Origin of the sequence: Dyella humi (genome assembly GCF_044904605.1) — a bacterium.
Classification (GTDB): Bacteria; Pseudomonadota; Gammaproteobacteria; order Xanthomonadales; family Rhodanobacteraceae; genus Dyella_B; species Dyella_B humi.
On record NZ_JADIKI010000021.1, the window covers coordinates 919,380 to 968,676 of the forward strand.

Consider the following 49,297-nt stretch of genomic DNA (forward strand, 5'->3'; position numbering starts at 1 on the left):
TGTATCTGGCGGAGAAGCTGGCACCACCCGTGGACTACGTTGTCGAAACCATGGGTAAGCCGGCCGCGCTGGCAGGACTTGCCATGGCCGTACTGGTGGCTACGCCGGAAATCGTCGGCGCCGTGCGCGCTGCGGGCCGGAACAATCTGCAGCGGTCGATGAACATCTTTCTGGGTTCCGTGCTGTCGACCATCGGCCTGACCATTCCCGCCATCATCGTGATCAGCGAATTGACACAACATCCGGTGCGGCTGGGATTGGAGCACACTGACTTGCTGCTGTTTGTGCTCACCCTGGCGCTGTGTATGGTGACCTTTTCCAGTGGGCGCACCAATATTCTTCAGGGCGGCGTACACCTGATCCTGTTTCTGGCTTATCTGTTTTTGATTTTTGCGGGGTAGCACCCCGTTGCGGCCGCGGGCAGCGATTGAGCTAGCCCCATTATTTCTTCACCTTTTTTTGAACGGATGTCGATTTTTCGACCTCCCGTTCGTCGTTCAGATGTAAGCAACTGGTCGGGCCGGACGCACAGTCAGGCCCGGTAGCCGTTGCGCGCCTCGAATGCCATTTATGACACGAGACAAGGGAGCCAAAGATGAAGAAAAAAACTATTTCTTAAGATACTTAGACACGCCATATCGGCTTGTTGCGTCGGCTTCCGGCGCAACCGCCTTGGCGCGGCAATTGGCGTGTGGTTACCCACGCATGACGCCGTTTTCTCGATATCTGCCGCCGGCAAATGGTCCGACGGCAGCGCCGCACCGGGCATGTAAGTACCACCAACAACAACCAGCAAAGGAGTTAGCAAACGTGTAGTCACACTCAAAAGTAAAAAGGGAGGATCTACCATGAACGCGCGAGATCACAAGATGGCCAATGCGATACGCATGGCCTTAGCCCTAGGTAGCTGTGTGTTGACGACGGTCGCGGTGGCACAAGCCGTAACTCTCGGACAACAATCCCCCACAGCGAACACCCAGACGACTCCCCCAACCACTTCGCCTTCAGGTACACCGCCGCAGTCGACGCAAGCGCAAACCACGGCCAATCCACCATCGACGCAGCAAACCACAACGCTGCAGGCAATCACTGTCACGGGCTCCATGATTCGCAGCGTCGATGTGGAAACGGCGCAACCGGTGACCGAACTCTCGCATGAAGCACTTCAGCAACAGGGCTTTGTAAGTGTCGGGCAGATTCTGCAGAACGTTTCGTCGGTAGGCTCTTCGGGCACGAGCACCCAAAGTGCTTTGGGCAATATCGTGGGCCAGTACGTGAGCTTGCGCGGCCTGGGTGCACCACGCACGTTGGTGCTGGTTGATGGCCAGCGATGGACCACGGATATCTTTGGCGAAACGGATCTCAGCACGATCCCAAGCTCCATCATCGACCACGTTGAAATCCTGCAGGACGGTGCTTCGGCGATTTATGGTTCCGATGCCATCGCCGGCGTGGTCAACATCATCACCAAAAAGGATTTCGATGGTGTGCAGCTCGATACGTACAACAGCATGTATTCACCGGAGAACGACGGTAAAAACAGCCAGTTCAGCCTCACTGGCGGCAAGAAGTTTTCTCGGGGATCGTTCCTGGTCAACATGACCATACAAAACACCAACGGGCTGAATGCGGACGATCGCGATTTCAGCAAGTATGGCTTCTTCAGTTTTGGACCGAATTATCCCCAAAGCCAGACGGTCCCCTCGCCTTTCGGCACCATCACCGGCGCGCTCAATCCGGCGACCGGCCTGCCGATTAGCCTGCCGCAATTGGCCAATGGCCCGATTACCGTGAACATGGGCGAGAACGGACTGGATATCGCCAATTACCACGTCAACACGTTCGGCTCGCAGTATCCGTCGCCTTATTTCAACAATGACTACCAGAACTCGGCCTTCCTCGAGACGCTGATGCCAGACAATCGTCTGCGGTCGTATATGGCGAAAGGCGATTACAAAGTTACCGATCACATCACGGCAACCTTCATCGGCACGTACAACACCAACGACTCCAGCACCAGCATCAGCGGTTATCCGCTCAGCTCGCTGACACCGGCCAATGGCGCACATTTGGCGGAAGCGCTCGGTCTACCCGTGGGAACGTTCCCGGCGGTTTACTTTCCGACGCTCTCCTCACAGAGCTATTACAACCCGTTGCCGGGCAATAACCTCGAGTTCCAGTTGCCGCTGCAATATCCCAATCGCATTGCGTACAACACGGTCAAGCAATACGGCTGGCGCTTCGGCCTGGAAGGCGATTTCGGCCTCGGCGAAAGAGAGTTCAATTGGGACGCAAGCTACAGCGACTTTCGATACGGACAATCGAGCTTTGGCCCGGGCAATCTCAATATGGTTCACCTGGAGCAGGCCCTTGGGCCATCCTTTATGGGCCCCAATGGCGTCGTGGAATGCGGCACTCCGGGCAACGTGATCGCCGGTTGCGTGCCGCTCAATCCGTTTTCCGGTGCGGGCGGCGCCACGCCAGCGGAGATCAACTATCTGAACATCATTGCCGGTACGCGGTCCTACAGCAAAATGAAGACCTTCGCCGTCAATTTGACGGGTGACGTGTTCACGCTTCCGAAGTCCATGGGGAGCGGTGACGTGACGTTCGCCATCGGCGCCGATCACCGCGACATCTCCGGTGGCGCCACGCCGGACCTGTATACGCAGCTTGGCCTCAACACCAATTTGCAGCAGAACATAGGGCGCGGCTCCTATGGCCTCAACGAGGCGTACGCCGAGGTGAACATTCCTGTTCTGAAGGATATGCCGGGCGCGCAACTGCTGGACGTTGACCTCGCCCATCGGTTCTCGCGTTACACCAACTTCGGCAATACCAATAACAACCAGTTCAAGTTGTCGTGGCAGCCGATCAACGACCTGCTGATTCGTGCCAGCTATGGCACGGGTTTCCGTGCGCCGGCCATCGCCAATCTGTATGGCGGCACGTTGCAGAGCTTCACGAACTACACGGATCCTTGCGACGTCAACTTCGGCTTGACGGGCAATTCCGTCGTGAAGCAGCGCTGCTTGAGTGGATTTGCAGGATTGCCGGCGGTCGGCCCCGGGTTTACTCAGCTCAATCCCAATGGCCAGCCGGTTCCTGCGCCCAATACGACCAGTACGACGCCGTTTTTCACCGGCGCCAATGCCAACCTGAAACCGGAAACCTCCAAGAGCTATACGGCAGGCTTCGTATACAGTCCGCATTATCTCACCGGCTTCAATGCCACTCTGGACTGGTACCGCATCAGCATCCACAACGTGATCACGTTGCCGACGGCCACCAGCATTCTCGACAACTGCTATCTGTTGGGTGATGCGCAACAGTGCGCACAATTCCAGCGCTCAACCGCAGGGGGGCCGTTCCAGGGACAGGTTATCAATCTGTTGCAGGCATTGGTGAACCAGGGTTTTGTGGAAGAGCGCGGCGAAGACCTGAGCCTGACCTACCTGTTCCCCGATACGCCCATCGGCAAGTTCAAGTTCGACTCGACCAGCACCTATATCAATTCGGTGAGGGAGCAGGTCACGCCCGGTGGCCCCATCATTTCCAACACGCTGGGTGCTTACGATACGGTGCTCGGCCCGCTGTGGCGCTTTCGCTCCACGGTCAATCTGAATTGGAGTTACAAACAGTTCGGTGCGACCTGGACGATCCGCTACTACTCGTCGCTGTCGGAGCCATGCATCCCGCCCAACCCGGGGTTGAACGAAGTCTTCCCCTGCAACAATCCCAACAAGGACCTGGCCAACTCGCCGAATGGACTGAACCGACAGGGCGGCCTCGCTTTCAACGATGTGCAGGTGAATTGGGACACGCCCTGGAAAGGACGCATCGCGCTTGGAGCCACCAACATCCTCAATCGTAAAGCGCCGCTCTCATACACCGGTGTATATAGCGTGGCCGGCCCTCTTGGCCCAACCGGAACGGACGGCTACGGCGATTTTCCTATCAACCCGCAATACGATATTGGCCGTGTCATTTACCTCAAATACGAGCAGAAGTTCTTCTGATCGCACTTGTCATTCTGCGCCGGCATGATGTTGCCAGGGCGATGCATAGAACAAAGGGCGCGGATGATCCGCGCCCTTTACCCTTTTGTGCGAAAACGTGGCCAGGACATAGCACGCGTGAACGTCCGCCCCAAAGCGGACACATTTTGCGCGGCAGGGAATTGCCGGAGTAATATATTGGGCGTTCTTCACGGGGGCGGTCATGAGTATTTCAAGCATCAGCAGTACTCAGTCGCAGTCCGTTAGTGGTCTCATTGCACCCCAGTACCCTCATCACAAAAGGGAGTTCAATGAGTCGACCGCACGAGCTTTAGTAGCCTCGCCGGACTCCTCGACCCAAAACGCGAGCTTGCTGGCCTCGGCTGTTGCAGCAGCATTGACGCAGCTCGGACTAAGCTCCTCACCCAATACGGTATCTACCGCTGTTACGGCCGCAAGCAGCACCACGCCGCTCGCCCTCCTGCCACAGCAGCCAAAAGCATCGCAGCAGGTGCAGCAGTACAAAGACATTGCATCGACATACTCCAATCTGGCTCAGGCATTGAGTTCCAGTGTGAACAGCGCGCCCTCCACTTCAAGCGGCACCGGCAATTTGACAACGGTTTTCCAAAACCTTTGGACGTCGCTTGGGACGTCATACGGAACATCATCCGGCTCTTCAAACGGCACCATTCCAAGCTTGCCGTCGTTTCTGCAAACGCTGGCGCACAATTTGAGTGAAAGCGGCATTTCTGGTCTGCGCGGGGTGTTTGTCGACGCGGTGGTTTGATGGTGTAAGTCCTTTTCAGTGACCTCCGACTGATGGCCGTGTTGCAGATCAGTCGTGCGCCAACCGATTCTTGACACCCAGTACGTCAATCGATTCGATCGCTGGATTGGTCGCGAGCAAATCTGCGGCCCGCGCCATCAAAGCCTGTGCGATGGGACCATTAAGGTGTGCCTGTCGGTCATGCTCGCTGGTAAATGCGTCGAAGATGCCAAAGGTGGTGGGCGAGAGCTGCAGAGCAAACCAGATCGGGGTGGTGGCTTCTTCATTTGCCATGGACAGACCAGCGGCAAGGAATTGCGCTACGGCCTGCTCTTTTCCCGGCTTCGCTTCGAGCCGGACGAACAATGCATGCTTAATCATCTTGTTTTCTCCAAGGATTGCGTGGAGGTCTCCCCGCATGGAGAACACTGTACAAACATGCTCCCGAGGCAAATACTGTCAAGATTGACAATATTGATGTCATTCGTGCCATGAAAATTACCGTTCTCGCCCTGGAACACGTGTTCGATACCGGTCTCGCCACGGTGCTGGATGCCCTCGACACTGCGAACGAGTTGGCGCGGGTGACGGGCATGTCCACCCCAGGCTTCGAAGTCACCGTAGTGGGCGTGCGGCAACAGGTGCATACCGCGCGGGGACTACAAATACCCGTGCGTGACGTGTGCGAAGCACCGACTCCTGAATGGGTCATCGTCCCTGCCCTGGGCTACAAGATGCCTGATCAGCTCGTACCCGGCCTTAGCAACGACGACATCGTCGACGCGCTACCCGTGCTGCGCGCCTGGGCGAAAGACGGCGCTCGTATCGCTGCCGCGTGCACTGGCACCTTTGTACTCGCTGAAAGCGGTCTGCTTGACGGACATGAAGCTACGACGACGTGGTGGCTCTCACCGTTGTTTCGCCAGCGTTATTCCGACGTGCAACTCGACGCACACCGCATCGTCGTACCCAGCGGCGCTGTCTTAACAGCAGGCGCTGCTCTCAGTCATCTCGACCTGACACTTTGGCTCATTCGTCAAAATAGCCCTGAACTTGCCATGCTCGCGGCTAAGTATCTGGTATTCGATACGCGTCCATCGCAGTCCGCGTATGCCATTAGCGATCACCTCGCGCATGCTGACCCTCTCGTGGAACGTTTCGATCGCTGGGCGCGCGAACGGCTCGATACGTCGATTACGCTCGATGCTGCCGCCGATGCGCTGGCAACCAGCAAGCGTACCTTGTCCCGGCGTTTGAACGAGGTGCTTGGCAAAACACCTATCGAATACATCCAGGATCTACGAATCGAACGCGCCATCCACCTGCTCAAGACGAGTAAGCACAGCGTCGATCACATCGCCGAGCAAGTCGGCTACGCGGACGGCGTTACGCTCCGAACGCTGCTGCGTCGACGAATTGGTAAAGGTGTACGCGAAATACGAATGCCATGAGAGCTGACGGTGGCGGCGTATTGAATCGCTGCCCAAATTGGATTTCTGGCTTTCTCAGGATCTCCGTTGCATCCATTTTGCGGAAGCTTTCCAATGAAACGATTAGTTTTCCTTGCCATAGGTGCGTTACTCAGCGTCAACGCCTTGGCCACCGAGCTTAAAAACAACGGGGAAATGCCACAAAAGGACCAAGCCATGATTACGTATCGCACGGTAAATGTTCAGGGGCTAAGCATCTTCTATCGCGAGGCCGGAAGCGGCGATGCGCCCACCGTTCTCTTGCTCCATGGGTTTCCATCTTCGTCGCGGATGTTTGACAAGCTGATACCTGTGCTTGCGAAGCAGTATCACGTTATCGCACCGGACTATCCGGGCTTTGGCCACTCCGACGCACCGCCTGCAGAGACGTTCACCTATACCTTCGATCACCTGGCGTCGATCATGGACGCATTTGCACAGGAACTCGGCATCCACCATTACGCACTGTTTGTGCAGGACTACGGCGGGCCCGTCGGATTTCGCTTAGCGCTCATGCACCCCGACCGCATCGACGCCATCGTCGTGCAAAACGCAGTGGCACATGAAGAAGGCCTAGGCCCACTATGGGTAACACGCCGTCAGTATTGGGCCAACAGGGAGGTTTATGCCGACAAGCTCCGTGCAAACTTGATCTCATTCGACGCAGCAAAACAGCGTCACGTCGGCACCGATCCACACCCCGAGCTTTACGATCCGGATCTCTGGACGGACGAATCCGCCTTCCTAAGTCGCCCTGGTGAAGATCGCATTCAAGAAGATCTCTTTTATGACTACCGCACGAACGTCGCGGCGTACCCTAAATGGCAATCGTATCTAAAGACATACCACCCACCGCTACTCGTAGTGTGGGGAAAATATGACCCCTCTTTCACGGTAGCCGGCGCATGGGCTTACAAACGAGATGTTCCCGACGCAGAGATACATATCTTAGATGCAGGCCATTTTGCGATGGACACGAAAGGCCAACAGGTCGCGGACCTCACCATGCAGTTTTTGGATCGACAGCACACTCGGATGATGCACGTGCAAGGCAATACCCCATAAGTCGTTAAGAGTGGGCGCATTAAGCCGCCTGCTCTGCACATATGATGTGTTGCTTGCCAGCCGATCAGTGCTTAGTAGCTGGCTCAACGGGCTGGATGACGGCGTCAATCATATGGATGACACCATTGCTCGAAGCAATATCGACCCCGATCAGGTTGGCGCCATCGATCCTGATCTTATCGCCCTCTTTTGTGATGGCTGCCGATTGGCCTTGCATCATTTTGGGATGCGACATGGTGCCGACGTCAGCGGCAGATGCATGGCCTGGAAGGACGTGATATTTGAGCACCGAGATTAATTCGGCTTTGTTCTCGGGCTTTAACCAGTCCTCAACGGTGCCCCTCGGAAGCTTGCCGAATGCTTCGTCGTTTGGAGCAAACAATGTGTAAGGACCCGAATCACTCAACACTCCGGTCAACCCCGCGGCATCCAGCGCCTTACGTAACACAGTGAATGAACCAAAGGACTCAACCGAATCAATCAGGTTGCGATTCGGGGTATGGTTGTTGACATAGATACTCATGACTTCTCCTGCCAGAGGGTCTGCTTACAAAACCGAAGCGGCTGATGCCGCCCCCCGGTGTCAACCGAGGAGAACTCAGGAAGCGTTAGCGAAAGTACCGCAGGACTGAGGCGCCGTGGACGAGATCTTCTCTACAGCACTTATCGACTATGCGCGCTTGTTTGTTACGCGAGTGTAAGGCTCTGCTTACCCTGACTACCGTACTGCGCATTACACCCGACTAACAGTTGAAGGCGCACTTTGAACGCACAGGCGAGAGCTCATTCGTCGGTCCGAAAACCCCGGCGTGCGGTTGAGGTCTCCGTCATGAATATTCCAACCAGCGCCCCTCTCCATCCGCCGTCGCGAGTTGCCATGTGGTCTGGCTACATCGCAGGCATCTTCCGGCGATCCGCGAGAGCAATGCCGCTTGCGGCGCCTATCCCCATGCCCCGAAAGCAAGCGTTGCTGCTGGCGCAAGGCTTGAAGCGAAATGAACAACGCATTCGGATGCTGGAATTGCTGCGCGAAGTCAGGGGCGAGCATAGCGACGTTTCTGAGCAACAAAGCTAGGCTTGGAGTCGAGCAGACGCTTGGCTTGCGAAGTGAGCAACTTTACGAGCGCCACGCATTGATCGGCTGACGTGACCCGCGAAGCGATCGCTACAAGTCGTGGTTCGACCCAATGCGTTCAAAACACACCAAAAATCGGGCGTGGCGACTGGCACCACTTTAGTTCCAATAAAGGACTATGCTGGGGCCGCGGCTTATCCCAAAGGTAACGGTCATGACAAGCGTTTCTGGAAAGACAAAAAATGGATTTACGTACGAAGGCGACTACGAACACGCAAACTCCGACCGCGTGACATGGACTGCCACATACAGACTTAGCGGCCATTTCTATGGGATGCGGCATGGGCGTATCAACGAACTTATGGGCGTGCCTACGGCAGAGATTGACGATGCTGTAAAGGACGACATTGAGTCGACATGGACCCGGCCCGGCTAGATGTGGATGGCCATCACTCGTTGACATCGATCTCTTCGTAGGCACGCCCCAATGTCCTTGGGCCAAAAAGGAGCGTAGTGAAAACGCAGATACCCATGAAGAACGCCAAAAGCCAAAAGACGCCTCGCACACCTGTATGGAGCAATACCGTCGCAATGAGGTAGCTGCTAAAGGCCGTGCCAAGGCGATCAAATGAATAGACAAACCCTATCGCTCTTGCGCGAAGGGATGTTGGAAAGAGTTCGCTTCGGTAAGTGTGGTTGGCGGTGGAATTCATCTCGCTGGATAGCGTGAGAAGCACACCCAGGACGACCCACATCAACGGGAATGATTGCTGCGCGAACAATACGCCGAACATTGCGACGAAAAACCCTGTAATGGCAATCTGCCACTTTCGCTCAATGCGATCGGAAAACAGGGAAGCGAGCAGCGGTGACAAAGGATAAGCAACGCCGATCATTGCTACGTACAGGAACGACTTTGTAATGGATGCCCCTTGATGTTCAAGCAACGTCGGGGCCCACTGCGCAAAACCGTAGAAAGCGATCGACGAAGCAGGTGTTGCAATGATCAACATCAGCACGCGCTTTCTATGCGGCCGTCGAAAGAGGTCACTAAAGCGCGAATCCTGCTTAGGCGGCGAAGGGGTGACCGTCGCGGGTAGCAGCATTTCTCCTCGCGCGAAGACATATTTCTCAAAAGCATCGACGATACTCCTGGCCTCGAGTAGTCGCCCTTTCGATGCAAGCCATCGCGGGGACTCAGGAATGCCTCGCCGCATCATGATCACCGCTAGCGCACCGATGCTCGGTAGAAAGGCAAGCCATCGCCATCCGGCAATGCCTAGCCAATCATGAGGCCCCAAGAATTTGGCGAGTAGTCCAGCAAGTGGTATGGCCGAAAGTTGCACGGCTTTGCTGATGGAGAAGACTCGGCCGCGCATCGCTTTAGGGGAAATTTCCGCCAGGTAACAATCCACCACGACCAACTCGGCACCTATACCGATACTGGCTATAAAGCGCCAGATGCATAGACCTAATGCATGCTGCTGCAGACCCATCAACACGGTGCCAAGCGCATACCAGAGCATAGCTGCTAGGAACGTGGCGCGTCGGCTGTATCGGTCCGCAGCGACGGAGCATCCTAATGAGCCCACATACAAGCCAAGCATCGTGGCAAAAGCAAAGCTCGCCTGATCGGGTAGGCCAAAAAATCCGCTCGTGGTTTCCCGAAATAGACCCGCTTTCACCCATAAGGGACTTAGAAGAGCTGTGAGAGCTAGGTCGTACACTTCGAAAAATCCGCCTAGCGATACCTTCATCACCCAGGACCATAGTCGTGGGGTGCTGGGTAACCGGTCTAAGCGGGATGCAACGTCAGCTGCGCCGTTTGAAGCAATATCCACCTCGCTCATGAGATGGCAATGCTGAGTAGTGGGACGTATTGCTGACCGCCATAGCAATCGCTGTCGCCCGGATCAGATTGAAAGATCGGGCGAGGCATGGAAATTTTGAGCGCCATGGCGGCCTCGTGATAAACCACCACAATCTGCTCGAATGGAACGCTGTAGATCTCTGCCAGAACGCTGGGAGTAAGCGCATTGGATCGCTTGGCCAGGGCGTAGTTCTCGGCGCTCGAGAACATGAGATCGAATGTCAACATGAAAGGCCCGGCATTCTTTGAGCGTATAAGACTGCACAGATCGAAAAGCGTCGTCATGATCCCACCTCAAAAAAATCGGTTCGGAACATCTCAAGCGGGTTATCGGGAAAGACGACGTGATTAAGGGAAAACCGATAGGATGCACCGCGTTCGATCTCGGGTGGAGAAAATGGATAGGCGATGCTGCTGATGATTCCTTCGTACTCAGGTACCGGTAAATGAGCGCTCACATGCGACACCATGGTGGCTATCTTGGTGGCCAAGTCCTGAGTGGGCGCAGTCACCGTGATGAGAACGCCAATTTCCCACGGCACCTCATCGTGGCGGGGTTCGACGCTTCCCAATACCCCGTCACGTCCGTACAGACGGTAGTGGATGTCATAGTCACTGCTCCGAAGTTTTCCCTCGAAAAGTTCGGCTATACGCGCTGCGAAGTAAACGTTCGCCTGCGAAAGCAATTTGCCGAGTTGACCAATGATATGTGGATCCCGTATACCGCCCATCACTACCGTTTGGTAACCATTGCATCGAGCGCCTTCCAGTTTGATCGAGTATCTACTGGCTGGCACAAAACGAGAGCCACTTACGCGAACGGAGCGATAGTCAACGGCTTCGTAACGCGCATGCTCGGTATTGATGACTCCGGATGGCTCGGTAAGCAGAAAGGGATTCGCGTTCTCATAAAGCGTATGAGCGGCAATGCCGCGCGGCGTGCATCGCGCCCCAAGATCCAAGGGCTCGATATCGAACCAACTGTCATAGATGGTGGCAATCATTCCATCGGCCGCTGGAACAAAGGCACACGCTGCACCGCATTCCAATGTCTTGGCCGCGTGCCACGAAAGCCCTGCATCGGCGCCACGCATTATCGGCAACACAGAAAACAGTGCGGAATCGCTTGCACGTCCGGCAAGGATCACTTCTGCACCTTGAAGTAAAGCTGCTTCGAGAGGTTCAGTGCCCATCATGCCGACAACATGGCTGTTATCCCAAACATCCTCCGACAACGGCGGTGCCGGATTCAGGGCATGAATGCGACCTTCCGCATGACGACGCTTTAAATACGAGGGATCCTGATCGGACTTGATCGTCGCGACGCGAAATTTGAGATGTTCCTCGGCCGCTACTTCCTTCGCCATCTGCAACATCCATTCGACACCCACGTCGCGACCGCTGGTGCCGCAGGAACCGATGATCAGTGGTACGCCAAGCGTATCGCGAGCCTTCAACAACCAACGAAGGTCGCGCTTGCACGCTTCTTTGGACAGCTTGGGCGTTCCGCTGCCCAGTGACGCCGGCCCGGAATCGGTGGACCCTGCGTCGCACGCAATGACATGAGGTTTCAATGAAACGCCACGGCGCAGCGAATCCAACTTAAATCCTGATCCTATGCAACCGTTTCCCGCCATCACCCTAAAACCGCTCATGCCGAAGTTCCTATCACATAGAGATCAGGTGGCGACGAGCATCGCATCGACGAAAAGTGCGCACGCTCACTGTGTTCTGCCGTACTGCAAATGGGTAGTGGATGCATGTCATCTCAGAATTTTGTGCGGAGCTCTACACCCCAGGTACGTGGCGGTGTAACCGTGGCGAATGGGGTTCCAAAAACCGTGGTTGAATCGTTATTGATGACCTCGACATAACGCTTGTTGAAAAGGTTGTTGCAAAAGTCGAATCCACGCCAAGCGGTGATGGACGTGAAGCCACCCCACGCGAACGAATGATCGATAGTGAGGGTCGAGGCATTAAATCGCCGGCTCTCGGCCCCATAAGCAGCGTCGTTATAGAGCGGTGCTGTAAAGGGGTTGATGAAAGTCGCAGGATTGGCTGGGAACGGCGGGCGCTGGTTTGTGTCGTTGCTTAGCGCGATCAATCCCATGCCCACGGCTGGCGGCTGGTTGAGTCGTTCGTGATCCCAGGACAAAAGTACGCGCGTGTCGGGGGTGATGTTCCAGCGATACACGATGCGACTTCCCCAATCGTCAGTCTTGCCATAGTGCTGCCCGTTGGTTTGATTCGTGATCCAACCATCGCTTTGGTTATCCAGCACGCTTATCCGCAACGCCATGTCTTTATTGAGGGGAATATTGACGAGCGCGTTCTCGTATCGCGATCCCTCATTGCCAAAACGCACCACGGCCTTCCCTTCAAACTTATCCGTCGGTTCGTTCGTGACGATGGAGATCGCTCCACCCGCGGCATTACGGCCGAACAGCGTACCTTGTGGCCCTTTAAGCACTTCGATTCGATTGATGTCGTTGAACGCAAGCAGCGCGCCGCCCGTTCGAGCCGCGTAGACGCCGTCGACAAACACGGCCACCGGCGAATCGGTGCCCACGCCAAAGTCGTTTGCAGTGAGTCCACGCAATGAATAATGAGGCTGCGTAGGATGTTCCCCATCGACAAACAGACCCGGGACAAAGATGGACATCTTGCTGAGATCGGTCGCCGCTAGAGTGTCGATCTGCTGGGCGGTGACGATCTGCAGAGCCATCGGAACCTGCTCCATCTGTTGCGTGCGATTCTGTGCAGTCACGGTGACATCTCCCAGAACCTTGGCCTTCGCGGGCGAAGGCTTCGCATTTTTCTGGTCGGGGGCAGGCTGAGTTGCGGCATCGGCTCGCATTGCCATGGGCGCGCACAGGAGAAGTGCAGCTCCGCCATATAGAAGGTGACGTACACAGAGTGACAACTGTCGTTGGCGACTGATCATTTGCGGTCTTCTCCCCTCTTCAATTTGTGTATGCGCCCACCCGTAAGTCATGCGTTCTTTCTCAGGCGCAGAATTTGTTTTGCACTGCAACATCAAAGACATACGTTACACATTGACTCCCCGGGCATACATTGCGTAATTTGCAATTACGTAGTCAATCTTGATTTTTTTTATCAATGTGAGAGGTGTGTATGTCAACCGACGACGAGCTTTATGTGGACTCCACCGAGGCGACACGCATGCTCGGCGTCAGCTTGCAGACGCTCTATGCGTACGTGAGTAGAAAGCAGTTGCGATCGGAGCGAATTAAGGGATCGCGATCACGCAAGTACTGGAGAGCTGACGTCGAACGCCTCGCAGGCTCCGTGTCAGAACAGGTTTTTCCAGCCTCGCCGGCAGCGCTGGTATCTGAAACAAAAATTACCTTGCTTACCGCCGGGGGCATGTATTTTCGCGGACACGATGCCATTGCCTTGTCGCAACATGCCACGCTCGAATCGCTTGCCGCGTTGCTATGGCAAGTTGAAGAAGCGTCGGTGTTTAGTGACCCTCCCGTGGATGCGTCAGACGTGTGGCATCAGCTCCGGCCGAGTCTTAGTGAGCTAAGTGCTCCAGAGCGCATGATTGCCATGTTCCCTATGATCGAACGCGCAAATGTGCGCTCGTACGAGCTCTCCCCGCAGAGCTATGCAAGGACGGGCGCCGACGTTCTTCGCTGGTGTGCGACGCTGTTGGTCAAGGCACCGAAACCGAGCACTCAACCTTTGCATTTGTTTGTATCGAAAGCGCTCAAGACAGAGCCGGGCTTCGATGATGTTATTCGCCGACTTCTTGTTCTAGCGGCTGATCATGAGTTTGATCCCATCACCTTTGCAGTGCGGACGGTTGCCAATGTGGGCGTGACGGCTTACCAGGCAGTCACTACAGGACTTATCGCTTCGCAGGGGCAGCGCTTTCAGGCAGAACGCTACGGAAGTGCCATGCGCTTTCTTCACGAGATCCTGGCCAGCAAGAATGGACGTATGGCGGTTGTACGCCGATTGCGCAGCGGTGAGTCGATGCCTGGGTTTAGCGAACATACCCATGACCCACGAACGATCGCGCTCATGGATTCACTGGAGCGCTCGCTGCGCGGTAGTCGCGAGTTGCGGCGTATTCGTGAAGCAGAGTGCACCGTAAAGGAGGCATCGGGTGCCTCCATGGAATTCATCGTCCCGGCGCTATTCGTTGGCCATCACCTTGGACTCCATGGCGATGAACTTTCTATCGCTGCACTCGGACGCATGGTCGGATGGATTGCGCACGCGATGGAACAATTTCACGGCAGCCCGCTCATCCGGCCAAGGGCTAGTTACGTCGGCCCGCTTCCAACGGACGCAAGTTCGTAAACCGACTACGTAATTTTCATCGAGTACCGGTCACGAACTTTTATCCTGCAGTGAAATCAATCGTCAGGCGGCTAGTGGCGAAGGTCGACAGACAACAAGCACATCGGCATCCCTATTTGATACCGCGCCGTTAAAAGCGTTTTCTTTGATTGACTTTCAATTTCCTATTTACGACATTGGATCAATTGGAGTCGCATCGCGTTCGCCCGCGGCAATCGCGCGCAGCATATCCAGAAGAAGATCTGCTTCACCGTTCTTAAGAAGCTCTTCTCCGGTCAACCCACCGAACTCATAAATCGGGTCGAACAAGAACCAGTTGATACGCTTTTCGAAGTCAGGCTCCAACTGCTTTGCCGCGTGCATAATCCGCCGACGGTCGATGGCAAGTGCCTTTACGGATCTCGTGGAAATCAACGAATCTCTCGGAAGCACGTTTGGCATATACCCACCTTCTTCACATCAACGTAGACGACCATCGGAAAAACGATCCCTTATCAGGGACAGGATGGTGGTCAGAGAAGCCTCGATATTTCTTGCAATACCGCTGCCTGCTCACGGAGCAATTTTTGGCTCGGATTCGCCTTTGCCCTCTACGTCATGATGGGTCGACCTGACCGACCCTACTTTTCCTTCCATGACGAATCGAGCGCGTTGCTTGATCTTTAGGTCGCGTATCGCGGCATAGTAGTCATCCGACTTTTCGAGTCGATCCGTCACAGGCAATGCGCGAGCACGGCCATCAACGATGCCACCAACGGATTTGGCAGTATTCAACGCAGTAACGACAGTCGATGGACTCTGTCCCAATGGATTTATGAAGCCGCCAACAACAGTGCCTACCGTGTCACGTACATTCAAAGATCCCAATATGGGGATCTCCAACACTCGCCCTGGACCCATACCCCAGACTCCAAAGGTTTGTCCGAGATCCGCGTTGTGATAGGGCATGCCCATATGCTTGGCCACATCAATGAAGCCCCCGATGCCGATCGTGGAGTTGACCACGAAGCGCCCGCCCGTCGTAAGCGATCGTAGTGCGTTACCCTGCAAAACGTCGTTAACCAGGACTTCGGGTTCGCCTAAATTCTGCACAAAGTCATGCACCCCTAAACGCACGGGCGTAGGAAGATGCGTGTAGCCTCGTGCGATGGGTCGCGTGATGGCATGATCAAAAGCAACATTGAAAGAAAATACCTTCCTATTGAAGTGTTCGCTTGGGTCAGCCGGAGATGGCGGAGAAGGCTGACTTGGCTGCTTAACGCTGCCTGCACACCCGCTCACGGATGCACACACAAGCAATAACGCGACCCAAATATAGAAGCGCTTTTCATGCATCCAGGTTGCTGTAGCTGGTAGGGCAACCGCCTTGCGAGAAGCGCATAAATTTTTAACACGTTGGTCGTACGCTGGCACGGATAGCCACCTACTCTTCGCGGGGAGGCGTCTATCATGTGCCCGCTTTCTGTCCTGATTTTTTCTGGTTTATTCAATTCCTGACGCATGATTTCCATATTGAAATAAATGACAAGTCGTTAAAAAAAAACTATAAATACGCCTTTCCATCAGGAACTTTTTCGAAAATGCAAAGCATCCTCATAGTGGATGATGACGAGGAAATTCGAGCGCTTCTGCAGCAGTTCTTAAAAAAGAACGGCTATGACGTTGTGACCGCCGCAAGCGGCATTGAGATGGATAAGTGTATGAAGGAACGCACTTACGATCTCGTTGTGGTCGACGTCATGCTTCCCGGTGAAGATGGATTCAGTCTTTGCGCACGTCTCAGGGCTACGTCACGCGTATCGATCATTATGGTTACCGGTGTAAGCGAAACAACAGATCGCATCGTTGGGCTAGAGCTCGGCGCCGAGGACTATCTGAGCAAACCGTTCGATGCTCGCGAATTACTAGCGCGTATTCGTGCAGTGCTACGCCGAGCCGGAAATTCAAGGAACGATGTCAAATCCAACGGTCGGCCTGTCCTACGTTTTGCTGGGTGGCAACTTGACGTCACTCGGCGCGAACTCCGTTCACCGGATAAGACACTGATTCCACTCTCGGGTGGAGAATTTGAGTTGCTTGTTGTGTTTGCAGAACATCCTCAGCGTGTGTTGAGTCGTGAACAACTCATTGACATGGCCAGAGGGCCGATGCACGACGCGTTCGACCGTAGCATTGACGTGCAAGTTAGCCGTCTGCGTCGAAAGATCGAGAGTGATCCATCCAATCCGGAAATCATCAGGACGATTCGGAATGGAGGCTATATGTTTATGGCGACGGTGGAGCGCGTCTGATGTTGGTTAGCCGGTGGTCGAGCGACACTATTGCGCGATGGTTCGCGGCGAACATTGTGATCGCTGTGATCGCCTGCATTGGCCTGAATGCTCTCTTCCTGCAATTCGCCGGTGTTTGGGCACGCCCCTCATTGATCGAGACTGGTTTGCTTGATCAAGCGGCGGCTATTACGAGAGTCATGGCTACCACGCCTCGCACGTCTCGCCCCATGATTGCGGCAGCGGCGAGCAATCAACTTTATCGCGTTGCCTGGTATTCGAGTCGAGCCGAACTTCCACCAAACGCTGACTGTGGCGTCGAACTGTACGGTGGAGTGGAAAAGCTAAGAAAGTTGCTGGAGCGGCCCGATACAAGGGTAATCGGCTGTGATCAAGAGCGCGCAATGAGAAGGGGGGCTGCGATGCAAGGCTACACTTTGTCCATCAGCCTACCCGACGACTCATGGGTGCAATTCAGTACAGCCTTTCGTAGCTGGGGTATCGACGCCAGACTAAGATATGCGCTAACTGTCGCTTTCGTGGTCATGTCAAGCATTCTTGTCGCAGCGTTGGCCAGCCGACGCCTTGCGAGACCCATGGAGCGCTTCGCACGTGCAGCGCAGCGATTCGGCGCCGATGTCAACGCCCCTCCCATGCAAGTTAAGGGGCCAGTAGAGTTTCAGTCCGCCATGAATGCCTTCAACGACATGCAGGCGCGCATCCAGCGCTTTATAACTGACCGCACCACAATGCTTGCCGCGATCTCGCATGACTTGCGAGCCCCTCTGACGCGGTTGCGCTTGCGTGGAGAGTTTGTCGAGGATGTAGAACAACAGAAGAAACTCTTTCGCGACGTAGATGAAATGCAGGCGATGGTTAATTCTGCACTGAGCTTCTTCCGCGATGACGGTATTCAGGAAGCGATAACGCGCTTCAACCTGAGCGAAATGGTCAACACGGTGCTCGACGATTTTCGAGACGCGGGTGAAAACGTGTCATATCACGGGCTCCTTAATGAGGTGTATGTTGGAAGACCGCTTTCGCTTCGACGCGCCATCACCAACGTCATAGACAACGCCATCAAGTATGGCGGTTCGGTGAGCGTTTCGATGCGTGCGACTCATAGCGACGTAGTGATAGTCGTTGACGACGAAGGAGATGGCATTCCTAGCGAGCTTCATGAAACAGTATTCCGACCATTCTTCCGAAACGAACCATCACGCAGCAGAAAAACAGGCGGCATCGGCCTTGGCTTGAGCGCAGCTCGCTCAACGGTGAGAGGACATGGCGGCGACATATTGCTCGTCAACCGCCAACCTCGTGGACTGAGTGTGCACGTTATGTTGCCACGTACTGAAATGCCTCTTCCTGGACAAAACGCCTGACTTTCATCAAAGATCACCCTCGTCAGTCGGCACTGATTCATCCATGACATGGCTCTTCGTGTGCGTAGAGAACTATTTCATGGTCATCAATAGAATTCGGAAAGTTCCATCCTTTTGCTTGAAGCCTGTCAGCCCGATGGTGTAGTCCGCAGTGGGTAGATAGAGCCAACCGGTTCTGGTGTCTAACGCACCTGTACGTGCCCCGACTGCGGTGGTCGTTCTATCGGCAATACCAAGCCCTGTACTGGTCTCTGGAATGGCAAATAGAGTACCTTCGAGCGCACAGGGTATGATGAAACGTTTCCTTTTCGCATCGAAGATCACGTCATCAGGGATTTTGTCGATATCGAAGGAAGTCATGAACGAACCGGTCTTGGCACGCAGTGCAACGGCTTTTCGGTTGCGGCACGCAGACACGAGTATGTTCTCGCTTGGGTCAATGCCTAGACCCGTCGGTTGACTACAACCAGGTAGCGTGTAATAGCCAACCACCTTCCGACTCTTCGTATCCAGCACAGCGACCTGTGCTCGATCGGTTACGTTGATATAGATATGCCCAGCGCCATCGGAGACAGCAAACTCAAGCTTCCCGCCAACCGAAATGTCATTCAACAACTTCCCGGCTGCTGGATCGATCACGGTCACAGTTCCATCATCACTATCCATGACATACGCAAGCTTGGAAAAAGTGTCATAGACCGCTACGTCAGGGCCTTTTCCCGTGGGGATGCGAAATATCTGGGCTCCGTTGCTCTGTTCTGAGATAACCGCAGTATTCGTTCCTTCGTTGGTACTCAGCAACCTTCCACCGGGCAGTACGATCACGTCGTTGACGTGCTCACCCTTCACAAATGTCCGGGTGATGTCACCTGTAAATAGGTCAAGCTTCATCACACCGTCGCCTCGCGCCAAATATAGTTGCCCAGCGCGCGCATCGATAGATAGGTGGTCGAACGACCCATCAGGACCTGGAATCGATTCGATAACACGGTAATGAGGGCCATCGGATCGACCACTGTCGGCATATGAAGCCTGATGGACTAAGCCTAGAAGAATTGCAGTCAATATCAGCAAAGCGATGAGCAAGCGCATCTGAATAGGTCCTCCAAACGGAATCACTAGACTAGGCTTGCCGTCTAAACGCTTTGTGTCCGCCTTGTTCATGCCTGGAAATCATATTTCCCATCCGACACATGCAATGAATAGGCATTGTCGACATAACGATCGATTTTTCGCGCACATGCAGTGCTTTATGCTTGGCTAGCGTTCTTTCATTCAGCAGGATCGACTGCTGAGTGAAACGCCACTTATTTATTTGAGTAAATATTTTCGACATAAGTACTTATGTTTCTCATGAGTAATATTATTTCCGCTGCGTTTTAGTTGGGACATACGCAAGACATATCAGCTTGCAAGCATCAGTCGTCCCTGCAGCGATCGTATTTCTCCATGCGTTCTATCGAAAAAGTAGTCATAAAACGTGACATGGACGCGATTTCAGGCGGAGATCCATCGATCACGCACGACAATTCAATTTATAAGATTTTTGCCCCGACAACATCTTCAGTACTCGTACCAACGATGAACGCTATCGATTGCGCGCTCAATCACATTGCACGCCTTTCATCGTGTTCGATTGCAAAAGCCAATCGCGTTATAGGCCAACGGCGATTTTCGTATCTGGAAATTACTAACAACAGTCATTACCAAGCCCCTGGCGAGCGTGCTGGAACCGTGCCCATCACGCTCGCCAACTTTCCTAAATAGAGCCTACCAAAGGACAGTAGACTGATGAGAAAAATCTATCCGCTCACACTTCTTATGATGGTGTCAGCCAGCGCATTAGCTCAATCGACGCCCTCGTCCGAAGATCAAGGTGAAGAACACACGCCACCCTTGAGAGTGGGCCTTGGCATTGTAGCTTCGGATCAAGGCTATGCTGGGCAAAGTACCCAGATAACACCCTTTCCTCTAATTGATTACGAAGGCCATCGATTCTTTGTTCGTGGCGCCACAGGAGGCGCGCACCTGGTCAAATTTGATGGTGTGGTGATCGATGCCATCGTGACAGCAGGCTTTACCAGCATCAATGAAAGAGACTTCAGCCGGACTGATCTCGCGCGACGCGGGGTTAATCGAGACGACCTTCAAGATCGCAAACACAGTATCGACGCGGGCGTTGCTGCCACATGGAAGAGCGTGGCCGGACAAGTGAGGGTTGTCGCCAAGTCTGATATATCGGGAAGCAGCGAAGGGCAGGAATACTCCGTTGAATATGGGTACCCCTTCCACTTTGCAGGATTCAAAATCACACCGAGTGTCGGAGCGACCTTTCTGTCCCGCAAAGTCGCTGACTATTACTACGGCATACATCCTCAAGAAGTGCTGAGGGGCGTTCCGGCTTACGAGCCCGGCGGGTCGCTTATTTCGGAAGTTAGCGTCGGCCTAACGAGACCCATTGGCGAGAAATGGGCTTTGATGATGAGCGCAACATACACGTCACTTCCCGACAAGATAAGCCACAGCCCACTCGTCGACAGCAGTCACGGGAGCACGGTAATGATCGGCTTTACCAGAGCCTTTTAGTGCGCTCAAGGCTTTCGTCGCGCATGCGCAAGCTTCCCTGTCAATTAGGTGTTTGAGAGATAGATCTTTCGCCAAAGAGTGCTTTCGAATGGCGAGTTCATCAGAAGAAATCGGATGAGGCGGTGCAGATGAGCGCTCGACGCTTTGCAATGGAGCGAAGCTCCAGCCTGCTATTGGCCAGCTCTTTACCTGCGGTCATCACAAGGATCATTACACGGATCTCGCCTTGGTTATTTCGCGAGCTTCATCTCATGCCGGCTTCACCTCGTAAGCAGTCCGATTTCTCCGTATTCGAAGCAGCACCAACGTGGTCATGCGAAGGGTTCCACGCCTTGCAAGCCGAATGGATACCTCACTCCGAACGCAGCGCAGTTGAAGCTTTCATCGGCGTGCCGCCAACGCACGTCGTCGATCGTGCGACGCGCAAAGCTAATCCCGCACACACCCATTCCCTCCACGCCGTCGCATGAACATCGCCGCCTTGCCCACTGCGCGCGGTGCGGAAGCGCCGGTTGACGAACGGAACAGCGATCGGCCTCACGGATGGGCGACATGCCGGGCGCAGCTTGTCTACGTCTGGTTGAGCCTGTTGCTACTGGTGTTGGGGCTCTCGTTCCAGGGAACGCGTGCCTTGTGGAATACCGACGAGGGCCGGTATGTTGACAATGCGCTGCAGATGCTGGACTCGGGTGATTATTTGGTACCGGCCTACAACGCCGACCATAAAAACTTCACCAAGCCACCGCTGATGCTCTGGGCGATCGCCGCCGCCGTCCGCGTGATGGGGCGTAACACCTGGGCAGTGCGCACGCCGCCTGCGCTGGCCTTCGTGCTGACCGCGCTGCTGCTATGTGGGATGGGTAGTCGCTTGCTGCCCGGCAAGGCCTGGCTGCCAGGTTTGGTTTACGGCTGCACCGTGGCGCCGTTCATCGCAAGCAATGTCGTGAGCACCGATGATCTGCTCACGCTGTGCGAAGCGCTTGCGATGTGGGGGTTTGTCCAGGCGGCATTCGGCGCCAGCGAAGCACCGCGTCGTCCTGTGCTATTGATGTGGCTGGGTTTCGGGCTGGCGTTCCTCACGAAGGGGCCACCCGGTCTGCTGCCGCTGCTGGGCATCGTTCTCTTCATCGCGCGGCGCGATGGCCTGCGCGCGTTGCGCCGCTTCTTTCCGTGGACGGGGATGGCGGTGTTTGCCGTGGTCGGGTTGGCCTGGTACGCGATCGTCATGGTGCACGATCCACGGTTGGTCGATTACTTCCTGCGGTATGAGCTGTTCGATCGCGTGTTCACGTCAACCCAAGGCCGCAACCCGCAGTGGTACGGCTGGCTGACCGCTTACGGCCCGGTGTTCGTGTTCGGGACATTGCCGTGGTGGCCCCTGCTGTGGCCCGCATGGCAGGCCGCCTTGTTGCCGCGGAATTGGCGCCGCGGGTGGCACGAGCGATCGCCGGCGCTCTTCCTGGCGTTGTGGTTGACCCTTCCGCTGCTCATCTTCTGTATCGCGCGCTCTCGGTTGCCGGTGTATGTGCTGCCATTGTTTTTGCCGATGGCGTTGATGATCGCGCTGGCCTTGCGCGATCGGATTGATCTTGCGTCGTGGCGCCAGCGCTTCATGCTCGGTGTCTGGCTGGTACTGCTGCTCGCGATGAAGGGTGGCGTGGCGTTGTACGCACACCCGCTCTCCGACGACCGGGTGTTCGCCCGGCAGTTGGCGTCCCGGGTGGGCGAGACCGAGTATTCGGCGATAGCGTTCGTTGAAGCCGCCGATTCCACGGTCGCCATGGAAGAACATACGCCATGGGGTATGCGGCTGTACCTCGACAAGCCCATCTATGCCGTCGCATGGCAGGGGCCGCAGGCCGCCCAGACCATCTGCCTGCTATCGGATCGGCATCCCTCGTTGCTGCTGATCGTCGATGGTTCCCTTGACGGCGCCGCCCTGCCCGCCGTGTTGGCGCAATGTCCGGGACGACAGGATGTGAAACTCGGTTCATGGTCCACGGCACACGTGGCGCTGCTGCACCGGAGCGCGGCGTTGGCGCCATGAGCCCATGGATCAAACGGGTCGATCTGCTGGTGGGCTTGACCGTGCTCGGCTGGGTGCTGATGACGTGGTTCATTCTGGTGGGCTTGGATACGGCCCTGCAGTTCATGCGTCAGATCCGCTTCGTCGGGCAGAACGGGTTCACCGTGAGCAACGCCGCGTTCTATGTTTTCGTCACCGTCCCGCGCCGGATGTACGAAATGTACGGGTCGGCCGCCCTGATCGGCGGCCTGTTGGGATTGGGCGGACTGGCCTCGACGGGTGAGCTGACCGCGCTGCGCGCCGCCGGCATGTCACGTCTGCGTATCGCCGTCTCAGCGGTGGGGGTGGTGGCGGTGCTGATCGTCGGTGTCGTGATCATGGGCGAAACCATCGGTCCCTGGGGCGATCAACAGGATCAAGCGATCCAGATGCGCTTGCGGACAGGAAGCATGGATGTCGGTCAAAACGGCCTCTGGGCACGCGATGGCGATCGCATCATCAATGCCAAGCAAAGCATCCTTCACGACAACGACGGGCATGCGTGGGTGCAATTGATCGACGTGAACGTCTTCACGCTGGCGCCGGACGGTGAACTGAGCCGATTCGATCACGCCGATAACGCCCAGCATATCGGTAGCCAGTGGATACTCGGTCACGTGCGCAGCAGCGTCATCGACGACGACGGGGTGCACAGCACCACCCGTGCCCATGAGCGATGGGCCTCGCAGCTCGATCCGGACGTGCTCGAAAAATCGATGATCCAGCCGCAGTACCTCTCGATGCGCGACCAGTTGCGCAACATCCACTACCTGGAACGCAACCACGAAAATTCCACGGCCTATGCGTCGCCGTTCTGGGGACGCGTGATGTACCCGCTGAATGTGCTCGTGCTTATGTTGAGCGCAATGCCGTTCGCGTTCGGCACCTTGCGCTCGGGTGGCGCGGGCAGGCGTATTTTTCTGGGCATCCTGCTGGCGCTCACGTGGTACTTCGGCCAGAAGGCCATCGTGACCTTCGGCGTGGTGTACGGCTTGTCGCCCATGCTGGCGAACCTGTTCCCGGCGACACTGACTTCGGTGCTCGCCTGGGGCTATTTCAGGCAGCTTGCTTGAACAGCAACGTAGAGACTATTACTTAACTGCGATGCAAGTTCGTAAACCGATTACGTGATTTTTGTTGAGTATCGGTCACAAAAACCCTCACAGCTTCGAACCACCATCCACCTGCAAAATATCGCCAGTGATCCAACGCGCTTCGTCCGAGGCGAGAAAGGCGACAGCACCTGCGATGTCGTCCGGCTGTGCAAGACGCTTGAGCGCTTGCATGCCCATCGCAACGTTCCGGCCTTCCTCGGTCTTGGTGAAATTGGACATATCCGTTTCCACCACACCTGGCGCCACCGCGTTGACACGAATACCTCGCGGCCCAAGGAATGCGGCGAGATGCTTGACCAAGGTGTCTACGGCACCCTTGGTCGCCGCATAGGCGGATAGATTGCCCACTGCGGCGCGTGCGACGAGCGACGAGGTGAAGATGATGTTGCTGCCCGAGCACATGGTTGGCAGCAGCTGCTGGACCAGGAAATACGGCGCGCGCACATTGACGGCAAAGAGCTGGTCGAAGTCCTCAACGCTGATCTCTTCGATCGACACTGCCTTCGAGATGCCTGCATTGGCGACAAGAATGTCCAATCGATCGCCGATGATGCTTCGCACATGCTTGGCCAATTGGTGCGGGCCATTCGGCGTACTCAAATCGGCGCCGACTTTCTCGGCACGGCCGCCTGACTGGCGAATTTCTTCCACCACCGCGTCGGCTTCTTTCTGTGCGCTGCTGTAATGGACCAGAACCTGTGCACCGGCTTTGGCGAGTGCAAGCGCCGCGGCTCGGCCGATGCCGCGCGATGCGCCTGTTACCAGGGCAGTTTTGCCACTGAGGTTGCTCATGAGGTTTCTCCGCTCATATGGGAAATCGAATGAAAGGGAAAATCAATGGTCGAGTTCTTCAATCGCCTCGACACGATCCGGATAGAACGCAACGTGGGCCTTTATCAGAGCAACCGCGTCGTAGGGATGCTCATACGTCCACACCGCATTCACAGCACGCTCGCCGCCGACCGGCACGCTGTAGTAAGCGCACTCACCCTTGTAGGGGCAATAGGTGGCGTGGTCCGTGCGCTCCAGCAGCGACATGTCTACATCTTGGCGAGGAATGTATTGGACTGCCGGGTAGCCAGCCTCTTTTAGCGTGAGCGCGTCGCGCGTGTCGGCGACAACGCGGCTTGCGACTCTCACAACGACGCGCCGTGCGTTGCGTTCGATCGTGATGGGATGATCCGGTCCAGGTATTTTGATCGTCCTGGCGGTGGAAGATGGGGGCTGTGTCACTGTCGTATCTCCTCGAAGGATGATGGTGGGAGAGTTGTCCACCTTGTGGAAAACGGCGCGCAAGAAATGAGGCGGAGTGGGCTCGCGATCAGCTACTCAATGCAGCCATCGCTCCAAGTGAACGTGCCTGTAAAAGCTATTCAGCGTCCAGGAAGAGCTTGGCGTGCTGGACGAAGAGCTCGGGATATTGGTGGTGGGCGCCGTGATTGGCATCGGGATAAAGAATGAGCTGCGCATTGGGGATGTGCTGCTGTAGCAAGTAGGAGTTGATGGTTGGGATGATGATGTCGTTGTTGCCATTGACGACCAGGGTCGGCTGACGCAGCTCCTTCAAATGGGCGTAAGTCTTGTCCTTCTCCGCCCCATAGGCAGCGATAGCAGCGGCTTGGGCTTGAACCGTCTCCATTGAGACCTCCACGTCCTGGTCCTTACGTGCTGTGATGCGCGCCAGGTAGGCGTGACCGGCAGCCTGGCTGGCCTCAGAAGGAGTGAACAGAATCGGCAGCCACATCTCCTCTTGATGCTCGTACTTTTTGAAAAAGAGCGCCTCGATGTCGGGAGGGAGTTCGCCAAGGCCCTCACCACCGCGCGGCGCGGTGCCAATTAGCACGAGCCGACGCGCGAGCTCGGGCCGATCGAGAGCTACCTGCTGAGCGATCAGACCGCCCATCGAATGGGCCAGCAGGTCAACCGTGCTGAGGCCCAGAGCATCAATGAAAGCCTCGGCGTCGCGCGCGGCCTGCTCGATCGTGTTCGGCGTGGTACCAGTCGAGGAGGCGACCCCGGCGTTGTTGAAGAGGATGACCTCGCGGTCGGCTGCGAACGCGTCAGTCAGCGCCGAGTCGTGGTCGTCCAGGTTGCCCATGAAGTGTTGAAAGAAGACCAACGGGACACTGCTCTTGGCACCGAAGCGGCGGTACGCGAAGCGGATACCGTTGATGCTGACGAACTGGGTAGGGGCTGTTTGATGCGTGTGGATGGTCATGTCAGCGCTTCTCGGAAAGGGTTGAAGCCGGAATCGCGGGGCAGCTGGGAAACCTTTTGGGCATCGCTGTCGATTCGAGCCCCTGCACCACTGCGAGAAATGTAAGCGTCTATAGCGCGCATGAAAAAGACTTTGTAAGCTGGCTCCCATGCCTCATAGGCATGACAGGGAAAAGAACCCTTGGAATTGCGCCATCTTCGATATTTCGTTGCGGTCGCCGAAACAGGCAGCCTGACGGTGGCTGCCGAACGACGACTGCACACTTCGCAGCCGTCGCTGAGTCGGCAGATCAAGGACCTTGAAGATCAGGTGGGTGCGGACCTGCTGATCCGTAGTGCGCGCGGGGTAACGCTTACCGAGGCAGGCAAGGTGTTCTTCGATCATGCGCGCCTGGCACTGAGTCAGGTGGACGCCGCTATCGAAGCAGCGCGCAAGGCTGCGCAACCGAGCAAGCAGCATTTCGCACTAGGCTTTCTCACCGGGCAAGAAATGACTTGGCTGCCAGAAGCCATGCACATTCTTCGCGCCGAACTACCCAACATAGACGTCACCGTTTCAAGCGACTACTCGCCGGATCTCGCCGAAGCAGTGGTGCGTGGCAAATTGGATCTCGCATTCTTGCGCGCAGAACCTGATTACGATCTCGTCTACCACTCGGTGATACGCGAACCGCTGGTAGTGTTGATGCCCAGCGATCATCGGCTGGTGTCGCGTGACAAGATTCGCCCCAAGGATCTTATAGGTGAGCCGTTCATCGGCATGGGGAACAAGGCTACGGTGCTGCGTGCAGTCATCGATGACTACCTTGAACGATCCGGCATTGACATCACGCCGGAGCAAGTAGTCGACAACCCCGCGATGGTGATGTCACTGGTAGCCTCGACACGCGGCCTGACGCTGATTCCCGCTTATATGCAGAAGCTCATGCCCTGGTCGGTGGTCAGCCGCCCACTGATAGGCGAGCCGCCAACAATCGATTTGACGGTTGGCTACAGCAAGTCGAACCCCTCGCCCATCCTGAAGATGTTCCTGTCACACCTGGATGACTTGATCGCACGTGTTTCAAAACCTAAGCCATGAATTGAAAGTGAGGAGGGTCGAATCAATTATTGAGCTTTTCATTATTCGCGACACCCTGGCGAAAAGGTCCGGTACTGCCTCGTCGTCATTCCGGCGAAGGCCGGAATCCAGTCTAAATACGCGTCCGAAGGACACAAAACCGTTTTTGCGTGCTTCGCACAACGTATTGAAACTGGATTCCGGCCTTCGCCGGAATGACGACGAGGCAAGATCGGGCATTTCTGCAAGGCGATCGTGCCTGCCGTAAATAATGGAAAACTCAATAGTTCATCGACTCTCCATCGCATCCGCACGAATGCTTCTTTCTTCAGCTCCGAAAGCCAAGTGCGTATGTTGGCTCAGGCATTCATGCCGCCATCCACCGTAAGGTTCGCTCCCGTGATGTACGAGGACTCCGGACCGGCGATGAACGACACCATTGCAGCGATCTCTTCAACGCGCCCGTAGCGGTCGAGCACAGTGGCGGCCTTCTGCGGTACCGCCCAATCACCTGACGCGGGATTCAGATCCGTATCGATCGGGCCCGGCTGGACGTTGTTGACCGTAATGCCCCGCTCCCCCACTTCTCTGGACAGCGCCTGAGTGAACATTTTGACGGCTCCCTTCGTGGCCGCGTAGGGCACCAGCCCGGGCGCAACGGCACGCTCGCCCACCGCAGAACCGATCATGATGATGCGACCACCATCCGTCATGTGCTTCAGCGCAGCCTGAGTCGTTGCGAATACACCGCGAATATTGATGTCGACCACGCGGTCCATCTCTTCCTGCGTCGCCTCCTCGAACGGTTTCGGAATGGCCGTGCCGGCATTGTTCACCAGTACATCCAGCCGGCCGAAGGTAGCGACGGCCTTTTCGACCGCACCTCTGACTACTCCGACGTTGGCAGCGTCCGCCTGGATCGCGATAGCCTTTCCACCCGTGAGTTCAATCGCTTTCACCACCGCCGAAGCTGCGGCGGAGTCCTTCGCGTATGTAATGGCCACGCTTGCGCCATCTGCGGCCAGGCGTTTGGCGATGGCTGCACCGATGCCCCGCGAGCCACCAGTAACGAGTGCTACTTTGTTGGTTAACTTAGTCATGTGATTTCCTCTAGTTCTCTGTGAACGACTCAGCACGCCATTGATTCAATGGATGATTCAATGGGTTGCCATCTGCAGCGACTGTAAGCTCTCGTGGAGCACACGAAAAAGACTTTATAAGCTGAGGGGCATACCTTTTAGGTATGGAACGGAGATGGAGCTGAGGCACTCCGTTATTTCGTAGCCGTGATCAAGCAAGGCAGCCTGACGACGATCGCGGAGTTCCAGATGGCATCACGACTTTTCCGTCATTTGGCTCTTTTCCAGGCGCGCCGATATCGCGATGCTGCCACGCCTTTTCACACAACAACCTTCGGAGTTTTCCATGCCAACACTCGAGACACTCGAGCGTTTTATCGCACTCGTTGAACGTAACGCACACATCGAAGCATGCGAGGAGTTCTATACCATCGATTCGACCATGCAGGAGAATCAGTCCCCGCCACGCGTCGGGCGCGATGCCCATATAAACAACGAGCGCATGGTTTTCTCTCGTGCCAAATCGGTAACGTCCACCTGTGTTCGCCCCGTATTCGTGCACGGCGATTGGGTCGTCATCCGCTGGGTATTTCGGTTCGACTGGCTTGACGGGAGCACCACACAGATGGAGGAGCTCGCCTATCAGCGATGGGAAGGTGAGCGCATCGCGCAAGAAACATTTTTCTACGATCCTGCGCAGCGAGTGCCAAAGAACCTTTAGGGATGCCCTGAATAAATCGTCGCCCCGGCGAGGCGCCATGCGCCGACATTACGCCCCTTGCGGCTCCTTCTGCTCCCGCGCATATCGCGTTGGCGGCACTCCGACATAGCGGGTGAATGCAACACTGAACGTGCTTGCGGAGCTGTAGCCGACACGCTCCGCAATTTCGGCGACACCGCCTTCGTTTCGTCGCAGCAGGTTCTTTGCCAAAGCCATGCGCCAGGCGAGTAGGTATTCCATCGGAGCAACGCCCACGGCGCGACTGAATCGCTCGAAAAACGCCGAGCGAGAGAGCGCAGCCTCTTTCGCCAGCTGCGCAACCGTCCAGGGCCGAGTCGGACTTTCGTGCATCTGCCGTATCGCGATCGCGAGTCGTGCGTCGGCAAGCCCGCGCACGAGGCCGGGCGATGCTGCCGTTCCCGCCGTGGATCGGAGGGCTTCGATGAGAATCACCTCCATCAGGCGTGCCAGGACGACATCACGCGCGGGCCGTTGCTCGCGCGATTCTTCTCTTACAAGTTGCACGAGAGTGGCCAGCCGCTTCTCGCCGCGAACGTGCACAACTTGCGGGAGGAGCGAAACCAGCAAGGCTGCGTCCGGCGAATCGAAAACGCAGTGACCCACCAGTAATCGAACATCCGGTGGACCGCTTTTAATACCCACTCTGACTTCGCCATTAAGCAACACGAAGGGCGAATCAATGTTCTCCGAGGTCGGCGGATCGAGGCTTGTCATCGTGAAGCCGTGCGCCGCGGGGATCAGGACAAAGTCGCCCTCCTGGAGGGCGATCGGCGCATGCCCGTCGACCACAATGCGGCTGGATCCGCCGAGGATCACGCAATAGTAGGGTTGCCCGTATTCCGCGCGTCGAACGCTCCAGCGGCCTGCGCCGTTGACGATTTTGGAGGCTCGGACGGCAGGCTGGAGCAGCGTGACAACCTCTGCGAGTGGATCGGTCATGACCGGACTCCTGCAAAAGAAACTCGGACTCCTGATTGTAGCGAGTCCTGCACCGGCGACCTATCGTTTCGGTATTGCAAACCGCCCACAGGAATTCCAATGAAAACTGTCCTGATCACCGGATGCTCGTCCGGGTTCGGCCTCGAAACCGCCCGGTATTTCCTCGATCGCGATTGGAAGGTCATCGCCACGATGCGCACACCGCGCGAAGACGTTCTGCCGCGTTCCGAGCATCTGCACATGCTCGCCCTCGATGTCACCGATCCGAAAAGCATTCGTCAGGCCGTGGATGCCGCAGGACCGATCGACGTGCTGGTCAACAACGCAGGGATCGGCGTGCTGAACGCGCTCGAAGGCACATCGATGGACATCGCGCGTGAAGTCTTCGAGACGAACACGCTCGGTACGATGGCGATGACCCAGGCGGTGCTGCCTCAGTTCCGGCAACGGAAGGCCGGCGTCATCGTGAACGTTACGTCGAGTGTGACGTTGAGGTCACTTCCTCTGCTTTCCGTGTACACCGCCAGCAAGGCAGCGGTGAACGCATTTACCGAGTCCCTTGCGCTGGAACTGAAGCCTTTCAATGTGCGAGTGAGCCTAGTGCTACCGGGACGGGCTCCAGAGACCCGCTTCGGTGAAAACGCACGGCCCCGGATGCAAGCTGGCTTCCCCGAGGCATACGCCGATCTTGTCCAGAGTGTCTTCGTGGGATGGGAGCAGTTGACGGCGATTACTCGATCGCAAGACGTGGCAGAAGCAGTGTGGCGTGCGGCGAACGATCCGTCGAGCCCGGTTCGCATGGCTGCCGGCGCTGATGCTGTGGCGTTGTCAGAAGCGCGCTGATGTTGCGAAAAATTTACGCCACACCGATGTTCTGGATATAGCAGCTTTACTTGGCCCGGCGCGAACATGCTCCCATCGAAAAACGGGTCAGGAGCAACTGTGACCATCATGATCATCCAAGGGCCGCATCCCGCCGCGAGCTCTCTAAGCAAGGAATTGCTAAGCCACCTCAAGCAGCTGGCGCTCGCCGCCGGCCGCACGGTGGAGGTCTGCACTTGCCATGGGTTGCGCGAACTCGTTGCACGCGTGCGCACCGCACGGCCTCAAACCACGGAATTCATGTTGCTTGCTCCCGGCAACCTTACCCAGCAAGTACATGAGCATCCCGAAGCGGGACTAAGCGACGCGCTGCGCGGACTGGGTATGCCCTATATCGAACTACAGGATGACTGTGATGCCAGCCTGGAAACCGGCCTTATTACGCACAACGGGCCGCTGGCGACCGTCGTTGTCAATGGCGATACCGGCGCCAGCTACCACATCGCATTGGGTATCGCCTTGAAGCGACTCCATGCCGCCATGTAAATACCACGCAGGTGAATCTGTGCCAGCCGTCCACCGGACAAGTTCAACAAATGATAGAACTCGTCTTACCGCTTCCGCGAACTTCTAGATCGAGTACGCACTCAGGCCATGTGACACCTCTTCACCTGCATGCTCAGTCTCCTTGTGTAGGCGGCATCGCCTGAAGCTCAGGCGCCTGCCTCCTCAAAGACTTTGCGAACAATCCCGATTGCCGTGCTGGCCGTTGGCCAGCCAGCGTAAAAGGCGAGATGCGTGATCAATTCAATAAGTTCATCACGCGTAACACCGTTCTGCAGCGCGTATTTCAAATGGAACGGAAGCTCATTGGTTCGGTAGAGTGCGATCAAGGTCGCAACGGTTATCAGGCTGCGGTCGCGTGGAGACAGGCCTGGCCGCTTCCACACATCGCCGAAGAGAACGTTGTCGGTATAGATGCTAAGGGCCGGTGCGATGTCGCCGAACGGACTGCGAAAGGCTGTGGGTTTGTCGCTCATCGCGCAGCCTCCTTGGTCGGGCCGACGAGATATTCCTCGTCCGTGACCTTCTCCATCCATTCCACCGCCTTGCCATCGAGCGCTTCTGTGACAGCGAGATGAGTCATGGAAGTAGTGGGCGTCGCGCCGTGCCAATGCTTGTGTCCGGGAGGACACCAGATAATGTCGCCGGCGCGAATCTCCACGATCGGACCGCCTTCACACTGCGTCCAACCGCAGCCGGTCGTGACGATCAACGTTTGGCCAAGCGGATGGGTGTGCCAGGCCGAACGCGCGCCCGGCTCGAACGTGACATAGGCGGTGGTGGCCCTTGCGGGAGCTGGCGGCGTGTTCAGAGGATCGATGCGAACCGTGCCCGTGAAATATTCGGCAGGGCCTTTTTGCGAAGGCTGCGAGCCAGCGCGTTTAAGTTCCATGGGTGATTTCCTCGCTATCTGTTGCGTGAATCGGCAACAGCCTGGTTTATCCGTACGCAATATACGGTTCGCCGAGTCATGCGATTAGATGGTAGTTTTCGCATGAACTTGTGAATGAGATTCAGCAATATGGCGCGAACGAACCTCAATGACCTCGCCGCGTTTGTCATGGTCGCCAACGAGCGCAGCTTTACGCGCGCGGCCGCCAAGCTAGGGATCTCTCCATCCGCATTAAGTCACTGCATGCGTACGCTCGAAGAGCGGCTGGGCGTTCGGCTGCTAACTCGTACAACGCGCAGCGTCACGCCGACAGAGGCGGGTGAACGCCTTCTTCGTACCTTGGCTCCCCGCTTTGAGGAAATCGACTACGAGCTTGCAGCGCTGAGTGATTTGCGCGAAAAGCCAGCCGGCAATATCCGCATCACCACGGACGAGTACGCGGCCAACACGGTGCTCTGGCCCGTGTTGCGCAAGCTTCTACCGGACTACCCAGATATACATGTGGAGATCGTCATCGACTACGGACTGACCGATATCGTTGCGGAACACTATGACGCTGGGGTGCGGCTCGGCGGGATGGTGGCCAAAGACATGATCGCCATGCCAATCGGGCCGGATATGCGGATGGCGACTGTCGCTGCGCCCTCTTACTTTGCCCATTGCAAAAAACCACGGACTCCGCAGGATCTGACAAGCCACCGTTGCATCAATCTTCGCCTGCCGACTCACGGCGGACTCTACGCGTGGGAGTTCGAGAAGAATGGCAAGGAACTGCGCGTGCGTGTCGACGGACAGCTGACTTTCAACAGTGGTAGTTCGATGCTGCAAGCCTCGCTAGATGGCTTCGGCATAACGTACTTGCCCGAGGGACATGTTCAGCCCTATCTGGCCAGTGGCCAACTTGTGCAAGTACTCTCGGACTGGACGCCGCCCTACTCCGGATACCACCTCTACTACCCAAGCCGTCGCCAGCCAACGTCCGCTTTCAGCATTATCATGGGGGCACTTCGCTACCGCGGCTATTGAGCGTCACCGCATCAATCCTTGATGCCGTGCGCACGAAGCACGTCGGCGATATCCACACGCCAGATATCGCGCGAGCCGTTGAGTGGACCGCTCAGCCTCTTCTGCAACGAGGCCGCAGTGTCGCGCGGTTTGGGAAAGCGCACATCTTCCTGGCGATTGCTGGATACGTATAGCTCGCCGAATTGACGGCCAAGCGTCGGTGCGTTTTCCAGGCTTTTGGTGTTCACATCACCGCCCAGGTGCTCCGGCTTGCTCCAGCTTCCATCGGCCTTGCGAAAAGCGATGTAGATATCGGCACGACCCAGCGAGTCGCCTTCATTGCCGGCAAACAGCAGGAAGCGGCCTTGCGGATCGATGCACGGATCCATGCGGTTGTGCGATGTATCGCCCAGCTCCACTCGCTGCGGCGTGGAGTATGCGCTGCCCGCCGGATGCACCACGTAGATCTGGTAGAGGTCGCCGGAGTCCGGGCGGTGCGCGGAGAAATAGATATCGCCGTTCGCCGCCAGCGACGGGTTGTAGAGCATGGCGCCGTCGTTGAGTGCACCGTCCACATGCACCGGTTCGCCCAAGTGTCCATTCGCCTGCTGTTCGACGTACCACAGGTTGGTTCCCGCGAAAGTCTGACCGAGCATCTTGGCGGTCAACGGCGGATCGCCGGCATGCACGGGCCGATTGGAAACAAAGTACAGGCGCTTGCCGTCCGGCGTGTAGGCCGGCTCGGAATCGTGCCATTGCCCGGAGAATGACGCCACCTCCGGCATCGTCCAACTGTTGCCATGACGACGCGAAACCATGATGGTGTCGTCCGTTTCGGCGAGGTCTGAGCGCATGAAATACAGCGTTTCGCCATCCGGCGAAAATGCGGCAGTGGTTTCTTGCATGCCCGTGGAAATCACGCCGGGACCAAGCAACTCGGCGGCATCCACTGCCCCTGCGCAACCCAGCGCGAAAGCCATGGCCAAGGCGATTGTGCGCAACTTCATAGTTTTCTCTCCGTTGAATGGAGGTCGATGCGACCCGCCATCATGATCGGGAAGGCCATGCCTGCGCGCCGGTGGTTTGTGACAAGCGGCCACATCCGTATGACGAGCGGTCGCGTACGCGCGTAGCCGGTCCAGGACATGTAGGGATGCGCTGAATTAATCAGAGCATCCCTAGCGCGTGTCGCGCGTGAGTGCGGAAGCGCCGACTCAGGCTGAGGTGGGTACCGTTATGCAGCACTACTTCGGCGCCGCCCTGAAAAAGCGGATGGATTTCGCGAATGCGCTCGACATTCACCAGCGTGCCGCGGTGAATGCGCAGGAAACGCGAAGGATCCAGCGTATCCAACAGATGTCGCAGCGTTTCGCGATGCAGATAGCTGGTGCAGCCTACATGGATCTGCACGTAATTTCCGTCGGCACGAATCCAGTCGATGTCCTGGACAGCTATGACCCGGATATTTTCGCCGGTGCGTACGCTGATGCGTTGTGCGTATTTTGGCGCAAGTGACGGGTTCGGTGTCGAAAGCATCTTTTCAGTGCGTGCGTGCAAACCCATCCATTGCTTTCGCACGCGTGCCATCGTCTGATCGAAGCGCTCCTGTTTGATCGGCTTCAGCACATAATCCAGCGCGTTGGCATCGAACGCACGCAGCGCGTGCTGACCGTAGGCGGTAGCAAATACCACCATCGGCAACGCATCCGGCTGCAGGCGGTGCAACAGTTTGAAGCCATCCGCGCCGGGCATGCGGATATCCAGGAAAATCAGCGCCGGCTCAAGCGCGGCAATCGCTTGCAAAGCCTCTGCAGCGTTGCCGCACTCGCCCACGATCTCGACATCCGGATGCGTGGCCAGCGCCTGACGCAGGGCAAGCCGCGCGAGTACTTCATCGTCAACTAACAAGGTGCGGATCGGCGGCATGTTCATGCGGCGGCCTCCGTTACATACTCGCGAAAGGGAAAGCGAAGTTCCACGCGGGTGCCGCCTTCTGCCTTGCTTGCCAGCGCAACGCTGGCGGCTTCACCGAATAGCACCTGCAAGCGCGCACGCGTATTGCTCAATCCCAACCCTTCGGAAACGCCTTCCGGCAGGCCAAGCCCGTCATCGTCCACGCGCAGATACAACTCACCGCCTTCGCGGCGGCTCACAATGCGCAACTGGCCCTGCTCGGGTTTGTCCTGCAGGCCGTGCTTCAAAGCGTTCTCCACCAGCGGCTGCAAAATCATGCTTGGCACGGAGGCATGCAGCGTGTCCATCGCCACATCAAGACTAGTGCTCAGTCGGTCCTGAAAGCGTACTTCCTGGATAGCCAGATAACAGCTCAACAGTTCCAATTCGCGGGACAGCGGCACCTCCAGCGCGTGGCTTTCCTCCAAGGTGAGGCGCAACAAGTCGCCTAGGCGGCCGATCATCAGGCGCGCCTGCATCGGCTCGGACAACACAAGTGCGGAAATCGCATTGAGCGTATTGAACAGAAAGTGTGGCTGCAACTGCACGCGCAGTGTGCGCAGCTGCGATTGCACCAGCTGCGACTCCAGTTGCACACGGCGCAGGCGTTCGTCGCGCAGGCGGCGTTGCGAATCCAGCCCGCGCAGTATCACCAGGATGACCCAGTAGATCAGCAGATCGAAGTGATAGTCGAAAGCGAACTGCATGCGAAGGAACGCGCCGAATGTCGTAACCGGCATTCGCCCCGGCCCGCATGCCACCCAGTAAATCGACAGATGCACCACCGTATGCGCTAGCGCCAGGCCCAGGCTGGCGGGCACCTGCACAACAGCGAAGTGTCGCCAGCTTTCACCTGCACTCTGCCGGCCGAGCCACGCGATCAGCGGCACCATTGCCATCCACAGATAGAAATCGGCGAAGTTCCACACCAGCGCACGTGACCAGTCCGGTGCCCGACCTTCACTGATCGAAGACAATCCCCCGCTAAGCGCGTACGACAAGGCGATCAGGGTCCAGAACCCTAGCAGCAAGACCGGCATCGCGAGCCGGCGTGGCGTAGCGCGTGCGGACATCTCATCCCCATCGGTGGCCGTGGCAAACAAACTTCGCCGGGGCAGCGTATGGCGCCGGACAGGTGCGCGAAAGTGTCTCTCGGCCTAGTGCGGGGTGGCTGTCATCGGGCAGCCGTTGGAAAACGGCGGATGCGCAGTTTCATACCGTATGTGCTCCCTCTCCCCTCCGGGGAGAGGGTTGGGGTGAGGGGGCAATCTCGCGATGAGCTGCTTTGTTGCATGAAAGATTCGAAGCAAGGTTGGCGCAGGCCATGACGGTTGTGGCAAGCCCGTCCCCTCACCCTAACCCTCTCCCCGGAGGGGAGAGGAAACTGTTCAAGGTACAGTTGAGCTTCGCTGCTAATGAGCTGCCTTTTTACTTTTTTGCACCTTCGCTCGAGTACCCGCAGGCGCTTTCTTCTTCAATCTGCCCTGGTTGTACTCAATAGCGGCACGGATGAGATCTTTCAGCGCACGCGCATTGATTTTATCGCCCTCGAAAAAATCAATCGCTCGTCTCGCGTTGCCTTCCAAGCCCGCGTTGAAGAGCTTGTCAGGATCAGGGAGGCTCGCCCCATACATAAAGGTTAGCTTCACCTTGCCCTTGTGGGCGTTGCCCACCGCGATGATGCCATCGCGATACCACACTGGGCTTGCCATCCACTTCCATTCCTCGATGATCTCCCGATCGGCATCAAGGATGATCTTGCGGACGCTGGCGAACGTTTTGCCACGCCAATCCGTGATATCTGCGATCAACTGATCGATGCGTTCCGATGGATTCATGGTTCAGGCCTCGAATCGTTTCCATTTGACAGTGCCATCCGTGCAGCAGTCCACAACCGACTCAGCGCAGTTGCTGGATACGGATCATGTTGCCCGCGGGATCGCGCACGGCGCAGTCGCGCACTCCATATGGCTGCTCAGTCGGTTCCTGCACGACCTCGGCTTCGCTGGCCTGCAGTCGCTCGAAGGTGCCGTCGAGGTCCTTGGTGGCCAGCAGGATCATGGCGTAGGTGCCCTTGGCCATCATTTCGGTGATAGTGCGGCGCTCGTCGTCAGTGATGCCGGGATAGGCGGCGGGCGGCGCCAGAACAATGGATGTGCCCGGCTGGCCGGCGGGGCCGATCGTGATCCAGCGCATCCCGCTGTATCCGACGTCGTTGCGGACTTCGAAGCCGAGGGTATCGCGATAGAAAGCCAGGGAGGCGTCCGGGTCGTTGTGCGGGAGAAAGCTCGCGTGAATGGTGATGTCCATGATGATCCCAAGTGATTGGTGATGAAGGAGCGGTCAGTCTAGTTGCGGCTCGGTGACCGGCGCTTCTCGATTCCTGATCGGTCGCGTGACTTGTTTCGACACGCACGACGGCATCCCCACGGTCGCGTGCGCTTCCTGGCGCTGATAGGTGCTGGGCGGCATACCGACCAGCTCGGTGAAGCGCGTGCTGAAGGTGCCCAGTGATGAGCAGCCGACCGCGAAGCAGACGTCGGTAACGCTGAGGTCGCCGCGACGCAGCAGCGCCATCGCACGCTCGATGCGCCGCGTCATCAGGTAGCTGTATGGCGATTCGCCAAAGGCGAGCCGGAACTGGCGGCTGAGGTGCCCGGCCGACATGTTCGCGCCACGGGCAAGCGCTTCGACGTCCAGCGGCTGCGCGTACTCCCGGTCGATCCGGTCACGAACGCGGCGTAGCCGTGCGAGGTCGCGCAGATGCTGCGCTGCGGCGGGTTTGCTTGTCATCTGCATGATCGTGTCATGTCGCGCCGGAGTGCTCAAGGCCATCATCATCACAGCGCTCAAGACCACGGATGTCACGACGCTATGCGTCATGCAAGAAAATCGGGGTCGGGCTGCACATTTCATGCCTTTGGCACTACAGCTCGTGATTGTCATCGCGGCTTAGTCGATTCTGACCTTGGTTTCGCTTAGATCTTGGAAGCAGGACGAGAACTTCAAGTCTATTTTTTTGCATCCGACGCAATCGTTCGTGACTCGATTTGTTTCCGAGCTTTCCCGACTAACTCCGTCATCGCATGCACGACTACATCTGGACGGGATGTTTGGATATATTCTGTGCGACTGTTTGCGAGGATTTGTTTACCTTGTGTAGAGTGAGAAGCCAAGGCGGCCTGATTCGCCAGCATGGCCTTGCCCACTTTTGTTCGTTCTTGAGGAGGAAGCATTCCTAGCTCATCGATTCCGCTCAACACAATGAGCGGCTTGTCGCCAAAATCGAAGTGGACGCGCTGAAAAGCCAGCTCAGCCTTTGATAAGCCACCATCTGGTGCCGGATTAGTATCCAAGTCCTCTGTCAAAATGGCTTCCTGCTCGGAGGGCCGTGCCAGTTGTGCGTTTAGCAATCGGTGAAGCACAGGATCAGCATTCGGCGGGTCATCCATGCACTTCGGATAACGTGCGGGGGTACGTGCCAGATCGCCGCTCTGCGCCAGGGAGAAACAAAGGCGTGCTTGATTCATATCGCTCTGATCACCGGCACGCCATTTGTTTAGCCAAGGCTGATCAAGCACTTTCGTCGCTGCCATATCAAGACCAGGACTATCTGGGTCAATCAAAACCAGGCCTGCGACATCTTCCGGATAGTCGGCCGCATAGAAGGTGACGTACAAACCCCCGTCGGAATGGCCGGCCAAGACAACCGGCAACGGTATGGCCTCCTGCCTAATCAGCGCGTGCAGATCGTTTACGACATGAGAGACCGTAGTGGGACTATCCGAAGGGTCACTGAACCCCATCCCCGCTCGGTCATAACTACAGACTCGCGTGACAGCGGCCAAACGCCCCTGCACGCGCCGGAAGCTCAGACTGTCGTCACCGCCACCCGCCTCAAAGATGACGACTGGTGTGCCGGCCCCCACACAAAATAGGTTCAAACGGCGCCCATCGGGCAGAGCGACCAGCGTCTGAGCGTGCTCATAAGCCGCCAATGGCACGTCAGTTAGTACAGTTTGATGGGTGGCAGCAGCGACCTCGGGCCCCACAGACCATAGCGCGCCCCATAAGACAACTACTACGGCCGAACGCCACTTCCTCAGAATATTGAACATCCATTTTCCCCTGTCGTCAGTGTTTTCACACAATGCCATCAACGGCTGCTTTTGGAGGCGGAAGTGGACATTTCCATATCGATCCGAGCGCCTCGTCGCATTGAGTCAACTTACTTCGCAGTCGACCGGATGTTTATTGAATACACGATGGAAGTAATTTTCCATGCGTCCTTAGTATCGACCAGCGTCCAAAATGTGTGCCCATAGCCTTGGGGAATTTCATAGTCATATTCGATGCTCGCCACGGCGCCATCAGTATGAATCGTCAAATTGGACATTTTCTCTGCTGTTGCTTTCGCTGAAGTATCGGCAACCGACTGATCCTTCGCATTGGATGGATACAGCTTTGGTGCTTTCCCATTGCTTGCCTCCGTCATTCGCGCGAATGAGGGAGGTGACACCGATCCAGTGACTGGAACGTTTTCGTCATAGTAGAAACGCAATAGAGCAGACGTATCTTTTTTCACCGTGGCTAGATTGTACGCGGCCGCCAATTTCCTCAGCTGAGCGATCGCATCGGGAGGCCCTACATCATGCATTTGGACACTGGCACCTTTCACGGATGCGTCAGGTTGACGCGTATCGGGCTGGGTGGCTTGCTGCGCTTGCACGCTTGTTGCAGCTAAAGTGAGAGTGAAGAGTGCGGCGAGCTTCATGCGATCCCCCTTTTGTCGTTAACCAGCCTCAAGCCGAGGCTAAGCCAGATCAGTGACCGGTTGAGCGATCGCAAGTTCCGCTTGTAGATACCTGCTTCGGGCCGAAAGCGAACACTGTGGTGATTCCGCTACGCCATGGGTAGACAGCAACATCAGCGTGAGCAAGCCCAGTACGGACGGCGACAAACCCTCATTTTCTCTAGCTCCGAGTGATGCCGGACCGGCGCCATAAAGGGAGAATTTGCGATGTCGGATACGTCACCTCGTCGAGCGCGTACGCGTTACAAGGGCTGCCCAAGCCGAGCCTCAAGCAAAGGTCGAAACGTGCGACTGACATGGACACGGTGGCCGCCACGCAAGACGAGATCGAATTCTCCGTGCGTGGCCGGCTCCAAATGCAGAATGCTGTCGATGTTGACGACGGTCGAGCGATGCACGCGAACGAAGCGGCGCGGATCGAGCCGTCCGACGAGTTCGCCGAGGGCAGCTCGATGGATGATGCGTTCACGCCCCACGTGCAATGCCACGTAGATGCCCGCACTTTCGATGCAGTCGATCGATTCGACGCGGATCAGATCGGTCTTGTCGCGTTCCCGAATGACGATGCGATCGAGAAACGGTTTGTCCAGGTGGTGGTTATCGAGCAGCTTGAGCACGCTCTGGCCGAATTCGCGCACGTACTTATCGTCCAAGCGCGCCTTTGCGCGGGAGAAAGCGGCCTCCATGCGCTCGTCGCCGTATGGCTTGAGCACATAGTCGATGGCGGCCGATTCGAAGGCACGCACGGCATGCTGATCGAAGGCCGTCACAAATACCGTTACGGGCATGCGCTCGATGCCGATCGTATCGATCACGCCCAGGCCGTCGAGCCCCGGCATTTGAACGTCTAAAAAAACGACGTCGGGCTGCTTTTGCAGGATCGCTTCGACGGCGTCCAGCCCATTCTCGGCTTCCATCATTTCGCCGACGTCGGGATCGTTGTCCATTAATTCGCGCAGACGTTGGCGCGCCGGCTGCTCGTCGTCGACGATAAGAACCCGATAAGTATGTCTCTCACTCATTGCCATGCGCCCCCGCCGCGCGCGTGGGTATCGAGACACGAACACGCGTGCCGCCACCTTCGCGTGGATCGATCTGGAGACCTGCATCTTGCGTGGGATGGAGCGTGGCGATGCGCTCGCGGGTGACGCCTAGCCCCAATCCAACGCGGTCGTCCGTCCAGTTATCGCCAAGTCCGACGCCATCGTCCTCGACGGTGATGCACAACATGGCATCGTCGATCGTCGCCTGTACCCAAACGGTGCCGCCGCCCGGTCGCGGCGACAATCCGTGGCGAACCGCGTTTTCGACCAGTGGTTGCAAGATAAGGCTTGGCACCATGACATCGTAAGCAGACGCGGGGACGTCGACGACGACATGCAAGCTATCGCCAAAGCGCGTCTTCTGGATGGCGAGGTAATGGCCGAGGAATTCCAGCTCCTCGCTGAGGTGTACCTGCTGCCGACGTCCGGACTCCAGCGAAAGACGCAGTAGATCGCCCAATTGCTCGATCATTCCACGCGCAAGCTTGGGCTGACTTACGACAAGAGAGGATATGGTATTCAGCGCATTGAAAAGAAAGTGCGGATCGAGCTGCATGCGCAGGACATTCAAACGCGCTTCGGAAAAATTGCGTTCCAGCCGTTCGAGCCTTAGCTGCGAAGCAAGATAGTGCTGACTGTATTGCACCGCTTGCCAACCGCCGACCACGAGCAGGTAGACCAGGAGGCTCCATAAGAAGCCACCCTTCAGGGCCTCATACAAGGGACCGAGGCCAATTGCGTCTGGCCATGCCATCGCACCCAGCATCACCTTAAGCAGCGCAGCGACATAGCTGTAAACCAAGGTGGCTGGAATGCCGATAGCAATCTGGACGGCGAGTCGCGTTCCCAGGCGGTTCACTGCGATGGGTAGGCGTCGATCCACCGCAATAATCGCCGGAACCAGCAATCCCCATGCCCACCACTCCGCCAACGAGGCGCGCAACACGAACCACCATGCCGCGTTCGACGCAAAACGCGGCATCGCGAAAACGACACCGACGGCCGTCCAGGCTAGCAGGGAGATAAGTGCCAGACGCAGTCTGGAATAAGAGCCGGTTTCCCTACGCCGAGCTTGGTTCCAAATCGGGCGCACCATCATCCTCACAAGTTTCGCCGAACGCGCATGCCATCCTACACGTGGGCACCGATCGATGCCCACGCTACCCAATTCGGCGAACGCTTGATCGGTTCACACCGCTCCGGGATTTGACGAATAAGTGATGATGACGATGCGCCAGCCATCCACCGTTTTGACCAGTTGCCATGTTTCGTCGCCGCGGTTCTCCACCTTGCCATCGATGACATACTCGAAGTGAAAATAGACCGAGGCCACCGTACCATCGCTCGTAATACGAACGTCGGTATGGCGTGGATCGAGGTCCGATTTTGTGCTCGATACGAAGGCGGCATAATCCCGATAACTGCTGACGCGGACTTTCTGCGCCGAGGCGTTCTTCGCCCGCGCGGCGGCAAACGTCTTGTCGGACAGTACGTTCACCAACGTGCTTCCGTGGTCGAAAAAGAGTTCGGAAACGCTTTTGCCGTCATGCGTGGCTACGGCATGATGGTAGGCTTCCATGACGCGCTGGATGTCGGCCACATCTTGCGATGCCGTACCAGTGGAGCCGTCGGATCGATCCATTGCAGTGACGTTGCTACCGAGCAGCAGAAGAATGGCCCCGATAAAAATAATCTTTTTCATAAATGCCTCATTGAATGGACGCGCACGCCGACGCCCAAAAAGATAGGTTTTCCTAAGGGTGGCAGGGACGTAAATGTTGCGAACTGGCGCAGTGGCGTCCTCAAGTGGTCAAGGGTCGACACCAAGCGGACGATGCGTGTCGCCCATCACTTTGAAAGTGATGCCGATCTTTACGGTGAAAATTCAACACTCCCAAATCCGTCGTCCCGGCGAGGCGCTTTACAACAGCGAAGCTGGTCAAGCCGGACGTAGCGCGAAGCGCGAAGAACGTCCGAAGGACGGCCCCGAAGGGGTGAGCGGAGCGAATCATCCAGTGTCTTTGACGATGTTCAAGTCGCTGGGTCCCGGCCTTCGCCGGGACGACGAACATTTAGGTATTTCGGTGAGCCGGGCAAAATTTTCCCCGGACAGCGATGATTAGACACGCTAATCTGCCGTCTCGACACGCTCTCGATCCGCTTCGCATCGTCTCGCGAGACGCCGGCGGAACACGCCGCTAGGGTGCACGCACGTAACCTGCGGTAGATACCCATGCAAAAACGATTTATTCGTTCGGTCTGTGCGCTCAGTGTTTTGGGCGCCGCATCAGCCTTCGCTTCGACCGTCACGCCCTTGCCGATTCCATTGGTAGCCGACAACTGGCAGGCAAGCGGCAATGCGACATTCATCGCTAGGGAAGCCTTCCCGCACGGCATCCTTCAGGTGACCTCCGAGAGTGAGGAGGGCTTTGTTGCGCTGAAAGACAAGCACTTCGACAACGGCACCATCGAGTTCGACATCAAGCCCGTTGGCGAAGAAATGCCGGGCATTCGTTTTCACCAGAAAGACGGTGACAACGCCGACATGCTCTATATCCGGGTCAGCACCGACTGCCCTGCATCCCAGGACTGCCTGCAGTATGTTCCCATCATCAAAGGCCGTGTGCTGTGGGACGTCTATCCGCAGTATCAAGCGTCAGCGCCCTTCCGCGAAAACGAATGGAATCACATCAAGCTCATCGTTTCAGGCAAACGTATGAACGTATACGTGAACGGACGAACGGAACCATCGCTACGCGTCACGCATCTGGAAGGCGATGCGAGCACCGGAATCATCTCGTTCGAGGGCACCGCTTACTACGCCAACCTGACACTTGCGCCGGGTGTGACCGATGGTCTCGACCCAAAACCTCCGGCGGACCCTGCCGCAGGCGATCGTCGCTACCTTGCTCGATGGCAATACACCGATCCCGTATCCATGAACACCACGGACCATCTCAGTCTGTCGAACATGCCATCATCCGGCTCGCGTTGGTCGCCGGTTAAGGCCGACTACGGCGGCCTTATCAACCTAAGCCGATTTCACGCCCCGACGCCCAAGCAAGCGCCTCCGCAGGTGATCTGGCTTCGCACCACCATACAGTCCGATCGCGAACAGGTTCGACGTGTGGCAGTAGGCTGGTTGCGCGAAATATGGGTATTTGCAAACGGCAAACCCGTGTTTTCCGGCAAGAACCTTTACAACCTAAAGGGCGGCCGCAAAGCGCCCGATGGTCGCCTCTCATTAGAGAACGACGGCTTCGATCTTCCTCTGCACGAAGGCGCGAACGAGATCGTCGTGGCCATCAATGGCAACACACCCGACATGAAAGGACGTTACGGTTGGGGTTTCATCATGCGCATGGATCAAGCAGAGAACATTACGGAAAAATAAGATCAGGACTCGGTCACTCTGAAAACTCATGTCGCCGCCTCCCGCGCGAAGCGGTACGTTCGAGACCACCACAGTTTCGACGATCGCCCAGCGACAGGAGGCAGCGATGTCACTTTACGCAGCTATTGATCTGCATTCCAGCAACAGTGTGTTGGCCATCATGGACGGGGGACGGCAAGGCGCTATGGCAGTGTCGAAGACCCAATGATTTGCCGCGGTTGTTGGAGGATCTGGCGCCGTATCAGGCGGACCTTGCTGGCATTGCCGTTGAGTCGACCTACAACTGGTATTGGCTGGTTGATGGCCTGATGGATCACGGCTATACCGTGCGTCTGGTCAACACCTCCGCCATCCCCCAGTACGACGGCCTCAAACACGGCGATGATCAGTCCGATGCGCTGCATTTGGCACAACTGATGCGACTGGGGCTGCTGCCGGAAGGCTACATTTATCCGCGCGAGCAACGCTCAACACGCGACCTGTTACGCCGTCGTTTTGCCTTGGTTCGGCAGGCGGTGACATTGATGCTCTCGATCCAATCCAGCTTCAGCCGCAGTACCGGCAAACAGCTGTCGAGCAACACTCTGCGACGGCTCACGCCCTCGCAGCTCGCCGACCTGTTTCCCGATCTTGCCACCCGCTATGGCGTGCTGATCCAGTTCAAACTCTGGCTCACGACACAAGAGCAGATCACGGCGCTGGAGCACTGGGTACGTAAAGATCTGGTACGCCCCGATCAGCTGCGTCAGCTACAGAGTGTGCCGGGCATCGGCCCGATTCTTGGCATGACGATCCTGCTGGAAAGTGGTGACATCGCACGCTTCGCCTCGGTCAGCGATTACGCCTCGTACTGTCGTATGGTCGAGAGCGTGCGACTGTCCAACGGCAAACGCAAGGGACATGGTAATCGCAAGTGTGGCAACCGCTACTTGTGTTGGGCCTTTATGGAGGCGGCGAACTTCGCCGTGCGTTTCGACCCGATGATCCGTCGTTGGTACGAGCGCAAGCGGGCGCGCAAACATCGCGTGGTAGCGATCAAGGCGGTGGCGCACAAGCTGGCACGCGCTTGCTATCACATGCTTCACGAAGCAACGCCCTTCAATGTTAAGCGCGCCTTCGCTTGAGTAGGCTGACGGTCGCAGGCCGGGACCGGGGTTTGGCTTGAAGCCAGTCCCTCTGAAAGGTCGCGACCGTCGGCACCCATGTGGGACGCAAGACCGCACGCGGACCGAGCCATCAAGAGGTGGGTGTTAAGCCCGAGACTCTGTGCAGCGTATAGCGTGCATCTGGACGGTATCCGCGATAACCGATGAGTGTTTGGTAACGATGGAGCCACTTCGCGGCTCAAACCAGAACGGTGACTGGCGCGATCTTCGCGCCGCGTGAAACGCAACGGCTTGTGGTCGGCGCCAAGACGGGCAAACCCTTCGGCTACGCCGGGGGAAGAACACGTGCGGGCCTCTTGACTCCGGCGGCGAAATGGTGACCCCTTTTATTTGCTACCCCTTTATTTGCTCGCTGGATAAGTAAGAACCATTCGGTGCAGCTTCGTGATACGAATTCCGGCGTCTCCATTCTCCAATAATATGACGGCGGCATCCATCTCTACAGAAATATCCTTGTCCGCCGTACCAGGAGCACCAACACGCATTATCGCCTGTCTAATAATAGTGGCAGCGTCATCGTCTTTTTCCGCAGGAGCAATTGCGTATCCTTCATCTGAACACTGGTCTGGCACTACGACTGTCGTGTGCATGCCATCACTAACGATTCTTCCATGAATGACTACACTTTTACCTACAAATTTTGCAGGTGAGTGCTTCGCTCCACAAATGCTCCCAGCTGAATTCGCGTGCGAGCAGGCGCAGATAACAAGTAGAAAAAACATAGCCATACACTGAAATGGTAACAACCTCATGGTTATTCCTTAATGTTGCTTCTGCCACGCTTGAACCGAGAGTTCTGAGTATTTATCTACCGCTGCTGCACGCCTAGCTTCAACTTCGCTTGCGGGCCAGTCACTTCTCCATAGCCCATATACCGAGTTCACCCCCAATCCTTGATTTACATATGACTGCAACATGTATGCGCTGTGCTCCGTGGCGTTAACAGTATCAGGTGATTCATGGATATGGTTTGCACGCCTGGTGGCGTCATCCACCCCATGCTGCCCTTCATGAGCTCCAGATGCAGCCAACTCAGCACCAGAGCCATTGTCTTCTTCCATTATCTGTTTGACATCGAAGGTAATCGTGTCTGACCCCGTGAACCTGTTATGCGAAATCTCCGCTGGATTTCCCGTGCTAGTCTTTCCTTCTTTTATGTTTACGACGTTTCCTTGAGAACCTTTCTCCCCCTTCTCACCATAGTATCCAAGTACTTTCGCGAACGCTTTTCCAATGGCCGAATCAGGAGAATATTGAGCAGCTGCCTGTTTTATCTCATTGTATGCCTTATCGAACTCTGCGCACCCACCGGACTGTTGGCAAAAATACTTTCCAAACGGGTCTACTCTCAGTACAGGGTTATCCCCGACGTAAGCAAAGCGGTTGAAATAGAAAGTATTGCCTGGTGTTGGACCTGTCGGATCAACGCTAAGGAATCGACCTGTTGCAGGATCGTAGTAGCGAGCTTGCATGTAGACTAGATTTGTCTCTGGATCATTTACATGACCCGTATACCCTGAACCATTAGGCGGATTACCCAGTGCGGTAGTGCCATATGGAGTGTAATCAAATGTCGCCGTGATGTTGCCGTTCGCATCCGCTTCCGCCAGTGGTGTCCCCTGCGGATCGGTGTACACATACGTCACCGTTCCCGCACTTTGCGCAAACGCATGCATGGTTACAGAGAGCAACCCGAATACCGCCCATCGAAGTAAAGCTCTCATCCGCTTCAAACTCTGCGACTTCTCACTGATAATCATGACATCACGTCCTTATCCATTAACTCTTGCAGCCACGCATTTAGACAATCCATCACTGGTTAGCTCAGCAGTGTAATTAATGTGTCTTTGTCTCGCATCACGTCAGCTACCCGGAACGATGCCATTAGCCATCGCCCCAATTACCTTCCAGCCGGAAGGAATGGAAAAGCTCGGACACGTGTAAGGCATCGGTGCGGGCGTGCTTTCATACCCGCTACCGCCCAATGGCGGACACACTTCAAGCTGCGCCGATCCGTGCTGGTAGATCACGCCGGTCATGTTGGTACCTCGCCCCTCGATGAGGAAACCGGCCGAACTCCATGGAAGCTGATAGCTGCTATCGAGCCACCATTCGGTGGTTTGCCACAGCGTTTGCTGACCGATCTCGTTGAAGGTGCGATCCAGTTCGAGACCAAAGGCCGTCTGGTTGGATGCGATATAGATCAGGCTCATCAGGGAGCCTTCGTAACCGCCACCCAGTGCGACCATGGAGCTGCCCGGACCGTACTTGCCGAACGAGTACGGTGTGAATTGGTTGCCCGCACTGTCCCAGATATACAGATCCTGCGCAGCGCTCGTCCAAATGATCGACACGCGATTCGATGGAGTGTAATACCCGAGCGATATCGGATAGTAACCGCAGGTGATATTGACGGTTTTCGATTCGACGTGAACGCCATTCTTCATCAACCAGTAGCCGAACTGGCATGCCGATGCGTTCAACCAGAGCAAATCGTCTTGGCCATCACCATCTACGTCCTCCGCGCCAACCAGCGTCCATCCCGACGGATAGGAGTCGATCTGCGTGGAGGTGAAACCACCCTGTCCATTGTTGGTCCACAGATAGAGATCATGATTGCTGCTGGTGAAGACCAGGTCCGCCAGGCCGTCCCCATTGAAATCGCCAACAGCGCCCACGAAATAACCCTGCGTCACGTTGTATGTGTGCGCGCTGAGCTTGGTGACGGCGCCATTCGCATCGTTGGTGTTCATCAGCCAAGATTGGAGTTGACTGGTTGTCGGATTGAACAAAAGCACATCGGACACGCCATTGCCATCCATGTCGCCGGGCACGTGTAGACCGGAGGGAACGGGTGTTGTGACGCGCAGCGCCGGCAAGGTGTCAAAGGTTATGTTCTGCGCGCAGACCACAGCTGGCCCCCATAGAGCCGTCAGAACACTTGCTACCTTCCACCACAAATGCTTACGCATATTCCCCCCAAATGATGAGCGTCCGTGATACGGCTACACGAGCTTCTATACGTACAACCTGATCAACAAGACCCTGACGCTGCCCGACACCTTTAGACATACTCGCGCAATCAGACGTATTGCTTGGGCGTCATGCATGGCGCCCAAGCAATGGCCTCACACCTCGGCGACGACCCCATCATCTCCGAGGCTACCGCACCTCACTGCCAAGCCGAACACCCGTAGCTACTGCATGCTTTCACTTGGAAGGTGCGCACGGGGCCGTAGGCATAGCCGCCTGACCAAGATGTGTTGGGTCCCGAATACATCTGCGTAGTGATGGAGCCGTTAATTTCTTGCACCACGTAATACGTTGCATTGGGCACTGCTGCCCAGGTGACCGTTGCGATTATGGTCTTGCCTGTTGAAACTTGTTTCACCGTGATGGTCGGTGCAGCGGGAATCAGCGCGACAGACTCGGTCACGACGTTACTCCAAGACCCGCACGTCGCATTACAGGCTTGCACTTGATATTGATACGTCCCGTTGCCGCGACCACTGGTGTTCCAACTCGTTGCACCACTCGACTGCACCGTGGTCCACCCCGCACCGTTGACGTTCTCCTGCAGGATGTAACTGGTCGCCGTGGCCACCCCAC

Annotated in this window: 51 protein-coding genes and 1 pseudogene (1 of these 52 running past the window's edge); 21 read left to right on the plus strand and 31 right to left on the minus strand. The window is 56.6% G+C overall.

Going from position 1 to position 49,297, the window contains the following annotated elements:
• The 3 genes from ISP18_RS04725 to ISP18_RS04735 all read left to right on the plus strand — a co-directional run.
• A protein-coding gene (locus ISP18_RS04725) for a calcium:proton antiporter (protein WP_380017495.1) crosses the window boundary here: on the plus strand, window positions 1-401 show its 3' end. The gene continues 724 nt to the left of window position 1, outside the view; only the last 401 of its 1,125 coding nucleotides appear in the window; its start codon lies beyond the left edge, outside the window; its stop codon occupies window positions 399-401.
• Window positions 402-848: 447 nt separating this feature from the next.
• A complete protein-coding gene (locus ISP18_RS04730; RefSeq protein ID WP_380017497.1) occupies window positions 849-4,019 on the plus strand; it encodes a TonB-dependent receptor plug domain-containing protein in 3,171 nt (1,056 codons plus the stop codon).
• 202 nt (window positions 4,020-4,221) lie between these two features.
• Entirely contained in the window at window positions 4,222-4,788 is a 567-nt protein-coding gene (locus tag ISP18_RS04735; protein ID WP_380017499.1) for a hypothetical protein, read from the plus strand.
• Between the two features lie 48 nt (window positions 4,789-4,836).
• On the opposite strand, the gene ISP18_RS04740 is transcribed toward ISP18_RS04735, so the two are convergent.
• A complete protein-coding gene (locus ISP18_RS04740) occupies window positions 4,837-5,148 on the minus strand; it encodes a putative quinol monooxygenase (RefSeq protein ID WP_380017501.1) in 312 nt (103 codons plus the stop codon).
• 110 nt (window positions 5,149-5,258) lie between these two features.
• On the opposite strand from ISP18_RS04740, the gene ISP18_RS04745 reads away from it, so the two are divergent.
• Both ISP18_RS04745 and ISP18_RS04750 read left to right on the plus strand, forming a co-directional pair.
• Window positions 5,259-6,218 carry a GlxA family transcriptional regulator gene (locus ISP18_RS04745; RefSeq protein ID WP_380017503.1) on the plus strand — a complete coding sequence of 320 codons (960 nt, stop codon included), beginning with the start codon at window positions 5,259-5,261 and terminating at the stop codon, window positions 6,216-6,218.
• Window positions 6,219-6,311: 93 nt separating this feature from the next.
• Window positions 6,312-7,301, plus strand: coding sequence for an alpha/beta fold hydrolase (locus ISP18_RS04750; protein WP_380017505.1), 990 nt, complete (start codon window positions 6,312-6,314; stop codon window positions 7,299-7,301).
• A gap of 64 nt (window positions 7,302-7,365) precedes the next feature.
• Here ISP18_RS04750 and ISP18_RS04755 read toward each other — a convergent pair whose 3' ends face one another.
• Window positions 7,366-7,824, minus strand: a complete 459-nt coding sequence (locus ISP18_RS04755; RefSeq protein ID WP_380017507.1) for a fasciclin domain-containing protein — start codon at window positions 7,822-7,824, stop codon at window positions 7,366-7,368.
• A 306-nt stretch (window positions 7,825-8,130) separates the two neighbouring features.
• On the opposite strand from ISP18_RS04755, the gene ISP18_RS04760 reads away from it, so the two are divergent.
• Window positions 8,131-8,376: a hypothetical protein gene (locus ISP18_RS04760; protein ID WP_380017509.1), complete on the plus strand. Its 246-nt coding sequence runs from the start codon at window positions 8,131-8,133 to the stop codon at window positions 8,374-8,376.
• A gap of 449 nt (window positions 8,377-8,825) precedes the next feature.
• Here ISP18_RS04760 and ISP18_RS04765 read toward each other — a convergent pair whose 3' ends face one another.
• The 4 genes from ISP18_RS04765 to ISP18_RS04780 form a co-directional block, all read right to left on the minus strand.
• Window positions 8,826-10,226 carry an MFS transporter gene (locus tag ISP18_RS04765; protein WP_380017511.1) on the minus strand — a complete coding sequence of 467 codons (1,401 nt, stop codon included), beginning with the start codon at window positions 10,224-10,226 and terminating at the stop codon, window positions 8,826-8,828.
• Window positions 10,223-10,531, minus strand: a complete 309-nt coding sequence (locus ISP18_RS04770; protein WP_380017513.1) for a DUF4387 domain-containing protein — start codon at window positions 10,529-10,531, stop codon at window positions 10,223-10,225. Before ISP18_RS04770 ends, ISP18_RS04765 begins: the two co-directional genes overlap by 4 nt.
• A complete protein-coding gene (locus ISP18_RS04775) occupies window positions 10,528-11,901 on the minus strand; it encodes an acyclic terpene utilization AtuA family protein (RefSeq protein ID WP_380017515.1) in 1,374 nt (457 codons plus the stop codon). The genes ISP18_RS04770 and ISP18_RS04775 overlap by 4 nt, the downstream gene beginning before the upstream one ends.
• Before the next feature lie 113 nt (window positions 11,902-12,014).
• On the minus strand, window positions 12,015-13,109 hold the full coding sequence (locus tag ISP18_RS04780) for a TonB-dependent receptor (RefSeq protein WP_380017517.1): 1,095 nt from the start codon (window positions 13,107-13,109) through the stop codon (window positions 12,015-12,017).
• Window positions 13,110-13,381: 272 nt separating this feature from the next.
• Between ISP18_RS04780 and ISP18_RS04785 the strand changes: the two genes are divergently transcribed.
• A complete protein-coding gene (locus ISP18_RS04785) occupies window positions 13,382-14,578 on the plus strand; it encodes a citrate/2-methylcitrate synthase (protein WP_380017519.1) in 1,197 nt (398 codons plus the stop codon).
• A 168-nt stretch (window positions 14,579-14,746) separates the two neighbouring features.
• Here the strand turns inward: ISP18_RS04785 and ISP18_RS04790 are convergent, their stop codons facing one another.
• A complete protein-coding gene (locus ISP18_RS04790; RefSeq protein WP_380017521.1) occupies window positions 14,747-15,019 on the minus strand; it encodes a hypothetical protein in 273 nt (90 codons plus the stop codon).
• Window positions 15,020-15,130: 111 nt separating this feature from the next.
• On the minus strand, window positions 15,131-15,913 hold the full coding sequence (locus tag ISP18_RS04795) for an MlaA family lipoprotein (protein ID WP_380017523.1): 783 nt from the start codon (window positions 15,911-15,913) through the stop codon (window positions 15,131-15,133).
• Between the two features lie 245 nt (window positions 15,914-16,158).
• Between ISP18_RS04795 and ISP18_RS04800 the strand changes: the two genes are divergently transcribed.
• Complete coding sequence (locus tag ISP18_RS04800) at window positions 16,159-16,869, plus strand: response regulator (RefSeq protein ID WP_380017618.1); 711 nt, start codon at window positions 16,159-16,161, stop codon at window positions 16,867-16,869.
• Between the two features lie 56 nt (window positions 16,870-16,925).
• Window positions 16,926-18,233, plus strand: coding sequence for a HAMP domain-containing sensor histidine kinase (locus ISP18_RS04805; RefSeq protein ID WP_380017525.1), 1,308 nt, complete (start codon window positions 16,926-16,928; stop codon window positions 18,231-18,233).
• Window positions 18,234-18,305: 72 nt separating this feature from the next.
• Here ISP18_RS04805 and ISP18_RS04810 read toward each other — a convergent pair whose 3' ends face one another.
• Complete coding sequence (locus tag ISP18_RS04810) at window positions 18,306-19,397, minus strand: YncE family protein (protein WP_380017527.1); 1,092 nt, start codon at window positions 19,395-19,397, stop codon at window positions 18,306-18,308.
• A 285-nt stretch (window positions 19,398-19,682) separates the two neighbouring features.
• Here ISP18_RS04810 and ISP18_RS04815 point away from each other — a divergent pair, with 285 nt between their 5' ends.
• The 4 genes from ISP18_RS04815 (at window position 19,683) to lptG (ending at window position 23,957) form a co-directional block, all read left to right on the plus strand.
• Window positions 19,683-20,000: a hypothetical protein gene (locus tag ISP18_RS04815; protein ID WP_380017529.1), complete on the plus strand. Its 318-nt coding sequence runs from the start codon at window positions 19,683-19,685 to the stop codon at window positions 19,998-20,000.
• Window positions 20,001-20,024: 24 nt separating this feature from the next.
• Window positions 20,025-20,819, plus strand: coding sequence for a MipA/OmpV family protein (locus ISP18_RS04820; RefSeq protein WP_380017531.1), 795 nt, complete (start codon window positions 20,025-20,027; stop codon window positions 20,817-20,819).
• 466 nt (window positions 20,820-21,285) lie between these two features.
• Window positions 21,286-22,866, plus strand: coding sequence for an ArnT family glycosyltransferase (locus ISP18_RS04825; protein WP_380017535.1), 1,581 nt, complete (start codon window positions 21,286-21,288; stop codon window positions 22,864-22,866).
• Window positions 22,863-23,957 (plus strand): LPS export ABC transporter permease LptG, encoded by a 1,095-nt coding sequence (lptG, locus tag ISP18_RS04830; protein ID WP_380017537.1) that lies wholly within the window; start codon window positions 22,863-22,865, stop codon window positions 23,955-23,957. The genes ISP18_RS04825 and lptG overlap by 4 nt, the downstream gene beginning before the upstream one ends.
• Window positions 23,958-24,044: 87 nt before the next feature.
• Here lptG and ISP18_RS04835 read toward each other — a convergent pair whose 3' ends face one another.
• The 3 genes from ISP18_RS04835 to ISP18_RS04845 all read right to left on the minus strand — a co-directional run bounded on the left by ISP18_RS04835 (window position 24,045) and on the right by ISP18_RS04845 (window position 26,217).
• A complete protein-coding gene (locus tag ISP18_RS04835; RefSeq protein ID WP_380017539.1) occupies window positions 24,045-24,791 on the minus strand; it encodes an SDR family NAD(P)-dependent oxidoreductase in 747 nt (248 codons plus the stop codon).
• Between the two features lie 42 nt (window positions 24,792-24,833).
• The gene (locus ISP18_RS04840) at window positions 24,834-25,139 is read right to left on the minus strand and encodes a DUF427 domain-containing protein (protein WP_380017541.1); all 306 of its coding nucleotides are present in this window, start codon (window positions 25,137-25,139) and stop codon (window positions 24,834-24,836) included.
• A gap of 229 nt (window positions 25,140-25,368) precedes the next feature.
• Window positions 25,369-26,217: an alpha/beta fold hydrolase gene (locus ISP18_RS04845; protein ID WP_380017543.1), complete on the minus strand. Its 849-nt coding sequence runs from the start codon at window positions 26,215-26,217 to the stop codon at window positions 25,369-25,371.
• A gap of 180 nt (window positions 26,218-26,397) precedes the next feature.
• Here ISP18_RS04845 and ISP18_RS04850 point away from each other — a divergent pair, with 180 nt between their 5' ends.
• The gene (locus tag ISP18_RS04850; protein WP_380017545.1) at window positions 26,398-27,297 is read left to right on the plus strand and encodes a LysR substrate-binding domain-containing protein; all 900 of its coding nucleotides are present in this window, start codon (window positions 26,398-26,400) and stop codon (window positions 27,295-27,297) included.
• A gap of 338 nt (window positions 27,298-27,635) precedes the next feature.
• On the opposite strand, the gene ISP18_RS04855 is transcribed toward ISP18_RS04850, so the two are convergent.
• Entirely contained in the window at window positions 27,636-28,376 is a 741-nt protein-coding gene (locus ISP18_RS04855; protein ID WP_380017547.1) for an SDR family NAD(P)-dependent oxidoreductase, read from the minus strand.
• 325 nt (window positions 28,377-28,701) lie between these two features.
• On the opposite strand from ISP18_RS04855, the gene ISP18_RS04860 reads away from it, so the two are divergent.
• Window positions 28,702-29,076: a nuclear transport factor 2 family protein gene (locus ISP18_RS04860; RefSeq protein WP_380017549.1), complete on the plus strand. Its 375-nt coding sequence runs from the start codon at window positions 28,702-28,704 to the stop codon at window positions 29,074-29,076.
• 48 nt (window positions 29,077-29,124) lie between these two features.
• Here the strand turns inward: ISP18_RS04860 and ISP18_RS04865 are convergent, their stop codons facing one another.
• The gene (locus ISP18_RS04865; protein ID WP_380017551.1) at window positions 29,125-30,036 is read right to left on the minus strand and encodes an AraC family transcriptional regulator; all 912 of its coding nucleotides are present in this window, start codon (window positions 30,034-30,036) and stop codon (window positions 29,125-29,127) included.
• Between the two features lie 99 nt (window positions 30,037-30,135).
• On the opposite strand from ISP18_RS04865, the gene ISP18_RS04870 reads away from it, so the two are divergent.
• Together ISP18_RS04870 and ISP18_RS04875 are read left to right on the plus strand one after the other, a co-directional pair.
• The gene (locus ISP18_RS04870) at window positions 30,136-30,879 is read left to right on the plus strand and encodes an SDR family oxidoreductase (protein ID WP_380017553.1); all 744 of its coding nucleotides are present in this window, start codon (window positions 30,136-30,138) and stop codon (window positions 30,877-30,879) included.
• Between the two features lie 99 nt (window positions 30,880-30,978).
• A complete protein-coding gene (locus ISP18_RS04875; RefSeq protein WP_380017555.1) occupies window positions 30,979-31,404 on the plus strand; it encodes a hypothetical protein in 426 nt (141 codons plus the stop codon).
• A gap of 167 nt (window positions 31,405-31,571) precedes the next feature.
• Here the strand turns inward: ISP18_RS04875 and ISP18_RS04880 are convergent, their stop codons facing one another.
• Window positions 31,572-31,898: a carboxymuconolactone decarboxylase family protein gene (locus ISP18_RS04880; RefSeq protein ID WP_380017557.1), complete on the minus strand. Its 327-nt coding sequence runs from the start codon at window positions 31,896-31,898 to the stop codon at window positions 31,572-31,574.
• Complete coding sequence (locus ISP18_RS04885) at window positions 31,895-32,314, minus strand: (R)-mandelonitrile lyase (RefSeq protein WP_380017559.1); 420 nt, start codon at window positions 32,312-32,314, stop codon at window positions 31,895-31,897. The genes ISP18_RS04880 and ISP18_RS04885 overlap by 4 nt, the downstream gene beginning before the upstream one ends.
• 114 nt (window positions 32,315-32,428) lie before the next feature.
• On the opposite strand from ISP18_RS04885, the gene ISP18_RS04890 reads away from it, so the two are divergent.
• Window positions 32,429-33,340: a LysR family transcriptional regulator gene (locus ISP18_RS04890; RefSeq protein ID WP_380017561.1), complete on the plus strand. Its 912-nt coding sequence runs from the start codon at window positions 32,429-32,431 to the stop codon at window positions 33,338-33,340.
• Window positions 33,341-33,351: 11 nt separating this feature from the next.
• Here the strand turns inward: ISP18_RS04890 and ISP18_RS04895 are convergent, their stop codons facing one another.
• The 11 genes from ISP18_RS04895 to ISP18_RS04945 form a co-directional block, all read right to left on the minus strand.
• A complete protein-coding gene (locus tag ISP18_RS04895) occupies window positions 33,352-34,326 on the minus strand; it encodes a TolB family protein (RefSeq protein WP_380017563.1) in 975 nt (324 codons plus the stop codon).
• Between the two features lie 160 nt (window positions 34,327-34,486).
• Window positions 34,487-35,251 (minus strand): LytR/AlgR family response regulator transcription factor, encoded by a 765-nt coding sequence (locus ISP18_RS04900; protein WP_380017565.1) that lies wholly within the window; start codon window positions 35,249-35,251, stop codon window positions 34,487-34,489.
• Window positions 35,248-36,345: a sensor histidine kinase gene (locus ISP18_RS04905; protein ID WP_380017567.1), complete on the minus strand. Its 1,098-nt coding sequence runs from the start codon at window positions 36,343-36,345 to the stop codon at window positions 35,248-35,250. The genes ISP18_RS04900 and ISP18_RS04905 overlap by 4 nt, the downstream gene beginning before the upstream one ends.
• Before the next feature lie 339 nt (window positions 36,346-36,684).
• Window positions 36,685-37,110, minus strand: coding sequence for a DUF1801 domain-containing protein (locus ISP18_RS04910; protein ID WP_380017569.1), 426 nt, complete (start codon window positions 37,108-37,110; stop codon window positions 36,685-36,687).
• 61 nt (window positions 37,111-37,171) lie between these two features.
• Window positions 37,172-37,582, minus strand: a complete 411-nt coding sequence (locus tag ISP18_RS04915; protein WP_380017571.1) for a VOC family protein — start codon at window positions 37,580-37,582, stop codon at window positions 37,172-37,174.
• 33 nt (window positions 37,583-37,615) lie between these two features.
• Entirely contained in the window at window positions 37,616-38,155 is a 540-nt protein-coding gene (locus ISP18_RS04920) for a helix-turn-helix transcriptional regulator (protein ID WP_380017573.1), read from the minus strand.
• 128 nt (window positions 38,156-38,283) lie between these two features.
• Complete coding sequence (locus ISP18_RS04925) at window positions 38,284-39,390, minus strand: alpha/beta hydrolase (protein ID WP_380017575.1); 1,107 nt, start codon at window positions 39,388-39,390, stop codon at window positions 38,284-38,286.
• 110 nt (window positions 39,391-39,500) lie between these two features.
• The gene (locus ISP18_RS04930) at window positions 39,501-40,046 is read right to left on the minus strand and encodes a hypothetical protein (protein ID WP_380017577.1); all 546 of its coding nucleotides are present in this window, start codon (window positions 40,044-40,046) and stop codon (window positions 39,501-39,503) included.
• Window positions 40,047-40,327: 281 nt separating this feature from the next.
• Window positions 40,328-41,164, minus strand: coding sequence for a LytR/AlgR family response regulator transcription factor (locus ISP18_RS04935; protein ID WP_404559246.1), 837 nt, complete (start codon window positions 41,162-41,164; stop codon window positions 40,328-40,330).
• Window positions 41,100-42,110 (minus strand): sensor histidine kinase, encoded by a 1,011-nt coding sequence (locus ISP18_RS04940; protein ID WP_380017581.1) that lies wholly within the window; start codon window positions 42,108-42,110, stop codon window positions 41,100-41,102. Before ISP18_RS04940 ends, ISP18_RS04935 begins: the two co-directional genes overlap by 65 nt.
• Window positions 42,111-42,317: 207 nt before the next feature.
• On the minus strand, window positions 42,318-42,830 hold the full coding sequence (locus ISP18_RS04945) for a YybH family protein (protein ID WP_380017583.1): 513 nt from the start codon (window positions 42,828-42,830) through the stop codon (window positions 42,318-42,320).
• 136 nt (window positions 42,831-42,966) lie between these two features.
• Here ISP18_RS04945 and ISP18_RS04950 point away from each other — a divergent pair, with 136 nt between their 5' ends.
• The 3 genes from ISP18_RS04950 to ISP18_RS04960 all read left to right on the plus strand — a co-directional run bounded on the left by ISP18_RS04950 (window position 42,967) and on the right by ISP18_RS04960 (window position 45,646).
• Window positions 42,967-43,251, plus strand: coding sequence for a hypothetical protein (locus ISP18_RS04950; protein ID WP_380017585.1), 285 nt, complete (start codon window positions 42,967-42,969; stop codon window positions 43,249-43,251).
• A gap of 110 nt (window positions 43,252-43,361) precedes the next feature.
• Window positions 43,362-44,522, plus strand: a complete 1,161-nt coding sequence (locus ISP18_RS04955) for a family 16 glycoside hydrolase (RefSeq protein WP_380017587.1) — start codon at window positions 43,362-43,364, stop codon at window positions 44,520-44,522.
• Between the two features lie 209 nt (window positions 44,523-44,731).
• Complete coding sequence (locus tag ISP18_RS04960) at window positions 44,732-45,646, plus strand: IS110 family RNA-guided transposase (protein ID WP_380017589.1); 915 nt, start codon at window positions 44,732-44,734, stop codon at window positions 45,644-45,646.
• Between the two features lie 383 nt (window positions 45,647-46,029).
• On the opposite strand, the gene ISP18_RS04965 is transcribed toward ISP18_RS04960, so the two are convergent.
• From ISP18_RS04965 to ISP18_RS04980, 4 genes and pseudogenes are all read right to left on the minus strand, one after another.
• Window positions 46,030-46,440 carry a hypothetical protein gene (locus ISP18_RS04965; protein ID WP_380017590.1) on the minus strand — a complete coding sequence of 137 codons (411 nt, stop codon included), beginning with the start codon at window positions 46,438-46,440 and terminating at the stop codon, window positions 46,030-46,032.
• A gap of 9 nt (window positions 46,441-46,449) precedes the next feature.
• The gene (locus tag ISP18_RS04970) at window positions 46,450-47,448 is read right to left on the minus strand and encodes an RHS repeat domain-containing protein (protein ID WP_380017591.1); all 999 of its coding nucleotides are present in this window, start codon (window positions 47,446-47,448) and stop codon (window positions 46,450-46,452) included.
• A 102-nt stretch (window positions 47,449-47,550) separates the two neighbouring features.
• On the minus strand, window positions 47,551-48,660 hold the full coding sequence (locus tag ISP18_RS04975; RefSeq protein ID WP_380017592.1) for an FG-GAP repeat domain-containing protein: 1,110 nt from the start codon (window positions 48,658-48,660) through the stop codon (window positions 47,551-47,553).
• A 200-nt stretch (window positions 48,661-48,860) separates the two neighbouring features.
• A pseudogene (locus tag ISP18_RS04980) lies at window positions 48,861-49,297 on the minus strand (hypothetical protein); the annotation flags it as partial.

What these genes read in the sequence shown, in the direction of transcription:
- ISP18_RS04730 (WP_380017497.1), top strand. Translation starts at nt 849, where the DNA reads ATGAACGCGCGAGATCACAAGATGGCCAATGCGATACGCATGGCCTTA.
- ISP18_RS04735 (WP_380017499.1), top strand. Translation starts at nt 4,222, where the DNA reads ATGAGTATTTCAAGCATCAGCAGTACTCAGTCGCAGTCCGTTAGTGGT.
- ISP18_RS04740 (WP_380017501.1), bottom strand. Translation starts at nt 5,148, where the DNA reads ATGATTAAGCATGCATTGTTCGTCCGGCTCGAAGCGAAGCCGGGAAAA.
- ISP18_RS04745 (WP_380017503.1), top strand. Translation starts at nt 5,259, where the DNA reads ATGAAAATTACCGTTCTCGCCCTGGAACACGTGTTCGATACCGGTCTC.
- ISP18_RS04750 (WP_380017505.1), top strand. Translation starts at nt 6,312, where the DNA reads ATGAAACGATTAGTTTTCCTTGCCATAGGTGCGTTACTCAGCGTCAAC.
- ISP18_RS04755 (WP_380017507.1), bottom strand. Translation starts at nt 7,824, where the DNA reads ATGAGTATCTATGTCAACAACCATACCCCGAATCGCAACCTGATTGAT.
- ISP18_RS04760 (WP_380017509.1), top strand. Translation starts at nt 8,131, where the DNA reads ATGAATATTCCAACCAGCGCCCCTCTCCATCCGCCGTCGCGAGTTGCC.
- ISP18_RS04765 (WP_380017511.1), bottom strand. Translation starts at nt 10,226, where the DNA reads ATGAGCGAGGTGGATATTGCTTCAAACGGCGCAGCTGACGTTGCATCC.
- ISP18_RS04770 (WP_380017513.1), bottom strand. Translation starts at nt 10,531, where the DNA reads ATGACGACGCTTTTCGATCTGTGCAGTCTTATACGCTCAAAGAATGCC.
- ISP18_RS04775 (WP_380017515.1), bottom strand. Translation starts at nt 11,901, where the DNA reads ATGAGCGGTTTTAGGGTGATGGCGGGAAACGGTTGCATAGGATCAGGA.
- ISP18_RS04780 (WP_380017517.1), bottom strand. Translation starts at nt 13,109, where the DNA reads ATGGCAATGCGAGCCGATGCCGCAACTCAGCCTGCCCCCGACCAGAAA.
- ISP18_RS04785 (WP_380017519.1), top strand. Translation starts at nt 13,382, where the DNA reads ATGTCAACCGACGACGAGCTTTATGTGGACTCCACCGAGGCGACACGC.
- ISP18_RS04790 (WP_380017521.1), bottom strand. Translation starts at nt 15,019, where the DNA reads ATGCCAAACGTGCTTCCGAGAGATTCGTTGATTTCCACGAGATCCGTA.
- ISP18_RS04795 (WP_380017523.1), bottom strand. Translation starts at nt 15,913, where the DNA reads ATGCATGAAAAGCGCTTCTATATTTGGGTCGCGTTATTGCTTGTGTGT.
- ISP18_RS04800 (WP_380017618.1), top strand. Translation starts at nt 16,159, where the DNA reads ATGCAAAGCATCCTCATAGTGGATGATGACGAGGAAATTCGAGCGCTT.
- ISP18_RS04810 (WP_380017527.1), bottom strand. Translation starts at nt 19,397, where the DNA reads ATGAACAAGGCGGACACAAAGCGTTTAGACGGCAAGCCTAGTCTAGTG.
- ISP18_RS04815 (WP_380017529.1), top strand. Translation starts at nt 19,683, where the DNA reads ATGCGTTCTATCGAAAAAGTAGTCATAAAACGTGACATGGACGCGATT.
- ISP18_RS04820 (WP_380017531.1), top strand. Translation starts at nt 20,025, where the DNA reads ATGAGAAAAATCTATCCGCTCACACTTCTTATGATGGTGTCAGCCAGC.
- ISP18_RS04825 (WP_380017535.1), top strand. Translation starts at nt 21,286, where the DNA reads ATGAACATCGCCGCCTTGCCCACTGCGCGCGGTGCGGAAGCGCCGGTT.
- lptG (WP_380017537.1), top strand. Translation starts at nt 22,863, where the DNA reads ATGAGCCCATGGATCAAACGGGTCGATCTGCTGGTGGGCTTGACCGTG.
- ISP18_RS04835 (WP_380017539.1), bottom strand. Translation starts at nt 24,791, where the DNA reads ATGAGCAACCTCAGTGGCAAAACTGCCCTGGTAACAGGCGCATCGCGC.
- ISP18_RS04845 (WP_380017543.1), bottom strand. Translation starts at nt 26,217, where the DNA reads ATGACCATCCACACGCATCAAACAGCCCCTACCCAGTTCGTCAGCATC.
- ISP18_RS04855 (WP_380017547.1), bottom strand. Translation starts at nt 28,376, where the DNA reads ATGACTAAGTTAACCAACAAAGTAGCACTCGTTACTGGTGGCTCGCGG.
- ISP18_RS04860 (WP_380017549.1), top strand. Translation starts at nt 28,702, where the DNA reads ATGCCAACACTCGAGACACTCGAGCGTTTTATCGCACTCGTTGAACGT.
- ISP18_RS04865 (WP_380017551.1), bottom strand. Translation starts at nt 30,036, where the DNA reads ATGACCGATCCACTCGCAGAGGTTGTCACGCTGCTCCAGCCTGCCGTC.
- ISP18_RS04870 (WP_380017553.1), top strand. Translation starts at nt 30,136, where the DNA reads ATGAAAACTGTCCTGATCACCGGATGCTCGTCCGGGTTCGGCCTCGAA.
- ISP18_RS04880 (WP_380017557.1), bottom strand. Translation starts at nt 31,898, where the DNA reads ATGAGCGACAAACCCACAGCCTTTCGCAGTCCGTTCGGCGACATCGCA.
- ISP18_RS04885 (WP_380017559.1), bottom strand. Translation starts at nt 32,314, where the DNA reads ATGGAACTTAAACGCGCTGGCTCGCAGCCTTCGCAAAAAGGCCCTGCC.
- ISP18_RS04890 (WP_380017561.1), top strand. Translation starts at nt 32,429, where the DNA reads ATGAGATTCAGCAATATGGCGCGAACGAACCTCAATGACCTCGCCGCG.
- ISP18_RS04895 (WP_380017563.1), bottom strand. Translation starts at nt 34,326, where the DNA reads ATGAAGTTGCGCACAATCGCCTTGGCCATGGCTTTCGCGCTGGGTTGC.
- ISP18_RS04900 (WP_380017565.1), bottom strand. Translation starts at nt 35,251, where the DNA reads ATGAACATGCCGCCGATCCGCACCTTGTTAGTTGACGATGAAGTACTC.
- ISP18_RS04905 (WP_380017567.1), bottom strand. Translation starts at nt 36,345, where the DNA reads ATGTCCGCACGCGCTACGCCACGCCGGCTCGCGATGCCGGTCTTGCTG.
- ISP18_RS04910 (WP_380017569.1), bottom strand. Translation starts at nt 37,110, where the DNA reads ATGAATCCATCGGAACGCATCGATCAGTTGATCGCAGATATCACGGAT.
- ISP18_RS04915 (WP_380017571.1), bottom strand. Translation starts at nt 37,582, where the DNA reads ATGGACATCACCATTCACGCGAGCTTTCTCCCGCACAACGACCCGGAC.
- ISP18_RS04920 (WP_380017573.1), bottom strand. Translation starts at nt 38,155, where the DNA reads ATGACGCATAGCGTCGTGACATCCGTGGTCTTGAGCGCTGTGATGATG.
- ISP18_RS04925 (WP_380017575.1), bottom strand. Translation starts at nt 39,390, where the DNA reads ATGTTCAATATTCTGAGGAAGTGGCGTTCGGCCGTAGTAGTTGTCTTA.
- ISP18_RS04930 (WP_380017577.1), bottom strand. Translation starts at nt 40,046, where the DNA reads ATGAAGCTCGCCGCACTCTTCACTCTCACTTTAGCTGCAACAAGCGTG.
- ISP18_RS04940 (WP_380017581.1), bottom strand. Translation starts at nt 42,110, where the DNA reads ATGCCGCGTTTTGCGTCGAACGCGGCATGGTGGTTCGTGTTGCGCGCC.
- ISP18_RS04945 (WP_380017583.1), bottom strand. Translation starts at nt 42,830, where the DNA reads ATGAAAAAGATTATTTTTATCGGGGCCATTCTTCTGCTGCTCGGTAGC.
- ISP18_RS04955 (WP_380017587.1), top strand. Translation starts at nt 43,362, where the DNA reads ATGCAAAAACGATTTATTCGTTCGGTCTGTGCGCTCAGTGTTTTGGGC.
- ISP18_RS04965 (WP_380017590.1), bottom strand. Translation starts at nt 46,440, where the DNA reads ATGAGGTTGTTACCATTTCAGTGTATGGCTATGTTTTTTCTACTTGTT.
- ISP18_RS04970 (WP_380017591.1), bottom strand. Translation starts at nt 47,448, where the DNA reads ATGATTATCAGTGAGAAGTCGCAGAGTTTGAAGCGGATGAGAGCTTTA.
- ISP18_RS04975 (WP_380017592.1), bottom strand. Translation starts at nt 48,660, where the DNA reads ATGCGTAAGCATTTGTGGTGGAAGGTAGCAAGTGTTCTGACGGCTCTA.